Source organism: Bradyrhizobium sp. MI1.10 (genome assembly GCF_055811035.1).
Genome location: NZ_JBVVPN010000024.1, coordinates 54,907 through 110,697 on the forward strand (window position 1 = coordinate 54,907; position 55,791 = coordinate 110,697).

General features: G+C 64.3%; 53 protein-coding genes and 2 pseudogenes (2 of these 55 cut by a window edge). 28 read left to right on the forward strand and 27 right to left on the reverse strand.

The features are described from left to right. Positions 1 to 334, reverse strand: the beginning of a protein-coding gene (locus AC0L3K_RS24470) for a TerC family protein (RefSeq protein ID WP_219683177.1). 527 nt of this gene lie to the left of the window's left edge; 334 of the gene's 861 nt are visible here — the first part of the coding sequence; the start codon lies at positions 332 to 334; its stop codon lies beyond the left edge, outside the window. Between the two features lie 44 nt (positions 335 to 378). Beyond that, on the reverse strand, positions 379 to 801 hold the full coding sequence (gene ndk, locus AC0L3K_RS24475) for a nucleoside-diphosphate kinase (RefSeq protein WP_007591953.1): 423 nt from the start codon (positions 799 to 801) through the stop codon (positions 379 to 381). Positions 802 to 1,111: 310 nt separating this feature from the next. Between ndk and AC0L3K_RS24480 the strand changes: the two genes are divergently transcribed. From AC0L3K_RS24480 to AC0L3K_RS24490, 3 genes are all read left to right on the forward strand, one after another. Then, the gene (locus tag AC0L3K_RS24480; protein WP_473367042.1) at positions 1,112 to 1,369 is read left to right on the forward strand and encodes a sulfur globule protein precursor; all 258 of its coding nucleotides are present in this window, start codon (positions 1,112 to 1,114) and stop codon (positions 1,367 to 1,369) included. 219 nt (positions 1,370 to 1,588) lie between these two features. Continuing rightward, a complete protein-coding gene (locus AC0L3K_RS24485; RefSeq protein WP_007591955.1) occupies positions 1,589 to 1,762 on the forward strand; it encodes a hypothetical protein in 174 nt (57 codons plus the stop codon). Between the two features lie 71 nt (positions 1,763 to 1,833). Further along, positions 1,834 to 3,696 carry an ABC-F family ATP-binding cassette domain-containing protein gene (locus tag AC0L3K_RS24490; protein WP_219683179.1) on the forward strand — a complete coding sequence of 621 codons (1,863 nt, stop codon included), beginning with the start codon at positions 1,834 to 1,836 and terminating at the stop codon, positions 3,694 to 3,696. 156 nt (positions 3,697 to 3,852) lie between these two features. On the opposite strand, the gene AC0L3K_RS24495 is transcribed toward AC0L3K_RS24490, so the two are convergent. The 6 genes from AC0L3K_RS24495 to AC0L3K_RS24520 form a co-directional block, all read right to left on the reverse strand. Beyond that, a complete protein-coding gene (locus tag AC0L3K_RS24495) occupies positions 3,853 to 5,307 on the reverse strand; it encodes an HlyD family type I secretion periplasmic adaptor subunit (RefSeq protein ID WP_219683180.1) in 1,455 nt (484 codons plus the stop codon). Then, positions 5,294 to 7,426, reverse strand: a complete 2,133-nt coding sequence (locus tag AC0L3K_RS24500) for a type I secretion system permease/ATPase (RefSeq protein ID WP_473367043.1) — start codon at positions 7,424 to 7,426, stop codon at positions 5,294 to 5,296. The genes AC0L3K_RS24495 and AC0L3K_RS24500 overlap by 14 nt, the downstream gene beginning before the upstream one ends. Before the next feature lie 29 nt (positions 7,427 to 7,455). After that, on the reverse strand, positions 7,456 to 10,302 hold the full coding sequence (locus tag AC0L3K_RS24505; RefSeq protein ID WP_473367044.1) for a beta strand repeat-containing protein: 2,847 nt from the start codon (positions 10,300 to 10,302) through the stop codon (positions 7,456 to 7,458). A 437-nt stretch (positions 10,303 to 10,739) separates the two neighbouring features. After that, positions 10,740 to 11,234 (reverse strand): hypothetical protein, encoded by a 495-nt coding sequence (locus AC0L3K_RS24510; RefSeq protein ID WP_198288228.1) that lies wholly within the window; start codon positions 11,232 to 11,234, stop codon positions 10,740 to 10,742. A gap of 166 nt (positions 11,235 to 11,400) precedes the next feature. Further along, positions 11,401 to 11,853 carry a DNA polymerase III subunit chi gene (locus AC0L3K_RS24515; RefSeq protein ID WP_007591963.1) on the reverse strand — a complete coding sequence of 151 codons (453 nt, stop codon included), beginning with the start codon at positions 11,851 to 11,853 and terminating at the stop codon, positions 11,401 to 11,403. A gap of 6 nt (positions 11,854 to 11,859) precedes the next feature. Further along, complete coding sequence (locus AC0L3K_RS24520; RefSeq protein WP_007591964.1) at positions 11,860 to 13,359, reverse strand: leucyl aminopeptidase; 1,500 nt, start codon at positions 13,357 to 13,359, stop codon at positions 11,860 to 11,862. 339 nt (positions 13,360 to 13,698) lie between these two features. Between AC0L3K_RS24520 and lptF the strand changes: the two genes are divergently transcribed. The 10 genes and pseudogenes from lptF (at position 13,699) to AC0L3K_RS24570 (ending at position 24,103) form a co-directional block, all read left to right on the forward strand. After that, the gene (lptF, locus tag AC0L3K_RS24525; protein ID WP_473367045.1) at positions 13,699 to 14,868 is read left to right on the forward strand and encodes an LPS export ABC transporter permease LptF; all 1,170 of its coding nucleotides are present in this window, start codon (positions 13,699 to 13,701) and stop codon (positions 14,866 to 14,868) included. After that, positions 14,865 to 15,962: an LPS export ABC transporter permease LptG gene (gene lptG, locus AC0L3K_RS24530; RefSeq protein WP_007591971.1), complete on the forward strand. Its 1,098-nt coding sequence runs from the start codon at positions 14,865 to 14,867 to the stop codon at positions 15,960 to 15,962. The genes lptF and lptG overlap by 4 nt, the downstream gene beginning before the upstream one ends. Beyond that, the gene (locus tag AC0L3K_RS24535; RefSeq protein WP_219683183.1) at positions 15,962 to 18,451 is read left to right on the forward strand and encodes an LPS-assembly protein LptD; all 2,490 of its coding nucleotides are present in this window, start codon (positions 15,962 to 15,964) and stop codon (positions 18,449 to 18,451) included. Before lptG ends, AC0L3K_RS24535 begins: the two co-directional genes overlap by 1 nt. A 69-nt stretch (positions 18,452 to 18,520) precedes the next feature. Then, positions 18,521 to 19,447 carry a peptidylprolyl isomerase family protein gene (locus AC0L3K_RS24540; protein WP_007591973.1) on the forward strand — a complete coding sequence of 309 codons (927 nt, stop codon included), beginning with the start codon at positions 18,521 to 18,523 and terminating at the stop codon, positions 19,445 to 19,447. Further along, a complete protein-coding gene (gene pdxA, locus AC0L3K_RS24545; protein ID WP_219683184.1) occupies positions 19,447 to 20,463 on the forward strand; it encodes a 4-hydroxythreonine-4-phosphate dehydrogenase PdxA in 1,017 nt (338 codons plus the stop codon). Before AC0L3K_RS24540 ends, pdxA begins: the two co-directional genes overlap by 1 nt. Further along, positions 20,460 to 21,320 carry a 16S rRNA (adenine(1518)-N(6)/adenine(1519)-N(6))-dimethyltransferase RsmA gene (rsmA, locus tag AC0L3K_RS24550; protein WP_473367046.1) on the forward strand — a complete coding sequence of 287 codons (861 nt, stop codon included), beginning with the start codon at positions 20,460 to 20,462 and terminating at the stop codon, positions 21,318 to 21,320. The genes pdxA and rsmA overlap by 4 nt, the downstream gene beginning before the upstream one ends. Positions 21,321 to 21,336: 16 nt before the next feature. Further along, positions 21,337 to 22,395 carry an alcohol dehydrogenase gene (locus AC0L3K_RS24555; protein WP_007591976.1) on the forward strand — a complete coding sequence of 353 codons (1,059 nt, stop codon included), beginning with the start codon at positions 21,337 to 21,339 and terminating at the stop codon, positions 22,393 to 22,395. A gap of 157 nt (positions 22,396 to 22,552) precedes the next feature. Further along, positions 22,553 to 22,703, forward strand: a pseudogene (locus AC0L3K_RS24560) (Flp family type IVb pilin). 73 nt (positions 22,704 to 22,776) lie between these two features. Beyond that, positions 22,777 to 23,013 carry a hypothetical protein gene (locus tag AC0L3K_RS24565; protein WP_007591977.1) on the forward strand — a complete coding sequence of 79 codons (237 nt, stop codon included), beginning with the start codon at positions 22,777 to 22,779 and terminating at the stop codon, positions 23,011 to 23,013. A 367-nt stretch (positions 23,014 to 23,380) separates the two neighbouring features. Further along, a complete protein-coding gene (locus tag AC0L3K_RS24570; protein WP_007591979.1) occupies positions 23,381 to 24,103 on the forward strand; it encodes a Crp/Fnr family transcriptional regulator in 723 nt (240 codons plus the stop codon). A gap of 3 nt (positions 24,104 to 24,106) precedes the next feature. On the opposite strand, the gene AC0L3K_RS24575 is transcribed toward AC0L3K_RS24570, so the two are convergent. After that, positions 24,107 to 24,844: a Crp/Fnr family transcriptional regulator gene (locus AC0L3K_RS24575; protein ID WP_007591982.1), complete on the reverse strand. Its 738-nt coding sequence runs from the start codon at positions 24,842 to 24,844 to the stop codon at positions 24,107 to 24,109. A 173-nt stretch (positions 24,845 to 25,017) separates the two neighbouring features. Between AC0L3K_RS24575 and AC0L3K_RS24580 the strand changes: the two genes are divergently transcribed. Beyond that, positions 25,018 to 25,257, forward strand: coding sequence for a hypothetical protein (locus AC0L3K_RS24580; protein WP_007591988.1), 240 nt, complete (start codon positions 25,018 to 25,020; stop codon positions 25,255 to 25,257). 17 nt (positions 25,258 to 25,274) lie between these two features. Next, positions 25,275 to 25,976 (forward strand): Crp/Fnr family transcriptional regulator, encoded by a 702-nt coding sequence (locus AC0L3K_RS24585; protein WP_007591990.1) that lies wholly within the window; start codon positions 25,275 to 25,277, stop codon positions 25,974 to 25,976. 64 nt (positions 25,977 to 26,040) lie between these two features. Here AC0L3K_RS24585 and AC0L3K_RS24590 read toward each other — a convergent pair whose 3' ends face one another. Both AC0L3K_RS24590 and AC0L3K_RS24595 read right to left on the reverse strand, forming a co-directional pair. Further along, positions 26,041 to 26,655 (reverse strand): cupin, encoded by a 615-nt coding sequence (locus AC0L3K_RS24590; RefSeq protein ID WP_219683186.1) that lies wholly within the window; start codon positions 26,653 to 26,655, stop codon positions 26,041 to 26,043. Positions 26,656 to 26,897: 242 nt separating this feature from the next. After that, positions 26,898 to 27,866, reverse strand: coding sequence for a LysR family transcriptional regulator (locus AC0L3K_RS24595; protein ID WP_007591994.1), 969 nt, complete (start codon positions 27,864 to 27,866; stop codon positions 26,898 to 26,900). 113 nt (positions 27,867 to 27,979) lie between these two features. On the opposite strand from AC0L3K_RS24595, the gene AC0L3K_RS24600 reads away from it, so the two are divergent. From AC0L3K_RS24600 to AC0L3K_RS24620, 5 genes are all read left to right on the forward strand, one after another. Beyond that, on the forward strand, positions 27,980 to 28,960 hold the full coding sequence (locus AC0L3K_RS24600; protein ID WP_007591995.1) for a Bug family tripartite tricarboxylate transporter substrate binding protein: 981 nt from the start codon (positions 27,980 to 27,982) through the stop codon (positions 28,958 to 28,960). Next, positions 28,960 to 29,571 (forward strand): dioxygenase family protein, encoded by a 612-nt coding sequence (locus AC0L3K_RS24605; protein ID WP_007591996.1) that lies wholly within the window; start codon positions 28,960 to 28,962, stop codon positions 29,569 to 29,571. Before AC0L3K_RS24600 ends, AC0L3K_RS24605 begins: the two co-directional genes overlap by 1 nt. 889 nt (positions 29,572 to 30,460) lie before the next feature. After that, a complete protein-coding gene (locus AC0L3K_RS24610) occupies positions 30,461 to 31,807 on the forward strand; it encodes a caspase family protein (protein WP_007591998.1) in 1,347 nt (448 codons plus the stop codon). 28 nt (positions 31,808 to 31,835) lie between these two features. Next, entirely contained in the window at positions 31,836 to 32,324 is a 489-nt protein-coding gene (locus AC0L3K_RS24615) for a hypothetical protein (protein ID WP_007591999.1), read from the forward strand. A 149-nt stretch (positions 32,325 to 32,473) separates the two neighbouring features. Continuing rightward, positions 32,474 to 33,676 (forward strand): hypothetical protein, encoded by a 1,203-nt coding sequence (locus tag AC0L3K_RS24620; RefSeq protein ID WP_473367047.1) that lies wholly within the window; start codon positions 32,474 to 32,476, stop codon positions 33,674 to 33,676. On the opposite strand, the gene gmk is transcribed toward AC0L3K_RS24620, so the two are convergent. The 9 genes from gmk to AC0L3K_RS24665 form a co-directional block, all read right to left on the reverse strand. Continuing rightward, positions 33,609 to 34,268: a guanylate kinase gene (gmk, locus tag AC0L3K_RS24625; protein ID WP_473367048.1), complete on the reverse strand. Its 660-nt coding sequence runs from the start codon at positions 34,266 to 34,268 to the stop codon at positions 33,609 to 33,611. The genes AC0L3K_RS24620 and gmk overlap by 68 nt on opposite strands. Positions 34,269 to 34,271: 3 nt before the next feature. Next, on the reverse strand, positions 34,272 to 35,159 hold the full coding sequence (locus AC0L3K_RS24630; protein WP_247499525.1) for a YicC/YloC family endoribonuclease: 888 nt from the start codon (positions 35,157 to 35,159) through the stop codon (positions 34,272 to 34,274). A 117-nt stretch (positions 35,160 to 35,276) separates the two neighbouring features. After that, a complete protein-coding gene (gene mltG / locus AC0L3K_RS24635; RefSeq protein WP_007592003.1) occupies positions 35,277 to 36,551 on the reverse strand; it encodes an endolytic transglycosylase MltG in 1,275 nt (424 codons plus the stop codon). Positions 36,552 to 36,676: 125 nt separating this feature from the next. Next, the gene (gene fabF / locus AC0L3K_RS24640) at positions 36,677 to 37,942 is read right to left on the reverse strand and encodes a beta-ketoacyl-ACP synthase II (RefSeq protein ID WP_473367049.1); all 1,266 of its coding nucleotides are present in this window, start codon (positions 37,940 to 37,942) and stop codon (positions 36,677 to 36,679) included. Between the two features lie 108 nt (positions 37,943 to 38,050). Further along, complete coding sequence (locus AC0L3K_RS24645; RefSeq protein WP_006020277.1) at positions 38,051 to 38,290, reverse strand: acyl carrier protein; 240 nt, start codon at positions 38,288 to 38,290, stop codon at positions 38,051 to 38,053. 308 nt (positions 38,291 to 38,598) lie between these two features. Then, positions 38,599 to 39,336: a 3-oxoacyl-[acyl-carrier-protein] reductase gene (gene fabG, locus AC0L3K_RS24650; RefSeq protein ID WP_007592006.1), complete on the reverse strand. Its 738-nt coding sequence runs from the start codon at positions 39,334 to 39,336 to the stop codon at positions 38,599 to 38,601. A gap of 102 nt (positions 39,337 to 39,438) precedes the next feature. Next, complete coding sequence (gene fabD / locus AC0L3K_RS24655) at positions 39,439 to 40,398, reverse strand: ACP S-malonyltransferase (RefSeq protein ID WP_473367050.1); 960 nt, start codon at positions 40,396 to 40,398, stop codon at positions 39,439 to 39,441. Positions 40,399 to 40,585: 187 nt separating this feature from the next. Next, positions 40,586 to 41,611 carry a fatty acid desaturase family protein gene (locus AC0L3K_RS24660; RefSeq protein ID WP_473367051.1) on the reverse strand — a complete coding sequence of 342 codons (1,026 nt, stop codon included), beginning with the start codon at positions 41,609 to 41,611 and terminating at the stop codon, positions 40,586 to 40,588. 3 nt (positions 41,612 to 41,614) lie between these two features. Continuing rightward, positions 41,615 to 42,319, reverse strand: a complete 705-nt coding sequence (locus AC0L3K_RS24665) for a TetR/AcrR family transcriptional regulator C-terminal domain-containing protein (RefSeq protein WP_354163518.1) — start codon at positions 42,317 to 42,319, stop codon at positions 41,615 to 41,617. 346 nt (positions 42,320 to 42,665) lie between these two features. Here AC0L3K_RS24665 and rpsF point away from each other — a divergent pair, with 346 nt between their 5' ends. From rpsF to rplI, 4 genes are all read left to right on the forward strand, one after another. Further along, positions 42,666 to 43,181, forward strand: a complete 516-nt coding sequence (gene rpsF, locus AC0L3K_RS24670; RefSeq protein ID WP_007592015.1) for a 30S ribosomal protein S6 — start codon at positions 42,666 to 42,668, stop codon at positions 43,179 to 43,181. A 5-nt stretch (positions 43,182 to 43,186) separates the two neighbouring features. Next, positions 43,187 to 43,426 carry a 30S ribosomal protein S18 gene (rpsR, locus tag AC0L3K_RS24675; protein ID WP_007592020.1) on the forward strand — a complete coding sequence of 80 codons (240 nt, stop codon included), beginning with the start codon at positions 43,187 to 43,189 and terminating at the stop codon, positions 43,424 to 43,426. 129 nt (positions 43,427 to 43,555) lie between these two features. Further along, positions 43,556 to 44,521 (forward strand): hypothetical protein, encoded by a 966-nt coding sequence (locus AC0L3K_RS24680; RefSeq protein ID WP_473367052.1) that lies wholly within the window; start codon positions 43,556 to 43,558, stop codon positions 44,519 to 44,521. A 63-nt stretch (positions 44,522 to 44,584) separates the two neighbouring features. Then, positions 44,585 to 45,190 carry a 50S ribosomal protein L9 gene (rplI, locus tag AC0L3K_RS24685; protein WP_007592024.1) on the forward strand — a complete coding sequence of 202 codons (606 nt, stop codon included), beginning with the start codon at positions 44,585 to 44,587 and terminating at the stop codon, positions 45,188 to 45,190. 41 nt (positions 45,191 to 45,231) lie between these two features. Here the strand turns inward: rplI and AC0L3K_RS24690 are convergent. Continuing rightward, positions 45,232 to 45,512 (reverse strand): annotated as a pseudogene (locus AC0L3K_RS24690) (hotdog domain-containing protein); the annotation flags it as partial. A 42-nt stretch (positions 45,513 to 45,554) separates the two neighbouring features. Next, complete coding sequence (locus tag AC0L3K_RS24695) at positions 45,555 to 46,562, reverse strand: hypothetical protein (protein ID WP_473367053.1); 1,008 nt, start codon at positions 46,560 to 46,562, stop codon at positions 45,555 to 45,557. A gap of 280 nt (positions 46,563 to 46,842) precedes the next feature. On the opposite strand from AC0L3K_RS24695, the gene AC0L3K_RS24700 reads away from it, so the two are divergent. The 3 genes from AC0L3K_RS24700 (at position 46,843) to alr (ending at position 51,689) form a co-directional block, all read left to right on the forward strand. After that, positions 46,843 to 48,093, forward strand: coding sequence for a class I SAM-dependent methyltransferase (locus AC0L3K_RS24700; RefSeq protein ID WP_473367054.1), 1,251 nt, complete (start codon positions 46,843 to 46,845; stop codon positions 48,091 to 48,093). A 755-nt stretch (positions 48,094 to 48,848) separates the two neighbouring features. After that, complete coding sequence (locus AC0L3K_RS24705; RefSeq protein ID WP_007592031.1) at positions 48,849 to 50,357, forward strand: replicative DNA helicase; 1,509 nt, start codon at positions 48,849 to 48,851, stop codon at positions 50,355 to 50,357. Positions 50,358 to 50,408: 51 nt separating this feature from the next. Beyond that, a complete protein-coding gene (gene alr / locus AC0L3K_RS24710) occupies positions 50,409 to 51,689 on the forward strand; it encodes an alanine racemase (protein ID WP_473367058.1) in 1,281 nt (426 codons plus the stop codon). 12 nt (positions 51,690 to 51,701) lie between these two features. Here the strand turns inward: alr and AC0L3K_RS24715 are convergent, their stop codons facing one another. Beyond that, entirely contained in the window at positions 51,702 to 51,920 is a 219-nt protein-coding gene (locus tag AC0L3K_RS24715) for a hypothetical protein (RefSeq protein ID WP_007592035.1), read from the reverse strand. A 40-nt stretch (positions 51,921 to 51,960) separates the two neighbouring features. On the opposite strand from AC0L3K_RS24715, the gene AC0L3K_RS24720 reads away from it, so the two are divergent. Beyond that, the gene (locus AC0L3K_RS24720) at positions 51,961 to 52,731 is read left to right on the forward strand and encodes an exodeoxyribonuclease III (protein ID WP_473367055.1); all 771 of its coding nucleotides are present in this window, start codon (positions 51,961 to 51,963) and stop codon (positions 52,729 to 52,731) included. Position 52,732: 1 nt separating this feature from the next. Here the strand turns inward: AC0L3K_RS24720 and AC0L3K_RS24725 are convergent, their stop codons facing one another. From AC0L3K_RS24725 to AC0L3K_RS24740, 4 genes are all read right to left on the reverse strand, one after another. Then, positions 52,733 to 53,548 carry an SGNH/GDSL hydrolase family protein gene (locus AC0L3K_RS24725; RefSeq protein WP_219683203.1) on the reverse strand — a complete coding sequence of 272 codons (816 nt, stop codon included), beginning with the start codon at positions 53,546 to 53,548 and terminating at the stop codon, positions 52,733 to 52,735. 97 nt (positions 53,549 to 53,645) lie between these two features. After that, positions 53,646 to 54,014 (reverse strand): GFA family protein, encoded by a 369-nt coding sequence (locus AC0L3K_RS24730; protein WP_007592041.1) that lies wholly within the window; start codon positions 54,012 to 54,014, stop codon positions 53,646 to 53,648. A 301-nt stretch (positions 54,015 to 54,315) separates the two neighbouring features. Further along, entirely contained in the window at positions 54,316 to 55,011 is a 696-nt protein-coding gene (locus AC0L3K_RS24735) for an alpha/beta fold hydrolase (protein ID WP_007592043.1), read from the reverse strand. Between the two features lie 451 nt (positions 55,012 to 55,462). Further along, positions 55,463 to 55,791 carry the 3' end of a L,D-transpeptidase gene (locus AC0L3K_RS24740; RefSeq protein WP_007592045.1) on the reverse strand. 544 nt of this gene lie beyond the right edge of the window, so the window shows 329 of its 873 coding nt (coding positions 545-873); its start codon lies off the right edge, out of view; the stop codon is at positions 55,463 to 55,465.

Genomic DNA, 55,791 nt, shown 5'->3' on the forward strand with positions numbered 1-55,791 from the left:
GCACCAGCAGCTTTGCCGCAATCACGATCAGCGCAAGACCGCCGACCAGCTTGAGGTACGGCAGCTCCATCAGGCTCGCGACGATGCCCGTGAAGATGATCCGCAGCACCACCGCGGCGCCGGCACCCAGGATCATGCCCCACAGCCGATGCCGCGGCTTGAGGCCGCGGCAGGCGAGCGCGATCACCAGCGCATTGTCGCCGGACAAGAGGATGTTGATCCAGATGATCTTGCCGACCGCGACCCAGAAGGTCGGTTCGGCCATCTCAACGCGGAACTGGGTGAAGAATGCCCCGATCGTAGCGGGATCGAAGATCTGCCAGAGCCAGTTCACACTACGTCCTTTCGCCGCGTCTCGTTACCTGATCGGCTGACGGATCAGCCGACGATCTCGTTGCCCGAGAAGAATTGCGCGATCTCGATCGCGGCGGTCTCCGGCGCATCCGAACCGTGCGCGGAGTTCTCACCGATCGACTTGGCGTAGAGCTTGCGGATGGTGCCGTCAGCCGCCTTGGACGGATCGGTCGCCCCCATCACGTCGCGATACTTGGAGACGGCACCCTCGCCTTCCAGCACCTGGACCACCACGGGGCCCGACGTCATGAAGTCCACGAGCTCACCGAAGAAGGGGCGCGCCTTGTGGACCGCATAGAAGGTCTCGGCCTGTTCCTTGGTCATGCGGATGCGCTTCTGCGCGACGATGCGCAGGCCCGCCTTCTCGATCACGGCGTTAACCGCACCGGTGAGGTTACGCGCTGTGGCGTCGGGCTTGATGATCGAGAAGGTGCGTTCGATGGCCATGATCTTGTCCTTGAAGAGAAAACGGTGGTTCGGAGTTGCCGGGCTTATATCGGCGCCTTCGCCATACGGCAAGCGACCGCCAAAACCGCCTCGCGGGCGCTTGGCCGCAGGCCAGGAGTCAGAATGCCAACATGGATTACGACGATTTCACCTAAATGAACCCAATCTGAAGGCCTCGTCAGGGTTTGGTTCAGCCTCGCTCGGATAACCTCAGGTCCATCGAAACCAAAGCCTCCTCCCGAGGCGGACCGTTTCGGCGGCCTTTCCATCGACGCGATAGCCCCGCGTCGGCAGTTTTGAGGAGATCACCATGTTGAGGAAACTTTCGCTCGCCGCTGTTGCCGCGGTTGCGCTTGGTGCCGCGCTGGCACCGACCTCCGCCTCTGCGTACTGGCATGGTGGCGGCTGGGGCTGGCACGGCGGCGGCGGCGGCTGGCATCACGGTTACGGCTGGGGTGGCCCGCGCTTCTATGCCCCCGTCTCCTACGGCTATGGCGGCTGCTATGTGCGCCGGCTGGTCCCGACCCCCTGGGGACCCCGCTGGCGGATGATCAACCGCTGCTACTGAGCCCGACAGCACCTTTCCAAAGGTACCTGAGCCCCCCAAGGTACCTTCCAAGCGAAGCCCCGGCGTCCCCCAGCGCCGGGGCTTTGTATTCGGAGGGGGACATTGCGCGGCTTCACACAATTTTTGCTAGAATGCCGCGCAATCGCCGCGAGTGGCGAAACCATTTGGGGGCCAAGGACTTGGTACCGTGTTGCTTCTTTGAGAACACGGAACCCTGCGATGGCTGGCCCTTTTGCCAATGACAGCGAGCAAATCGACCGGCGCACCAGCCGCTCGATCTCCGATGCCGTGGCCGAACGGCTCCAGCAGAGCCTGCGGCCCGAAGCCAGGCTTCCGACGCACCTCGAGCAACTCCTCAATGAGCTGAAGCAGCGCGAGCGCGATTCGCACTGAGTTGACACGCACCGGCTTGCAGACACGGAAAAACGGGTTGCGTTTGATCGCGGGTGCGGTGACAAGGCCGCATGCTCTCCATCACCGACCTCTCCATCCGCCTCGCCGGACGCCTTCTGATTGACCAGAGTTCCGTGCAGATCACGCCCGGATCGCGCGTCGGCATGGTCGGTCGCAACGGCACCGGCAAATCGACCCTGTTCAAGGTGATCCGCGGCGAGCTCGCCGCCGAGCACGGCACGGTGACCCTGCCGCCTCGCTGGCGCGTCGGCAGCCTCGCGCAGGAAGCGCCGAACGGCCCCGAGAGCCTGATCTCAGTCGTGCTCAAGGCCGACCTCGAACGCGACGCGCTGCTCACCGAGGCCGAGAGCGCGGCCGATCCGCACCGGATCGCCGAGATCCAGACCCGGCTGGTCGACATCGACGCGCATTCGGCACCGAGCCGTGCCGCCGCCATCCTGTCCGGCCTCGGCTTCTCCGCCAACGACCAGCTCCGCCCCTGCGCCGAATTCTCCGGCGGCTGGCGCATGCGCGTTGCGCTCGCCGCAACGCTGTTCGCGGCGCCCGACCTGTTGCTGCTCGACGAGCCCACCAACTATCTCGACCTCGAGGGGACGCTGTGGCTCGAGGATCACCTCGCCCATTATCCGCGCACGGTGATCGTGATCAGCCACGACCGTGATCTCCTTGAAAGCTCGGTCGACCAGATCCTGCATCTGGAGCGCGGCAAGCTCACGCTTTACAAAGGCACCTACTCCTCGTTCGAAGAGCAACGCGCCATGCGCGAGATGCTCGATGCCAAAGCGGTCAAGCGCCAGGAAGCCGAACGCGCGCGCCTGCAAGCCTTTGTCGACCGCTTCAAGGCCAAAGCCTCGAAAGCCCGCCAGGCGCAGTCCCGTGTGAAAATGCTGGAACGGCTGAAGCCGATCACGGCGCTGGTCACCCAGGACGTGCGCGAGATCAGCTTTCCCGCGCCCGAGAAGATCCTGTCGCCGCCGATCATCGCCGCCGACAACGTCGTGGTCGGCTACGATCCGAACACGCCCGTGCTGAACCGCGTCACCTTGCGCGTCGACAATGACGACCGCATCGCGCTGCTCGGCTCCAATGGCAATGGCAAGTCGACGTTGGTCAAACTGCTTGCGGGCCGCCTCGCGCCGTTCTCGGGCAAGGTGACCCGCGCCGACAAGCTCTCGATTGCCTATTTCGCCCAGCACCAGCTCGACGAATTGAACGAGGATGCCTCGACCTACGACCACGTCCGCAAGCTGATGGGCGAGGCGCCCGAAGCGAAAGTACGCGCCCGCGCCGGCGCCATCGGATTCTCCGGCAAGGCGGCCGACACCAAGGTCGGAAAATTGTCGGGCGGCGAGAAGGCGCGGCTCCTGCTGGGACTTGCGACCTTCTTCGGCCCCAACATGATCATCCTGGACGAGCCGACCAACCATCTCGACATCGACAGCCGCGCAGCGCTTGCGGAAGCGATCAACGAATTCCCCGGCGCGGTCATCATGGTCTCGCACGACCGCTATCTGATCGAGTCCTGCGCCGATCAACTCTGGATCGTCGCCGACCGCACCGTGACCAATTACGACGGCGACCTCGACGAATATCGCCGCCTGGTGCTGTCCGCGCGCAATGGCGAGCCCGCGCCGCGCGAACGCAGCGCCGCGAGCGAGAAGCCGCAGCGTCCGAGATCGGACAATCGCGGCTCGCTGAAGAAACGCATCGCGGAAGCCGAAACCGAGATCGCCCGCGTCAGCGAGATCATCAGCAAGATCGACACCGCGCTCGCCCTGCCCGACATCTTCAGCCGCGACCCCAAGCAGGCCGCCCAACTGTCGAAAGCACGCGCCAATGCGGCCGACGCGCTGGCACGTGCCGAGGAGCAGTGGCTCGAGGCGAGCACGCAGTTCGACGAGGCGGCGGGCTGACGCCTCCGCGACCGGGCCGACATCAAAATCGCAAAAACAACCCCATGCACAGTACCGGTATTTTGCTACCTGGTGATTAGCCGTTCAATAACCTGTTCTTTGCCGCACCGACTGAGCCGGCGCGTCTCGCGAAGCTTCGTCAGCATCATGTGGGAACTAGCGCTCCCGCATGATCTCGTGCCGGTAACGCTGCAGCGGCGATAGCAGGTAGCTCAGGATGGTGCGCGAACCGGTCCTGATTTCGACGGTCACCGCCATTCCCGGGGACAGGTTGACGAGGCGGTCGTCCACCTGCATCTGGGTGCGATCGAGCGAGATACGGGCGCTGTAACTCAACTCCTGCCCGCTGGGCTCGCTGCTGTCGCGTTGCGTCGCGAGCGCACGGTCGCTCCCGCGCTCCTGCGGCCGGTCGCGGATGATGGCGTCCTGCGAGACGCTCACGACCCGGCCTGCGAGAAGCCCGTAGCGGGTGAAATTGAAAGTGTCGATCTTGATGGCGGCGCCCTGCCCGGCCTCGACAAATCCGATATCGCGGTTGGAGATCATCGCCTCGATCTCGAGCCGCGTATCGGTCGGCACGATCACCAGCAGCGACTGCGCGGGCGTGACCACGCCGCCCACAGTGTGGACCGCGAGCTGCTGCACGACGCCGTCGACTGGCGACGTCAGTTGCTGAAGCCTCGTCCTCTGCTGCGCCTTGATCAGATCGCGTGCGACGCCATTGGCCTTCTGTTCGCTCTTGGCAAGCTCGTCGGAGAGACTTTTCCTGTACTCGGCCAAGGCCTGGATGCGAGTCTCCCGGATCGCGGCGACGGCCGCCTCGGCCTCCTTCAAGCGGCTGCTCTGGACGCGAAGCTCCTCCTGCTGCTCGATCTGGAGCTGGAGGGTCTCATAGTAGGTCAGCTTCGAGCCGATCTCCTTCTCCATCAGCGTCTTGCGAATCTCGACACGCTGCTGGGTGACCGGCAGCAACGCATCAAGCTTGTGAATCGTCGCCGCAATCGTCTGATGTTCGGCCTCCTTCTGCGCTTCCTGACGCGCCAGCGCCGCGAGCTTGGCCCTGTTCTCGCTGACCTGATTGGCGAGGAGCTGTCGCTGCGTCGCGACCAGCATGGGATCGGCGTCCTCTGGTACGACGAGATCGGCGGACACCTCTTCGCCGCCTGCCAATGCGGCGCGGAGGCGCGCGACGTTGAGCCGCTCGGCCATGAGATCGTCGTGCAGACGATCGCGCTCCGCGGCGTTCACGGTCGGATCGAGCTCGATCAGCAGGTCGCCCGATTTGACCGATTGGCCGTCCTGCACGTGAATGGCGCGCACCACGCCGGTCTCGAACGGCTGGACCACCTTGCTTCGCCCGCTCGACACGACCTTGCCGGTTGCGGAGGCCACGATGTCGATCGTGCCCCAGGCCGACCAGGCCATCGCCGCGCAGACAAGCAGCATCAGGACCATGGCGATGGCGCGGCCGATCGGCGATGGCGGTGTTTCCGTGATTTCCAGCGCCGCCGGCAGGAAGGCGACTTCCTCGGCGCCCCGCCCCTTTCCATTCCGGAACGGGATCACGGTCTGCTCCGGCCGAGCGGCCGGCACAGCGCTAGCCGACCTCATAAATGCCTCCCTGGAGACGATGCAGGGCGGCATAGCGCCCGCCGGTCTTGATCAGCGCATCATGCGTGCCGTCCTCGACCAGACGGCCGCGTTCCAGGGTGAAGATGCGATCGGCGCCGCGGACGGTGGACAGACGGTGCGCGATGATCAGGACCGTGCGGCCTTTCGCGATCTCCTTCATGTTGTCATGGATGATCCGCTCGCTTTCATAGTCGAGCGCGCTGGTGGCTTCGTCGAAGATCAGGATCCGGGGATTGCCCACCAGCGCGCGGGCGATCGCGATGCGCTGGCGCTGCCCGCCCGAGAGCGTTGAGCCGCGCTCGCCGACCACCGTATCGTAGCCCTCGGGGAGCTCCAGAATGAAATCATGCGCGCCCGCCAGCTTCGCCGCGTCGATAATGCGGTCCATCGGCAGGCTCGGATCGGCCAGCGCGATGTTGTCGCGCACCGACCGGTTGAACAGCATGTTGTCCTGGAGCACGATTCCGATCTGCCGACGGAGCCCGGCCGGGTCGGTCGTCATCAGATCCATTCCGTCGACCAGCACGCGGCCGCCTTGCGGAACGTAGAGCCGCTGCACCAGCTTGGCGAAGGTGCTTTTGCCCGAGCCGGACGATCCGACGATGCCGACGGTTTGTCCGGCTGGAATGTCGAATGAGACATCGTGCAGGATCTCCGGCCCATCGAGGCGGTAGCGGAAGGAGACGTGCTCGAAGCGGATGTTGCCCCGGATCGGCGGCAGCCCCGCGCGGGCGGCGGAGTAAGCCGGCTCCGCCGCGCTGTTGAGGATGTCGCCGAGCCGCGCGATCGACAGCCGCGCCTGATGAAAATCCTGCCAGACTTGCGCGAGCCGCAGCACCGGGGCCGACACCCGCCCCGCGAAGATGTTGAAGGCCACGAGCTCGCCGACGGTCAGTGCGTCACCGATCACCAGCCTGGCGCCGACATAGAGAATGCCGGCAGTGACGACCTTGCTGACGAGCTGCACGAGCTGGCTTGCCGTGTTGCCGAGACTGGTGACACCGAAGCTCGCCGAGACGTAGCCGGCGAGCTGCTCTTCCCAGCGGCGCTGCATCTGCGGCTCGACCGCCATCGCCTTCAGCGTTTCGATGCCGCTAACGCTCTCGACCAGGAAGGCCTGGTTCTCGGCGCCGCGGCGGAATTTCTCGTCCAGCCTGCGGCGAAACAGCGGCGTCGCCACGGCCGAGATCGCGATGTAGAACGGGAACGACGCCAGCACGATGAAGCTCATCTGCGCCGAATAGGCGAACATCACCGCGAGGAACACCGAGGTGAAGACCATGTCGATGAGAAGCGTCAACGACGAGCTGGTGATGAAATTGCGGATGTTCTCGAGCTCACGGACCCGCGCCACGGAATCGCCGACGCGCCTGGCCTGAAACCAGGCCATCGGCAGCGCCAGCAGATGGTGAAACAGACGTGCCCCGAGCTCCACGTCGATGCGGTTGGTCGTGTGCGCAAACAGGTAATTGCGCAGGATCCCGAGCACGGTGTCGAACAGGGAGACGACGACGAGGCCGATGACGAGAACGTCGAGCGTAGACAGCGAGCGGTGTACCAGCACCTTGTCAATCACGACCTGGAAGAACAGCGGCGAGACCAGCGCAAAAAGCTGGAGGAAGAACGAAGCCGCCAGCACCTCGCCCAGCAGCCGCCGGTATTTGCCGATCGCGCCGATGAACCAGGTGATATCGAAATGCCGTCCGAGGTCTGACAGCCCGGCGCGCCGGACCATCAGGATCAAGCCGCCGTCCCAGATCGCGCACAGCTCGTCGCGATCCATCAGCACCGGGCGCTGCGCCTCCGGAGACTGCACCAGCACCTTGTCGGCGGAGGCCTTTGCGATGACCATGAAGCCGCCGTCCCGCAGCATTGCGATCGCAGGCAGCGGAGTGTCCGACAGACGGCTCCACTGTGTGCGATAGGTTCTGGCTTTAAGTCCGAGAGACCTGGCGCAGCGGACGATATCCGCTGCGCCGAAGCTTGCCGCGCCCAGCCGGTGCCTGAGCTGCGCGCGATCGGCCGCAACACCTTGCAGATGCAGCAGCGTCAGCAACGCATCGAGCCCCGTATCGGAGGAGACCGCGTTGGTCATCATGAGCGTTCTCCGGGCCGATGCGGCCGGCTTCAGGCGTGCTGGGGCGGTGCGAGCACCTGGCTCTGCGTCGCGTGCGGATCGGGCAGCGGCATCTCGCCGTTCCCCTCACCTGCCGGGACGAAGCTGGCCGCCATGGCCTGGTTGAGCAGCATCGCGGCCGCAAACGCTCCGCCCTGGATGACGACGTTGTTGCCGGTGCCGCCGTCCAGGATGTCGAGGCCGCCGCCGCCGATCAGCACGTCATCACCGGCACCACCCGCCAGCGAGTCGTTGCCCGGGCTGCCGATCAGCACATCGTCGCCGTTGCCGCCATTGGCAACGAGCTGGATGCCGCTGTGCAAGCCGGAAGCCGTGATGACGTCGTCGCCATCGAGACCGTTGATAACGATCCTGTCGCCCGCGCCGGCATCGGTGATGTTGATGTCCTGGCCAAGCCCCGACACCGTGATGATGCCGTCGTGCTCGGTCACCGTGATGACGTCGTTGCCACCGGTTGCGTTGATGGTCACGGTATCCGCGGCGCCGTCATTGGCGCCGAGATCGAGGTCGACCTGGCTGACGCCGGTGCCGGAGAGGTCACCGACGGTAATGTTGTCGGCACCGCCGAGAGCATTGAAGTCGACATGTTCGACCCCGTTCAGGTCCATCGCAATGGCGGCGACATCTCGCGTGAACAGCACCCGACCGCCATTGGCCGAGATATTGATGTTCTCGCTGATATTGGCGCCGTTGAATGCCAGCGTGTCGGTGCCCTTCCCGCCTTCGACGGTGTCGCTGCCGTCGCCGGGATTCCACACGAAGGTGTCGTCGCCCGCACCCAGATTGGCGAAATCGTTGCCGCGTCCCCCGTTCACCACGTCATTGCCGGCACTGCCGATGATGGTGTCGTTGCCGTCGCCGCCATTGATGTTGAGGCTGAACGACTGTCCCGCCTTGATGGAAGACGCATCGATGACGTCATTGCCTTGTCCGCCGTTGATGCCGAGCACATCACCGGCGTCCGCGTGTGCAATCGTCACCTGCGCAGCGAGGCCGTTGACCACGATCGATCCGCCGGCGGTCACGACCGATATGTTGTCGTCACCGTTCGTGCCGTTCACGGTCACGCGGTCCGCCGCTCCGTCGCCGCTCTGGCTGCCGGGGCCGGCGCTGAGGTCGATGGCAACCTGCGCGATTCCAGTCCCGGTCAGATCGTTGACCGTGATGTTGTCGGCGCCGCCTGCTGCCGCGATCTGCACGTGCTCGACGCCAGCGAGGTCCATGACGATAGCACCGACGTCACGGGTGAGAAGCGCACGGGTTCCGTTCGCCGAGACCGACATGTTCTCGGCCACGTTGGCGCCGTTAAACACCAGCGTATCGGTTCCCGCGCCGCCTTCGACGACGTCGCTGCCGTCACCGGGATTCCACGTGAAGATGTCGTCGCCTGCGCCAAGAAGCGCGACGTCATTGCCGCGGCCGCCGATGACCTTGTCGTTGCCGTCGCCGCCGATCAGGGTGTCGGCGCCCTGGCTGCCGGTGATGGTGTCGTTGCCCGCGCCGCCGTCGATGGTCAGCCCGATCGCCGCGCCGAGCGTGGATGCATCGATGACGTCGTTGCCGCCGAGCGCCTGAACGACCAGCCGATCGTTGCCGGCCTCTGCATTTGCGATCGTCACGAGCTCCGGCAGCCCCGTGACCGTGACCGTTGTGCCCGTGGCTGTGACCTCGATGTGCTGATTGCCGTTGCTGCCGTTGACGGTCACCGTGTCAGCTGCGCCGTCGCCTTGCGTCCCTCCCGGAACGGCTCCGAGATCAACCAGCACCTGCTTGACGCCGGTCCCGGTGAGGTCGCCGACGGTGATGTTGTCGGCCCCGCCCCGCGCATCGAATTCGATCTGCTCGACGCTGTTGAGATCCATCGTGATGTTGGCGACATCGCGGGTGAAGCGCACCCGGCCGCCATTGGCCGAGATGTCGATGGTCTCGTTGATGTTGGCGCCATTGAAAAGCAGCTTGTCGCTGCCCGATCCGCCTTCGACCGTGTCGCTGCCGTCACCGGGATTCCAGATGAAAGTGTCGTCGCCACTCCCGAGCTGGGCGACGTCGTTGCCGCGTCCGCCATTGACGATGTCGTCCCCGCTGCCGCCGATGATGAGGTCGTTGCCATCGCCGCCGGTAATCCTGTCGTTGCCGGCGCCGCCATCGAGCGTCAGCGAGATCAGGCTGCCGAGCCCGTTGCCCGCGGTGATGACATCGTCGCCGCCCCCACCGTGCAGGACGAGATTTTCCGTCGTGCCGATGTCGAGCGAGAACGGCACCGCGCCCGTCCCGTCGAGCCGCACGCGGGTGCCGTTCGCCGTGATCGTGAACGTCTCGGCGGCGTTGCTTCCGTTGACCTGAGCCGTATCGTTGCCCTCACCACCCTCGAACAGGTTGGTGCCGCCGCCCGGATTCCAGACCATGACATCGTCGCCGGCCTCGCCGAACAGCTGATTGTCGCCGCTGCCGCCGTCCAGGACGTCGTTACCCGCTCCGCCGAACAGCAGATCGTTGCCGCCGCCGCCCTTGATCAAATCGTTGCCGGCCTGACCAAACAGGAGATCGGCTCCCGAGCCGCCCGTGATCCTGTCATTGCCGTCGCCGCCGAAGATGTGCACCGCCGGCATCGGGCCGTGGCATTCGTCGACGGTGATCGTGTCGTCACCGCCTTGACCGAAGATGTCGATCGCAGTGGTGTTGTCGACGGTGGGTTCGCCACCAACCGTTTTCACGTGCCCGTTATTGACCAGGATGCGGCCGGACTTGTCGCGACTTATCACAAGGCCGTTATTCGCGCTGTCGCCGAAAATGGTGAGCTGCCCCGTAACCGGGGAAAACACAGAGGTAATGGACATCCAAATGATCCTTCCGACCTAGCCCCTCCCTTCGATGCGTAGCAGCCGCGCACATGACATTCTTGAACCGTTGCTTGAGACGCGCGTGATTATTCTGGAGATTTCCTCCAGTTTTGCTTCGGGGCAGTTTTCGAAAGCGAATGCGAAGGCTCTCTCATCACGAATCGCGTGATCACGGATCACGCGTAACGCCCCCGTGACTTTCAACGCGCGCGGAAAAACGCGGCTCGAGGCAATGAAGACGCTTTGGGCGAAGGTCGGCATCCGCGATGTCGAAACTCGCGAACAAGATCGCCGGCGAGCGAGAACGGAGAGGTCACGATTCACGCCCGCCCATCGCAATCAATGGATGCAAAATCGCTTGACGATAGGGGCAAGCATGCGCGGCCGATCGCAGCGACAGCTGCAACCAGCATCAGGGCAAAAGGCCAAACCCGTTACGCCGCCGACTTCTTCTTCGGCTTCGGCTTGGTCGCCTTCGGCATGACCGGCGCCTCCGGCGTGCCCTCGATCGAGGACAGGCGGCCGGCCGTGAAGGTGTAGATGCCGGCGCGCGGACCGGTCGTCCAGGTCACGACCGCAACGCGCCTGCCGGCGGCATCACCGGAGAGGTTGACGCTCGAGGGCGCGCCGATGCCGCGCACCACATCGCATTCGGTGTGGCCGAGCGCGACGGTGCCGCCCATGGGAGCCGGCGCGGTCGTCGACGCATTCGCATCAGCCGGCCCGGGCGGCGGCGCCATGCCGGCACAAGCCCCGTCGGCGCTGACCAGATCCTCGGCCCCAACCGGCTTGTCGGGGGTTAGCGGCGGCGACTCGATCGAGATGCTTTTGATGAACAGGCGGCTGGGCGTGTTGAACCACTGGGCATCCCTGGACAACAGATCGGTCCCGCCCGAACAGCCCGCGACCAGCGGGGCTATGGCCGCCAACGCAACTATGAGCGAGCTGGGAAGCTTTTGATGTCGCACGATAAACTAATTTCCCCGAGTGAAGGATCGGCCCTAAGCAATTGTACCAACACCACTTTGCGGCACGAAGGTGACAAAAGCCATCATCCCCCGAAAAGTGCAAATTATCATTAATTGCGAGCGACCGCTAATTCCGCTTCTGCCATCGGCCCCGCTCGTCGGCCTGCCAATAGGTGACATCAAATCCCCGCGCCTTGCAATCCGTCCAGGCGCTGCGGGCGAACGCAAGTGCGTCCGGATCGTCCCCGTCGAACAGCAGCACCATGCGCTCATAGCCCTGCGCGTCCTGCGGCAGCGCGGCGTTGTCGACGAGGAAGCGGACATTGGCACCGTTCGGATTGTCATCCTCGACCGCCAGCACGATCGGCTGTTCGGCGGCGTCGCTCACCCGCCAGGTCGCGTGCGGCAGGAAGGAATCGTCGCGATAGGTCCACAAATGGGCGTCGAGCGCATCGGCGCGCTCCGGCGAAGTCGACTGCACCACGACGCGCCAGCCGCGCTCGAGCGATTTCTCGAGAAGGGGCGGCAACACGTTCTCCACCGTCATGTTTTGCAGATGGTAGAAAAGGACTTCAGTCATCTCGGGTCATTTGCGCTCGTAATGGTCGGCGACCAGACGGTCGAGCAAGCGAACGCCATAGCCACTTCCCCAGCTGTGGTTGATGTCGGTCTTCGGCGCGCCCATGGCGGTCCCGGCGATATCGAGATGCGCCCAAGGCGTGCCGTCCACGAAGCGCTGGAGGAACTGCGCCGCGGTGATCGAGCCGCCATGGCGTCCGCCGGTGTTCTTCATGTCGGCGAACTGGGAGTCGATCAGCTTGTCGTATTCGGGGCCAAGCGGCAGGCGCCAGACCTTCTCGCCGCTCTCGATGCCGGCCGCCAGCAGCCGCTCGGCAAGCTCGTCATTGTTGGAGAACATGCCGGCATGCTCGGTGCCGAGCGCGACCACGATGGCGCCGGTCAACGTCGCCAGATCCACCATGAATTTCGGCTTGGTTTTCTTGGCGACGTACCAGAGCACATCGGCAAGCACCAGGCGGCCTTCCGCGTCGGTGTTGATGATCTCGATGGTCTGTCCCGACATCGAGGTGACGATGTCGCCCGGGCGCTGCGCGTTGCCGTCCGGCATGTTCTCGACGAGGCCGATGGCGCCGACGACGTTGACCTTGGCCTTGCGTGCGGCGAGCGCATGCATCAGGCCGACGACGCAGGCAGCGCCTCCCATGTCGCCCTTCATGTCCTCCATGCTGCCGGCCGGCTTGATCGAGATGCCGCCGGTGTCGAAGCAGACGCCCTTGCCGACGAAGGCAACCGGCGCCTCACCTTTCTTGCCGCCGTCCCAACGCATGATCACGGTGCGGCTCGGCCGCGCCGAGCCCTGGCCGACGCCGAGCAGCGCGCCCATGCCGAGCTTGTCCATCGCCTTGACGTCGAGCACCTCGATCTTGACGCCGAGCTTGCGGAGCAGGCCTGCGCGGCGCGCGAACTCCTCGGGAAAAAGCACGTTCGGCGGCTCGTTGACGAGGTCGCGCGCAATGATCACGCCGTCCACGATCGCAGCCGCCGATGCAAACGCCTTCTTCGCGACGACCACGTCGCCGACCGCAAACGAGACGTCGGCGCGCGTGCCGCCCTCCTCGCCGTCCTTCTTCTTGGTCTTGTAGCGGTCGAATTTGTAGGTGCGCAGCCGCAGGCCCGAGGCGATCGCGACCGCCTGCTCGCTCGTCATGGCGCCATTGGGCAGTTCCGCCATGATGGTCATGGCCGCCACCCCGGCCGGAAGCTTGCTCGCCGCCACGCCGCCGAATTTGAGGAAGTCGTTGGCCTTCAGGCCGGCCGCCTTGCCGGCGCCGATCACGATCAGGCGGGTGGCCTTCACGCCCTCCGGCGCTAGGATGTCGAGCGCAGCGCCGCTTTTGCCCTTGAAGGCGGCGGCGGTCGCCGCCCGCTTCACGAGTTCGGTGGCCCCGCCGAGGGCCTTGGCGGTCGCCGGCCCGAGCTTCAGGCTGTCGTCGCAGAACACGACCATGATGCCACGGACGGCGGCAGATAATGGAACGAAGCCGACCTTGATGGCATCGGACATGAGTAACTCCTCAAAAACGTTGCGCTTTTACCGATCGGCAGTCCCTGCCACGGGCCGGAGCTGAACGGCGATTCACTGGGCGTAACGCACTATGGGCCACCGGCCCGGTCGATGCCAAGCACCCCCCGTGGCCGAGGGGCCACAACGAGGGAAATATTAACCATATATTGAGGGTGCCACGGGGCAGCCATTTTGTTGACGGATCAAAGGGATGGTACTGAGAGAGTAAGCCGGCGGATGAGATGGTTGACCGACCTTGGGGATCCCCTTGCGGGGATTGGTTGGACAGCCGGAATTCCGGCCGGCATTGGGGACTTGGTGGGATTCGTGCGGTAGCGCATGGGGTCAATCGATAGGTATATCTTCCGCACGACGCTCGCGTCGTTTGCGCTGGTCCTGGTCAGCCTCACGGGCGTGATCTGGATTACGCAAGCGTTGCGCGGCATCGACTTGATGACGAGCCAGGGTCAGACCATCCTGACCTTCCTCGGCATCACCAGCCTCGTCGTGCCCGCGCTGGTCCTGATCATTTCGCCGATCGCGCTGATGATCGCGATCTCGCATACGCTGAACAAGCTTGCGACCGATTCCGAGATCATCGTGATGAATGCCGCCGGCTTCTCGCCGTTCCGGCTGTTCTATCCGTTCTTCTACGCCACCTGCGTGGTGGCGCTGCTGGTCGCCTTCATCGCGGCCTATCTCGCTCCCGATGGCATGCGGCGGATCAAGCAGTGGGACGCCGAGATCACCGCCGACGTGCTTACCAACATCATGCAGCCCGGCCGCTTCGCCCAGCTCGACAAGAACCTGACGATCAGGATTCGCGAACGCCAGCCCGGCGGCATCCTCGCCGGCATCTTCATCGACGACCGCCGCGATCCGAACGAGCGGGTCTCGATCGTCGCCGAGCACGGCGAAGTCATGAAGAACGAGAACGGATCGTTCCTGGTGCTGGAGACCGGCAATCTCCAGCGCTTCGAGGCCGGCAAGCGCGATCCCGCGCTGGTGGCGTTCGGCCGCTACGGCTTCGACATGTCCAAGTTCTCGGGCCAGGGCCGCGACGTCACCCTCGGCATCCGCGAGCGTTATCTCTGGGAGCTGCTCTCGCCGTCCGAGGACGATCCCGTCTACAAGCAGATTCCCGGCCAGTTCCGCTCGGCATTGCATGACAGCCTGCTGGCGCCGATCTATCCCTTCGCCTTTGCCGTGCTGACCTTCGCGTTTCTGGGTGCGCCTCGCACCACCCGCCAGAGCCGCAATTTCTCGATGGGCTCATCGATCTTCGCCGTGTTCGGCCTGCGCATGGCCGGCTTTGCCTGCTCGGTGATGGCGGTGAAATCGCCCGGCGCGGTGCTGGTCCAATATGCGATGGTCATTGGTGCCATCGGCATCGGGATGGCGATCATCATCGGCGGCCTTGTGGTCGAACCGCCGCCGCGCCTCATGGAGGCCATCAACAGGTCGAACGCGCGCATCGCGCGGCTGTTCCGACGGCCGGCCGTCGCATGAGCATGCTCACCAACACACTCGGGCGCTATTTCGCCGGCCGTTTCGTGGTCGCGGCGCTCGGCGTGTTCGCCAGCATTTTTCTGTTGCTGGTGCTGGTCGATTACATCGAGATGGTGCGCAAGACTTCGGGCCTCGCATCCGCCTCCGCGGTCATGGTGGCCGAGACCTCGCTGTTCCGCGTGCCGCAGCTGCTGGAGAAGCTGACGCCGTTCTGCATGCTGATCGGCGCCATGACCTGCTATCTCGCCCTCTCCCGCCGGCTCGAGCTCGTGGTCGCGCGCGCTGCCGGCGTCTCCGCATGGCAATTCATCTCGCCGGCGCTCGGCAGCGCGCTCCTGATCGGAGTGATCGCCACCGTCGCCTACAATCCGATGTCGGCCAATCTGCGCGAGCTCTCCAAGCGCATGGAAGCCGAGCTGTTCGGCTCGGCGCCCGGCGGCGGTATTCAGGACGCCTCCGGCTTCTGGCTCAATCAGGTCACCAATGACGGCCAGACCATCATCAACGCGGCGCGCAGCGAGCAGCAGGGTATCCGGCTCACGGGACTCACGCTGTTCCGGTTTGACACAGAGCAGCACTTCAAGGAGCGCATCGAGGCGCGAGAGGCGACACTCGAGGCCGGCCGTTGGCTGTTCAAGGGCGTCCGCCGCTTCTCGCTGGATTCGCCGCCGGTCGATCAGGCCAGCCTGGAGATTCCGACGACGCTGACCGAGGCGCAGGTCCGCAACAGCTTTTCCACACCCGAGACTGTGTCCTTTTGGCAACTACCGAGCTACATCCGCTCTTCCGAAAGCTCGGGCTTCGCGACAGCCGGATACCGACTCCAGTATCAGAAGCTTCTGGCACAGCCGTTTTTGCTTGCGGCCATGGTGATGCTCGCGGCTTCCGTGTCGTTGCGCTTCTTCCGGATGGGCGGCGTGCAGAAGATGGTTTTGAGTGGCGTGGGCGCAGGCTTTCTGCTCTACGTTCTGTCGAAAGTGACTGAAGATTTGAGCAAGGCTGAGTTGATGCATCCGATCGCTGCGGCGTGGTTGCCCGTGGTGGTGGGCGGCCTCACCGGCTTTTTGGCCTTGCTGTATCAGGAGGACGGATAGTGACGGCCGTCCACCGAGGATCCGTGTCTCGTTTGACGCGGCGCACATTGGTGCGCGCGAACGGGTGTGGCTTGTCCATTCGCAGGTTCCTGCTTGCTGTCGCCGCCATGGCATCGCTCGGTGGCCTGATGGACGTTGCCGCCGTGGCGCCGGCCTCCGCCCAGAGCTTCACCTACAATCCGCTGCCGCCGCGTGCGAAGCCGCCGAAGGCCGTCAACGACAACCAGATGCTGGTTCAGGCGACCGAGGTCGACTACGACTACAACAATTCGCGCGTCTCCGCGGTCGGTAACGTCCAGCTGTTCTACAACGGCACCAGCGTCGAGGCCGACAAGGTCATCTACGACCAGAAGACCAAGCGGCTCCATGCCGAAGGCAACATCCGGATGACGGATGCCGACGGCAAGATCACCTATGCCGAGATCCTGGACCTTTCCGACGACTACCGTGACGGCTTCGTCGATTCGCTGCGCGTTGACACGGCCGACCAGACCCGCATGGCGGCGAGCCGCTCCGATCGCTCCAGCGGCAACTACACGGTGTTCGAGAACGGCGTCTACACGGCCTGCGCGCCGTGCAAGGACGACCCGAAGAAGCCGCCGCTATGGCAGGTCAAGGGTGCGCGCATCATCCACGACCAGCAGGAGAAGATGCTGTATTTCGAGACGGCGCAGCTCGAATTCTTCGGCGTGCCGATCGCCTATATGCCCTATTTCTCGACGCCCGACCCGACCGTGAAGCGCAAGACCGGCTTCCTGATGCCGGGCTTCACGTCGAATACGCCGTTCGGCTACGGCGTCGAGGTTCCGTTCTACTGGGCGATCGCACCCGACATGGACGCGACCTTCAGCCCGCGCATCACGTCCAAGCAGGGCGTGCTGTTCCAGGCCGAATTCCGCCAGCGCCTGATGGACGGCGCCTATCAGATCCGCGTCTACGGCATCGACCAGCTCGACCGCAGCGCGCTCGCCGGCCAGCCCGGCGACAAGCAGTTCCGCGGCGCCGTCGACACCAAGGGTCAGTTCGCGCTGAACGACAAATGGGTCTGGGGTTGGGACGGTGTCCTGATGTCCGACTACTATTTCTTCTCGGACTATCGGTTGTCGCAATATCGCGATCCGCTGGGCTCGTTCCTGTATCTGCCGACGGATGCACTCTCGCAGCTTTACCTGACCGGTGTCGGCAATCGTAGCTTCTTCGACGCGCGCACGATGTACTGGCTGAGTTACTCGGGCAATCAGAGCCAGGTGCCGGTCGTCTACCCCGTGATCGACTACTCGAACGTGCTGAACTATCCGGTCTTCGGCGGCGAGTTCAGCTACAAGACCAATTTCGTGAACCTGTCGCGTGACACCGCGGTGTTCGATCCGATTACGACGCTCGCCAACACCAATGGCCTGTGCACGACGGTGTCGGCCGATCCGCTCGCGCGCACGCCGTCGCAGTGCCTGCTGCGCGGCTTCCCCGGCACCTACACCCGCCTGACGGCCGAAGCGCAGTGGCGCAAGTCCTTCACCGATCCATTCGGTGAAATCTGGACCCCGTTCGCCATTCTCCGCGCCGACGCGATCAACTCCTCGGTCTCCAACCAGCCGGGCGTGTCGAACTATCTTCCTGTCGGCGACACCCAGGCGTTCCGCCTGATGCCGACCGTGGGCCTCGAATACCGCTACCCCTTCATCAACGTTCAGCCTTGGGGCTCGACCACCATCGAGCCGATCGCGCAGATCATCATCCGGCCGAACGAGACCTATGCCGGCAAGCTCCCCAACGAGGACGCGCAGAGCATGGTGTTCGACGCCTCGAATCTGTTCAGCGTCGACAAGTTCTCCGGTTACGACCGTGTCGAGGGCGGCGGCCGCGCCAATGTCGGCGTGCAGTCCACCACGCAATTCGACAGGGGCGGCGCCATCAAGACGCTGTTCGGCCAGTCCTACCAGCTGTTCGGCATGAACTCCTTTGCGGTCCAGGACTCCATCAATACTGGCGTGGATTCCGGTCTGCAGAGGCCGCGCTCCGACTATGTGGCGAGCGCCGCCTATTCGCCCAACAGCACCTATACGTTCAGCGTTCGCTCGCGCATGGACGAGCAGACCTGGAACATCCAGCGCTTCGAGGCGGAAGGCCGCGCCAACTTCAACCGCTGGTCCGTCAGCATGCTGTACGGCAATTACGCGGCCCAGCCGGAACTCGGCTATCTGACCCGCCGCGAGGGCATCCTGACGTCGGGCTCGATCAAGGTCGCGGCCAACTGGGTGGTCACGGGCTCGGCGCGCTGGGACCTGGAGGCCAACAAGATCAATCAGTATGTGCTCGGCGCCGGCTACGTCGACGATTGCTTTGTGCTCGGCTTGAACTATGTAACTGCGTATAGCTATTCCGCAGGCGCGGCGCCGCCCGTGCTGAACCACGCGATCATGTTCCAGATCGGCCTGCGCACGCTGGCGAACACAGCGACGACCAGCAGTTCCGGCGGCGGTCTCCAGTGAACGGTTTGAAGGTGCCGGCCGCGTGTTCCCGATCGCAGGTTCACCGCGGCTGACATGCGAGCGACAAATATGACGATCTCATTGCCTGTCTTCCGCCTCTTCCTCGTCCTCGCCGCCCTGCTCCTGGCCGGCGCGCCGTCGCGCGCGCAGAACATCGTCGTGATGGTCAACGGCGATCCCATCACCGACTTCGACGTCGAGCAGCGCTCCAAGCTCGACCAGCTGACGACGCAGAAGACACCGGCCCGTCAGGAGGTCATCAACGAGCTGATCGACGACCGGGTGAAGATGAAGGAAGGCAAGAAATACGGGGTCGACCCCGGTGTCTCCGACATCAACCAGTCCTACGAGGGCATGGCGCAGCGCATGCGCATCTCGCCGGACCAGCTCACCAAGTCGCTCGAGGTCAAGGGCGTCCGCCCCGAAACCCTGAAGAACCGCATGAAGGCCGAGATGGTCTGGACCAGCCTCGTGCGCGGCCGCTTCAAGGAGAAGTTGTTGGTCGGCGAGAAGGACGTCGCGCAGGCCGTGCAGGCCCAGACCGGCGACAAGCTGCAGATCGAGGGGACCGAATACAAGATGCAGCCGATCGTGCTGCTCGTGCCGCGCGGCTCGTCGCCGGCGTTCCTGGAGACGCGGCATAAGGAAGCCGAGCAATATCGCTCGCGCGTCGGAAGCTGCGAAGAAGCCAATTCGTTGTTCCGCTCCACGCCGAACGCCACGATCCGCGACACCGTCACCAAGACCACGGCGGAATTGCCCGAGGCGCTGCGCAAGGTGCTCGACGACACGCCGATCGGCCACCTGACCGCTCCCGAGACGACCAAGGCGGGCATCGAGATGGTGGTGCTGTGCTCGCGCAAGCCGACCATGATCGACACGCCGAAGAAGCGCGAGGTCCGCGAGAAGATGTATCAGGAGAAGTACGAGAAGACCCAGAAGGCCTATCTCGAGGAGCTCCGCAAAGCGGCGATGATCGAGTATCGCAACCGCTGATGGCCCAGCAGCCCGCCAAGCCCCTCGCCCTGACGCTGGGAGAGCCTGCCGGCATCGGCCCCGACATCACCATCGCAGCCTGGCTCAAGCGCAGCGAACTGGACCTGCCTGCCTTTTATCTGCTCGGCGACGAGGCGCTGATCGCCCGCCGCGCCAAGGCGCTCGGCGCCAATATCAGGATTGCTTCGGTAAGCGCGGGCGAGGCCAAGGCCGCCTTCCCCGAGGCGCTGCCCGTGGTTGCGACCGGCGAGCCCGCGAGCGCCGAGCCCGGCAAGCCGGACGCATCGAGCGCGCCCGCCGCCCTCGCCTCGATCCGCCAGGCGGTCACGGATGTCCGCGAGGGCCGCGCCGGTGCCGTCGTCACCAATCCGATCGCCAAGAGCGTGCTCTATCGCGCCGGCTTCCGCCATCCCGGCCATACCGAATTCCTCGCCGAGCTCGCCGCGGAAGACGGCCGCGTGCCGCAGCCGGTGATGATGCTGTGGTCGCCGCGGCTCGCCGTGGTGCCCGTGACCATCCACGTCTCCTTGCGCGATGCACTGGCCCAGCTCACCAGCGAGCTGATCGTCTCGACCGTGCGCATCGTCGCGACCGAACTCAAATCCCGCTTCGGCATCGCGAATCCGCGCATCGCGATTTCCGGCCTCAATCCGCACGCGGGCGAGGACGGCTCGCTCGGCCACGAGGAGCAGACCGTGATCGCGCCGGCGATCAAGACGTTGCGCAGCGACGGGATCGAGGCGAAGGGACCGCTCCCCGCCGACACCATGTTCCACGAAGCCGCGCGAAACAGCTATGACTGCGCCGTCTGCATGTACCACGACCAGGCGCTGATCCCGATCAAGACGGTGGCCTTCGACGACGCGGTCAACGTCACGCTCGGCCTGCCCTTCATCCGCACCTCGCCCGATCACGGCACCGCCTTCGACATCGCCGGCACCGGCAAGGCCAATCCGGCAAGCCTGATCGCTGCGTTGAGGCTCGCGAGCCGGATGGCGGCTGCGAAAACCCGATGAGCGCGATCGACGACCTCCCGCCGCTTCGCGAGGTCATTCGCCAGCACGCCTTGTCGGCGCGCAAATCGCTCGGCCAGAACTTCCTCCTCGACCTCAATCTCACCGCGCGCATCGCGCGTGCGGCGGCTCCGCTCGAGGATTCCACCATCATCGAGATCGGCCCCGGCCCGGGCGGGTTGACGCGCGCCTTGCTCGCGCTCGGCGCCAGACGCGTCATCGCTATCGAGCACGACGAGCGGGCGATCCCTGCCTTGCAGGAAATTTCAGCGCGCTATCCCGGCCGTCTCGATATCGTGCATGGCGACGCCATGAGCTTCGACCCGCGCCCGCTGCTATCCGGCGAAAGAGCAAAAATCGTCGCGAACCTGCCCTACAACATCGCGACCCACCTCCTCGTCGGCTGGCTCACCACCGAGCCCTGGCCGCCCTGGTACGACATGATGGTCCTGATGTTCCAGCGCGAGGTCGGCGAGCGTATCGTGGCGCGCGAGGACGAGGAGGCCTTCGGCCGGCTCGGCGTGCTCGCCAACTGGCGCTGCGAGACCAAGATCCTGTTCGACATCGCGCCGTCCGCCTTCGTGCCGCCGCCGAAGGTCACGTCTTCCGTCGTGCGACTGATCCCGCGCGAAAACCCTTTCGCCTGCGATCGCAAGCTGCTCGAACAGGTCGCCGCCGCCGCGTTCGGCCAGCGCCGCAAGATGCTGCGACAAAGTCTGAAGTCGCTCGGCGCCGATCCCGCGCGGCTCGCCGCAGCTGCCGGCGTCGATGCGACGCGGCGCGCCGAGACCGTTCCGATTTCCGGCTTTGTTGCCATGGCCCGTGAATTGGCCAATATACGCAGCGAAACAGAGAGATAATTTCGGAGGAAGAAATATGGCGTTGATGCGTCGGCAGTCCCTCGTCAAGTTCGATGCGCCGCTCTGCGAGACCATCGTCGACACGCCGAAGCCGCAAGGACGCGAGGTGCTGGTGCGCATCGAGCGCTGCGGCCTCTGCCACTCCGATCTGCACATCCAGGACGGCTACGCCGATCTCGGCGGCGGCAAGAAGCTCGACACCACGCGCGGCATGACGCTGCCCTTCACGCTCGGCCACGAGATCGCAGGCGTGGTCGACGAAGTCGGCCCCGAAGTGTTCGCCGGTCTCGTCGGTAGCAAGAAGGCGGTGTTTCCGTGGATCGGTTGCGGCCAGTGTCGCGACTGCGCCAATGGCGACGAGAACCTCTGCGCCAGGCAGCGCTTTCTTGGCGTCTCCATCGACGGCGGCTTCGCCACCCACGTGCTGGTGCCTGACGCGAAATATCTGCTCGACTACGATCCCCTGCCCGTCAACCAGGCCGCGACGCTGATGTGCTCCGGCGTCACCGCCTATGGCGCGCTCAAGCGCCTGGTCGACCGACCGCGCCAGCGCAATCTCCTGCTGATCGGCCTCGGCGGTGTCGGCATGATGGGCCTTTCCTTCGCGGCGGCCATGTTCAAGCAGCCGATCACGGTCGCCGACCTCAGCGGTGCCGCGCGGGAAACCGCGCTGAAGAACGGCGCGGCGGCGGCCTACAATCCGGCCGAGCCCGACGTGATCAAGCGCATCCTCAAGGAAACCGATGGCGGCTTCGACGAGATCGTCGATTTCGCGGGCAACGAGAAGTCCATGGCTTTCGCGGTCGCCGTCGCCGCGCGCGGCGGCAAGATCGTGGTCTCCGGCCTGATGGGCGGCCAGTTCACGTTGCCGATGGTGCAATGGGTCTACAAGCGCATGACCATCGAGGGCTTCATGGTCGGCACGCTCACCGAGGCTCACGAGCTGATGGCGCTCGCCCGCGCCGGCAAGATCAAGCCGACGCCGATGCGCGAGGAGCCGATGGGCGACGTGCAGACCTGGATCGACGAGCTTCGCGCCGGCAAGGTCGTCGGCCGCATCGTGCTCAAGAATTAGCATGCGCGAGAAGCGCGAGGCGGCGGGGTCATCTCGCCGCCGGCTTCAATCATCGCGATTCACTCGAAATTGACGCAAGCCGGTGTTCCAAATTGGGGAACCTGATCTCTGCGGATTATGGTCCTCGCCAGCTCTCTTTTGGAATTCTGGCAAGACCATGCAGACCATCCGCCGCTTCCTTGCCGACGAGTCCGGCGCCACCGCGATCGACTACGGCCTGATCGCCGCAGGCATCGCACTGGCGATCATCGCCGTCGTCAACAATCTCGGCGCAGAAGTTCACCTCGATCAGCAGCTCACTGAAGTAACGCGGGCACGCGCGCTAATTCACGGCATTCGTCTGTCCCGCGGAACGGCAATGGCCGCGCCGCGTTGGCAGCCATGTCCATTCGCTGCACCGTCGAGAACGCATTCTTCATCGCCTGGAGCTTCCTGGAGCAGAGCGGACAGCTCGGCTCTCCGGACGAGACGGCGAACGTCCTGCTCGACGCCATTGAGGCCCAGCTCAGGACCGGTGAACGCCGGCAACTGATGCTCGCCAACAGGGCGATCGATGCCTATCGCGCCCACGCGGAAAAAAGCCGGCCCGCGCACGATTGCGAAGCACGCTTCGGGTGACGAACGTCGGGTGATGAACATCCTGGCCGCCCTCGGGCCCGCCGGCCCGGCGGCGTTTGAGATATAGGCCGGCGGTCCGTCGGGCAGAGCGCACGGGCTGCGGCGCTCCGCGACGAGCACGCTACGCTGATCCGCGCTCCTGCTGTGTGCACTCCTGCACAGAGCTCGTAAAGTTGAAGGCCGCTGGGTTCGGCTGCGCCATTTGCCTCGCGTGCCATGCGCCGCGCCAGAATTTTCCGGAATTCCGTAAGCCGGAGGCCATCTTTTCAACGCTTGAAAAACGCCTTGTGTGCACTTTGGAACCGTCGGCTCCGTCACGGAAACGTAGGGTTCTGGCGGGCGCCGATTCCCGGCCAGAGCAAGACATGTGACCGGTCGGCCCCAGAACGATCTTCTCCAGCGGCTCAGCCGCACGGATTTCGAACTGTTCGCACCGCACCTCCAGCCGGTCGAACTCGAGGCGAACCACATCCTGTATCACGCCGGCGACGAGGTCGCGGCGGTCCATTTTCCCTGCCGCTCCACGCTCGTGTCGTTCGCCGTGCCAGTCGAGGACGATCGCGAGGTTGAAAGCCTGCTGGTCGGGCGCGAGGGCGCGGTGGGCATTGCCGCCGGCCGCAGCGCCTCGCTGGCCTATTCGCGCATCGTCGTGAAGCTGGGCGGGACCCTGATGCGGTTGCCGCACCGCGCGCTCGAGCAGGCCCAGCAGAGGTCGGCCACGCTCCACCAGGTCTTCTCGCGCTATGGCGACTGCCAGTTCGCACAGCTGCTCCAGATCGCGGCCTGCAATGCCGCGCATTCGATCGAGCAGCGCGCCGCCAAGTGGATCATCTCCGCGCAGGAGCACGTCGGCGGCCCCGAGATCCCCCTCACCCATGAGCAGCTTGCCGGCATGCTCGGCGTCTCCCGCAGCTATGCCAGCCGCGTCATCCAGATGTTCAAGGCGAGGCAGATCCTCGCGACACGCCGTGGCGCCATCCTGATCCTGGATGCGCCGGCGCTCGAAGCCAGAGCCTGCTCCTGCAACGACTGGGTGAAGAAGCACTTTGACGAGGTGATGGGACGCACGGCCGCGGACGGTTCGCTTTAGGTCTCACGCATGCGGCGGCGATTGGCGCTTCAAGTGCAGATAGGTCGGACTGAAGCCTCCGAGCCGCTGCAGTTCGCGCCATTTCAGGACGATCAGCTCGCCGTCGCGCATGTCCATGGTCCCGCTCCGCCTGAGCTCGGCGAGCGTCCGGTTCACCGTCGCGATCGCCATGCCCAGCGTCTCGCCGAGCTGCGCCAGGCTGATCGGCAGACGGCAGCGATTGCCGCGGACGAGCTGCGCGGCGCGGGCGCGGTAGAACAGCTCGCAGAACAGGTGCGCCATGCGCGCGTGCATCGGCCGGGCGCTATTGTTGGTGATGGCCTCGCGAAAGATAGCGGCATCGAGCAGCGTCTCGCGCCAGACCGACAGTGCGAAGGTCGGTCGTCGCCGAAAGGCAATGAACAATTCGCGATGCGGGATGAACGCCACCGAGGCAGGCCCGAGCGCACACAGCCCATGGTCCATCTGGTCGATGAACAGTCCCTGGGAGTCCGGCAGGTCTCCAGACAAATGGAACGCGAGATATTGCCGCCTGCCGCTGTCGAGCAGATGGTAGCGGGCGATCATGCCGGAGACGACCAGCGCCGAATGCTCGGGTTCGTCGCCCTGACGGATGAAATCCTCATTCGGCGCGAACTCGCGCTGCACAAAAGTCAGCCCGCGAATTTCGGCGACATCCTCCTGTGCAAGCGCGGTGTGCTCGCCGAGGTTCCGGATCAGCACGTCATGGGCTTTTTCCATGTGTCCCGTTCCATGCGTCCCGCCAAAAATCCTGCCGGTTCGATCAAATGATACATCTGGCCCGAATCCAGCGGACTAGAACGCGAGACGGAAGCACAGGTTGCTACCGGTTTGCGACGGTACAGGGTCGCAGCCCCACCATCCCTCGATCGCTGACTGCCCCCGCCCTTCGCATGAGCCCTACGACGATCCTGAAACGCATTCGCCACCTGTTCGCTACGGATTCGGGCGAGCACCTGGACAGTATCAGCGCTGCCTTCCTGCAAGGCAGGTTGAAGCAGCCGGCGCGGCCGATGTCGGATCAGGAGCTTGCGCACGCCATCCGCGAGTTCCAGGCGGTTCCCGTGTCCGATTGGACCATCGCAAAACTCTCCCAACGCCTGCTCGAACCGGCCGTGCCGCGTGACGACTGAAACCCCTCCTCCTCACCATGCCGCACCCGAAGTTCATCGCGCATCTCCAGGCGATTGAAGGCCTCTCAGAAGACGAACGCCGCCAGATCGCGGGTCTGCCGTCCACGCTGCGCCAGGTCTCCGACGGCGAGATCGTGCTGCGCCAGGGTGAAGATGCCTCCCGCTGCGTTTTCATCGTCAGCGGCTTCCTCTACCAGGCTCGCATCGTCGGCGATCGCAGCCAGATCCTCGCCTTCCACGTTCCCGGCGACATGCCGTGCCTGCACACGCTGCTGGTGTCGCCGATGGATGCGGACCTCGTCGGACTTGGACCCTCGATCGTCGGCTACGTCGCACACAGCCAACTCAAGCAGCTGCTCGACAGCTCCATTCACCTGACCCGCGCGTTCTGGCGCGAGACGCTGATCGATGCGGCGATCTCGCGGCAATGGATCGCGCGCCTCGGCGCACAGGCGGCGTTGCCGAAGGTGGCGCATCTGATCTGCGAACTCGCCGCAAGGCTGGAGGTCGTGGGCCTCGTCAAGAACGGCCGCTTCCAAATGCCGATGACGCAGCGGCATGTCGCCGATGCCTGCGGACTGTCGATCGTCCACGTCAATCGCACCATCCAGGAGCTGAGAGGGCGCCGATTGATTGCCTGGGAGGGAAGCGAGATCGAGCTGTTGCAACCCGACGAACTCCGCGCGCTCGCGGATTTCACGCCGGATTATCTGACCTGACCGAGACGGCCGGCGTTCCAACGAACGACACCTCGAACCGGCACAGCGAAAGCGATCCCCCGCGTCACGATCGCGATGGCTTTATCCGCCATGATTTGAGCAACGGGCCGCCGGCACCCAGCACGGGATCGGTCTTCGGCTTACGGACCTTGGCGATGCGTTTGCTGGCGTCAGGACGCTCTCGCGTGTCGGTGCACTCGTCATACGTCCCCTCCTGCGGATACGCTCCGACGACCAGGAAGTCCCGGCTGGACTCGATCAGCCGGTGTCCGGTCCCTGCGGGAAGAACCAGAACGTCTCCGGCCTTCACGCTCAGGATTCGCCCCTTGATCCCGCCGCACTCGATCCTAGCCGTGCCGCGTGCCACGCCCATCACTTCGTGGATCTGCGAATGGTAGTGGACAAAGTCATACACCGTATCGCGCCAGGAGCGGCCCCAGCCATGACTATCGAACAGCGTGTCGACGATGACCTCTGGAGCAAAACGCCGGGTCTTCAGGTTCACCGCGCCGCGATAGAGCAACACTGGAAAATGCGGGTTATTCGGCACGATGCCATCGTCCTGGAAGCGGATGGCTGTCGGCTTCCGAGCCCGCACGAGCGCCCGCAGCGTTGCCGCGTCGGGGTGATCCTCGACGAGCTTCTTGGCGAGATTTTTGATCTGGTCCTTGATCGGCATGGCGTCTCCTCAGCCGCAATTAAACGGCGGCCGAGGTGATAAGTTTCCCGAGGTGATCCGGTTGGACCGCGCTATCTCCTCGGCGTCACTTCCGGCGAAGACAAGCATTCCAGAAATCGTTCCGCGGCAGCTCTCTGGAATGCTCGCTGCGCTCGCACGGCCACCGCCTTACCCCGGTAGCCGACGTTGGCCGCGCAGGAGCGGAACGACGCGATGTGGCAGAAGCAGAAGAACGATCAGTTTCAATTTCGCCGATTGGGCGAGGCGTTTCGCTTACCTGCGAGCGGCTTCGCGACCTCTCGGGCGCACTCGACGAGCAGCCGCTGAGCAGGGTTTGGCGTTCTGCCCTTCAGCGCAATGATCCCGATCGGCCACATCTGAATAGGCATTTCGACGGGTAAGACCTTCATCGACAGCCGCTTCGCGCTGAAGTGCAACATCGATGCCGGAAGGAAACTCAGGAATCGTTCCGACGAAAGCAACGCCGACTGCATAAGGACCGAATACACGGTTACGCTGGCACGTGGCACCTCCAGCCCGGAGGCGTGAAATGCGTTGGCAATCCAGCCGCCCGGAAAGCTTTCGCGCGGCGGCAGGCACCAACGCTCGTTGACCAGCTCGTCGAGGCGGATCTTGCGCCGCCGCACCCACGGACTGTGCAAGCCTGCAACAACGACACCGCTTTCGTGCAACAGCACTTCAACATCGGTATCGGCAGCCGGCGTCGAGCTCGGCAGGCGCCCTATCATGAGGTCGATGTCGTGATTGCGCAGATGGCGATCCTGAAGCTCAGGCGGTTCGCCCTCGATGATGTGAAGCGCGAGCCTCGGATATTGCCGTGATAGCCGGTCGATGATGGCGGGCAGTAATCCGGCCATCACGGGCTCGGTGCTGCCAATGCGCAATTCACCCACCGCGGGATCAGCGAGCGATTGCAACTCGTCCACGCCGCTCCGTAAATCGTTGCACAAAGCAATGCCGCGCTTGAGCAAGGCCTTGCCATAAAGCGTGGGCTCAACGCCGAGCCGGCTGCGCTCCAGAAGCGGAAGGCCGATCGTTTGCTCCAGGTTCGCGAGCATCTTGGATATGACAGGCTGAGAAATGGCGAGGTGCTCGGCCGCCTTCGCCATGCTCCCGTATTCCACGACGGCGATAAACACGCTCAGCTGCCGCAGCTTGATCCGACGGCTGATTTGGGATGCATCGAGCATGCGACCCTTTCCGAAATGGAATAGAACTATTGAGAAATAGAACTTTTCTTATATAGGTCCGCGGGACAAGCTGCAATTCGCGTTACCCTCCACCGCCAAGGTTTGGAGCAGCCATGTCGACCATTTATCTTCCCCGTCGCACTTTCCTGCTGGGAAGCCTCGCCGGATTGTTGCTGCCCGGCAAGGTCGTCGCGCAACCTTATCCGTCCAATCTCATACGGATTGTCGTCCCTACCGGTGCGGGCACACCGCCCGACATTATCAGCCGCATGGTCGCGGACGGGCTCGCGGCCAATGAAGGCTGGCGGCTCGTGGTGGAAGATCGCCCGGGTGCGCTGCAGACCATTGCCATGAACGACGTGGCCGGCCGTCCGGCGGACGGCTATACACTGCTGACCATGAGCCTTCCGATGACGGTCACTCCGTCTCTGCTTCCGAAAGCGGAGGTACGGCCGGACGTGGATTTCGATCCGGTGATCAAGATATCGAAGTCCTACACTGTGCTCGTTACAACGCCTTCCTTGCCGGTCGGCTCGCTGTCCGATCTGGTGGCGCTGCTCAAGAGCAAGCCGGGGAAGCTCAACTTCTCTTCCGCCGGCTTCGGCACTCCCTCGCATCTGATCGGCGAAATGTTTGCATTGCAGGCCGGAGTGCACGCCACCCACGTGCCCTACCAGCAATTCTCCCAAGCAATCACCGATCTGATCAGCGGCAACGTCCAATACATGTTCGTCACCACGCTTCCGGTTATTGATCTCATCGCGACCGGCAAGTTGCGAGCGCTTGCCGTCACCGCCCCCACCAGGATTGCTGCCCTGGGGGACGTTCCCACTGTGATCGAGGCAGGCCTCCCCGATCTGGTGACAGCCGATTGGATCGGCTTTGCGGCCAAGCGTGGAACGGCTGCAGAAATAAAGTCGCAGCTTAACAAGGCAATTAACAAGGTACTTGTCGAACCGAAGATCCACGCTTCGCTCGATAAGATAGGAGCGGTAGCCGTGGGTGGCACCGCTGCAGAATTTGGTGAGGGAATCCAGACTGACATCGCCCACTGGGCCAAGGTCGTCAAGGATGCGGATATCAAGCTACCTTGATGAGCCAGACCACATCCAAAGCCCAGACGAGTGGCCGCGATGCAGCAGCATTGGCGATTACGCCCCCACAAATTGTCGGCCCGTTCTACCCGGTCTCGGAGCACCCCGATCTGGCAACCGATCTGGCGCGTCCAAGCGGCAGCACCGTTGAGGCGCTGGGTCAGCTCATCCATATCAGCGGACGCGTGCTCACGCGTTCGGGAGCGCCGGTGCCGCATGCACGCATTGACATCTGGCAAGCCAACGCGGCGGGGAAATATCGTCATCCAAGCGACAACAACCCGGCGCCGCTCGACCCCAATTTCAAAGGCTTCGCGCGTCTCACAACGGATGCGGCTGGGCGCTACAGCTTTCGTACGGTCAAACCCGGCCGCTATCCGACAGCAGAAGGCGACGTCAGGCCGCCGCACATTCACCTCGCCGTCGAGGGGCGGTTCGATCGCCTGGTAACCCAGCTGTATTTCGCTGGCGAAGGAGAAAATGTGACCGACCGCTGGCTCAATGCGGCTCCGCATCCGGAAAGGTTGATCATTGTTCTGCAAGATTCGCCATCACGCCTTGAGAGGCATGCGTTGGTCGCGAATTTTGACATTGTTCTTGCCAGCGGATGACAAGCTGTTTGAGGTGGCACCAAACCCGATTTGGGTCATTCGCCACTGGGCAGACGCGTCGGGCAAAACACCCCGTCAAGCCATCGGCGCAAAAACATTTCGCTTTTCCGAATTTCGGATTTGTGGCATACAGCCCGCATCCTGGCCCTGCCAAAGGGGCGTTCGCGACCGTCACGACATGCGGGCCGGGTGGCGGTGGACGCGGCAGCGACGGCGCGGGCGGCGTGATGACCGGGCGGGCAACCGTGAGTCCTCACGCGACGCGTACGACACGGCGCTGGAGAGCGGGCTTGTCGGTCATCGGGGGTGAGCACACGCAAGCCCTCGACGATTTCGGCGGGACCGTCCGCGGACGGAGAAGTCGTGTGGTCCTGACGCCCGGGGTCTGTGCGTCAAGCCTCGCGGTGATGTGGCGGCCCAACCGGGCGCGCGCATCAGCGATCGGCGGGGCGACGGGGGCAATAGTGCATCGCTCCCCGGGGAGAGCACGAAGGACACCGTTAAAACCATCCGCGCAGGGAAGGCCGCGCGATCGGCCACCCAATCGGTCCACCCCGTGTGCATTCCTGTAGCGCACGGACCAAACGGGTGCCGCCGGCGCCCGGCCTTCCCTGCGCCCTTTGGCTTCCATTGGGCGATGAACGGCAGCAAGGCTCGGGCAGAACCTGCCGCGGGAACGCGCGGCCATGGCCCCTCGCCTGCGAAATACGCAACGCGGCCTATCCGCGTCATGGCCGGGCTTGTCCCGGCCATCCACGCCTTGCCACGCGGCACGAAGAACGTGGATGGCCGGGACGAGCCCGGGCATGACGGACAGTACGCATGTGGCGCCGCTTTTCGCCGGCGCGCCGGACTGTTAGACTGGCGTCATTATTTTTGGGGAATTTTGATGCGCGCGAGGATTTTCAATCGCGTCCCGGGGCTGGCGACGCTGGTCGCAGCCCTGCTCGTCGTCGCCACGCAACCTGCATCGGCCGAGAAGCGCATCGCGCTCGTGGTCGGCAACTCCGCCTACAAGAACATCACGCCGCTCGACAATCCATCCAAGGACGCGAGCCTGATGGCGGACACGCTTGGCTTGCTCGGCTTCACGCTGGTCGGAGGCCGCGCCCAGCTCGATCTCGACAAGGGCGCTATGGATCTGGCGGTGCAGAGCTTTGGCCGGCAGGTGCAGGGCGCCGACGTCGCGCTGTTCTATTATGCCGGCCATGGCGTGCAGGTCTCGGGCGCCAACTATCTCGTGCCAGTCGGCGCGAACCCGACGCGCGAAGCCGACGTCGACTTCCAGATGACCGATGTCAACCTCGTGCTGCGCCAGATGCAGGGATCGGGCACCCGCCTCAACCTCGTGATCCTGGACGCCTGCCGCAACAACCCGTTCGGCTCGCGCGGCCTGCGCGCCTCCGATGGCGGTCTCGCGCAGATGCGCGCGCCCGAGGGCACGCTGATCTCCTACGCAACGCAACCCGGCAATGTCGCCCAGGACGGCAGCGACGGCCACAGCCCCTACACCAAGGCGTTGGCCGCGACGGTCCGGACCGCGGGCCTCGACGTGTTCCAGACCTTCAACCAGGTCGGCCTCGCGGTGAAGCGCGCCACCTCCGGCGCGCAGCAGCCCTGGGTGTCGTCCTCGCCGATCGACGGCACCTTCTATTTTGTAGCCCCGACGCAAACCGCCCCGCCGCAGGTCGCAGCGATGCAGCCTGATCCGTTGCCGGCGGATCGGCTGCGCGCCGATCCAGACCGCGTCCCCTTGCGCGATGCCGCCCTGCTGAGCGAGCTCAGCGAGCGGCTCTACGAGCTCAATTTCGATCCTGACAGCCCTGACGGAATGACCCGCGCGATCACAAAGCTCCAGCAGCGGATTTCCATGGCGCCGACGGGCGAAGCGACCGAAGGCCTGCTGCTGCGGATGCGCAAGATGGAGGACCTGAAACCATGGGGCTCGATCGTCTACGGGCCCGACGGCAGCAAATGGGGCATCTCCTGGAACCACGCCTCGCGGCGCGCGGCGGTGGCGGATGCGCGCGGCAATTGCGCCGGCGCCAAATGTCCGATCGAGCTGTCCTTCTATGGCAACCGCTGCGGCGCGTTCGCGATCTCCGACAAATCCTGGTCGCTGGTCCAGCGCGACAGCGTGCAGCGCGCGAAAGACGCCGCGCTTGACGAATGCGGCAAGGCTGGCAAAGCTTGCCGCATTATCGGTTCCGTCTGTGCCGACGGCTCCGGCCGTTGATACGATTTTTCATTTTGGATTTTTGCTCATGCGCAATGCCGTCATCCCTGCGATTGCCCTGGCCCTCTTCCTGTCCGTCACCGTCGCTCCACCGTCCGCCGTCGCGCAGTCCGGCAGCGCCGGCGGCTCGATCGGCAATGACGAGAAGTCGCTGTCCGGCTCGCGATCGGATCGTTCCGCCGAGCCGGCGCCCTCGGCGCGCCGCAGCAAGCCGGCCGAGGAGCCGCGCAGTTCCTCGCGACGCGGTGGTGGAGGTGGCGGGAGTTTCGACGGCGCCTGGATGGTCGTCAGCGTCGGCTGCGGCGGCACCACGTCCGGCGCGGTCGTGGTCTCCTCGGGCAAGGTCATAGGCCAAGGCGTCACGGGTACCGTCAGCGCGAGCGGCGCGGTCAGCACGTTCGGTCAAGGCGATGGCGTGACCTTCACCGGCTCCGGCCGCCTCGCTGCCCGCAGCGGTTCCGGATCCTTCCGTCGCTCCGACGGCTGCGGCGGAACCTGGACTTCGACCAAGCAGTAGCGCGAAAAAGTCTGATTTCGCGGGGGAACCAACGCCGCGCAGGCCCGATTCAGGTCACATCCTCTCCGGATTTGCGGCTCATTGCCACCCAAGTCTTTGACGAGAAAGGGAAGGTAACGAGTTGCGTCATGCGTAATCGGGAGACCAGGATGGGCAACCGCACCGCGAAATTCTTATCGGCCCTTGTGGGCAGCATCATTGCCGGTGCGCCATTGGCCGCCGTGTCGCAGAATGCATCGACGCCACCGAGCACGGCAAATGCCGCGAACGACTGCCTTGGCTCGCCAAAGGGCGCCGCCCCGCAGGGCCAGCATTGGCATTATCGCCTTGAGCGCGCGACCAAGCGGCAGTGCTGGTATCTGCGCGCCGAAGGCGGCAAGGCCACTCAAACCGCACAGGCTGCGCCCGATACGACTACAGCGGATTCAGCCCTGCCGCAGCAGCACTCCGTCCAGGACGCGCGCGCCGAATATCTGACGCCGCAGAGCATCGCCGCTGTTAAGACGCCTGTACAGGCCGGACCGGCGCCGACGCAGCAAGCTGCGAACCCCTCCGCTGACGCCAACGCACAGCAGCCCGCCGTCGCCGGGCGCTGGCCCGACGCCTCCACGGCGTCCGCCGCGCCCACAGAGCAGCCGTCGCCTGCACCTGTCGCGGTCGCCGCGCAGCCGACCGCGAAGCCGGCGAAGTCCCCTGCTCCGATGGCTCTGGCTGCGGCAGACAGCACCACCGACAAGCAGACCGGCTCGCTCCAGATGCTGCTGCTGGTGATCGGAGGCGCGCTGGCGTTTGCCGGCATCCTCGCCAGCGTCATCTACCGCTTCGCCGGTGGACGTATCCGCGTCCAGGCCGGCGACCAGCGCCGCGTCAACTGGGACAATTTTGAGCCGCACGATCACGACGATGGCCGTGCACCCTGGCTCAAAGCAGCGCCGGCCGGCACGCCGCACGCTCGGCAGCCGCGCCCGGTGGATTTCGATGCCCTGCGTCCGCAGACAGTCCAGCTCAAGACCGCGCAGCTCGCCGCGATCGATCGCGAGATTGATGTGATCGACAAGCGCGTCCCGCAAGCGCACCAAGATGCCGCAGAGCTCGACGATGCCGATGTCTTCAACGGAGAATTCCAGATCGAGGCCGCACCGCAGCTCGCGGCCAACGACGTCGATGACGAAGAGCCGGCCGATCGCGATGACGATGCGGGAGTCGAGGACGGCATCGACATCGACGTGATCACGACGATGCTGGAACGGCTCGCGAAGGACGGGCCGAGGCTGACGGAATCAGCTATTTCTCAAGCTGGTTCCGCAGCGCCCGAACGAAGCCTTCAAGACCGACCTGACGTTCGCGCTTAAGCTGCTCGGCCCGGAGGATGGACCGCACAGCTTCGAAGGCGATACCAATGTTGTCATTGACCACGATGTAATCGTAGGCGTCGAAATGGCTCATTTCGTCGCCTGCTTTTTTCATACGGCCGCGGATGACCTCATCCGAATCTTGTGCGCGCGTATGCAGCCGCTGCTCGAGGGCGGCAACCGAAGGCGGCAAAATGAATACGCTGACGACATCCTTGCCCGAGCCATCGCGAAGCTGCTGTGTCCCTTGCCAATCTATGTCGAACAACACGTCATTCCCCGACGCAAGCGCCGCCTCGACTGGAGCACGCGGCGTACCGTAACGGTTCCCGAACACGTGGGCCCATTCCAGTAGCTCGCCTTTCTCCACCATCGTCTCGAAGCGTTTCTGATCGACGAAGAAATAATCCTTCCCGTCGACTTCGCCCGGCCGCATCGGCCGCGTTGTCGCCGAAATCGACATCTGGAGACTTGGCGTCTCTGCAATCAACATGCGCGACAGCGTCGTCTTGCCCGCGCCCGACGGCGAGGACAGCACGAACATCAATCCGCGCCGCTCGACACCATCAGTTACGTGACCGCCAATCGTCATCGATCACTCCAGATTCTGGACCTGCTCGCGGAACTGCTCGACCACGTTCTTCATGGCGAGCCCCGTATTGGTGAGCTCGATGTCGTTCGACTTCGAGCAACAGGTGTTGACCTCGCGGTGAAACTCCTGCGCCAGGAAGTCGAGCTTGCGCCCGACCGGGCCGCCCTTGCCGATCAGCTCGCGCGCCTGCGCGATGTGCGAGGCGATGCGGTCGAGCTCCTCGCGGATGTCGGCCCTGGTCGCAATCAGGATCGCTTCCTGCATCAGGCGGTCGGAATCGAAACGGTCGGAGGTGTCGAGCAGGCTCGCGATCTGCTCGGCGAGCCTGGCCTTGATCGCCTCGGGCTTGCGACCGGGCGCAGCCTCGGCCTTCTTCGCCAGCTGCTCGACCTCGTCCACGCGCTGGATCAGGATCTGCCCGAGCGAGGTGCCCTCACGCTTGCGCATCTCGACGAGTTCGGCGAGCGCCTTGTCGAAGGCATCCGCGGCGGCGGCGCGCGCGGCCTTGTCCTCTTCCTCGTCGCCCTCGGGCTCGGCGACCTCAATGACACCCTTGATGGCCAAAAGCCCGTCGACGCTCGGCGCGACCGCATCGACCTTGCCGGCGATCACGGCGGCGGCCTTGAGGACGGCGTTGAGCACGTCCTCGTTGACGCGGACGCTGGCGGCCGCATTGGCGCGCTTCACGGTCAGATTGGCGTAGACGGTGCCTCGCGAGAGCAGCTCGGCGGCGCGCTTCTTGGCATGAGCCTCGAGCTCGTCGAACCCCTGCGGCAGCCGTACCCTGAGATCAAAGCCCTTGGCGTTGACCGACTTTAATTCCCATTCGAACGTATACGGCCCACTCGCGCCGTGGCTTCGGGCAAAGCCGGTCATGGACGACAACGCCATCAGGTCAATTTCTCCAGAAGCACGGGATTCGCGCGGCCATCAAGCCACGCGAATCTTAAGACTATTTTGCAGGAAAATGTAATCCGCAAAGTCCCGCGGGGCAGGTCTGCGCGCAGCCTAGCGCTGGACCACCGGGGGCGAGGGCTGCACCGCGCCTTGGCGGGCCGGCGGCGGACCCGCGGGGCGAGCGGCCGGCGGCTTTTTCTGCTGGTTGGGCCGCGCCGGCGTGGTCGCCGTCGGCGTATCGGCGGCACCGGGCGCGGCGGCGGCCGGCGGCTGCGCGTCCTCGGCCGGCTCGACCGTGTCGTTCTGGATCTGCTTTTCCATCGCGCGCAGCTTGGCTACATTCTTCTGGTGCGCGTCGTAGGTCTCGGTGAAGGAATGCCCGCCGGTGCCGTCTGCGACGAAATAGAGGTCGCGGGTGCGGGCCGGGTTGGCGGCAGCCTCGAGCGAAGCGCGGCCGGGGTTCGAGATCGGGCCCGGCGGCAGGCCCTCGATCACATAGGTGTTGTAGGGCGAAGGCTGCGTGATCTCGCTGCGCTTGATCGGACGGCCGAGCGTGCCCTTGCCGCCGACGAGGCCATAGATGATCGTGGGATCGGACTGCAGCTTGATCCTCTGCTTCAGGCGATTGACGAACACCGCGGCGACGCGGCTGCGCTCGTCCGGCTTGCCGGTCTCTTTCTCGACGATCGAGGCCAGCGTCACCAATTGCTCCGGACTCTTGACCGGAATGTCCTGACTGCGGCGCTCCCAGATCTCGGTCAGTACGCGCTTGTGCGCCTGCTGCATGCGCTGGATCACCTGATCGCGCGGGGTGCCACGCGGGAACTTGTAGGTCTCGGGCAGCAGCGTGCCCTCGCGCGGCAGCTCACGCACGCTGCCGGTGAAGATATCGTTGTCGGACAGGCGCGCCACGATCTGCTCGGAGGTCAGGCCCTCCGGGATTGTCACGGCATGCTGTACCACCTTGCCCTCGACCATGGTGGCAATGACGTCGCGCAAGGATGCGTTCTTCTGGAACGAGTATTCACCGGGCTTGAGGTCCGAGCTCGCCTTTAGCGCAGCGACGCTGGCAATGAACGCCCACGGATTGACGTCGGTCACGCCTTCCCGGTTCAGCGTCTCGGCGATGTCGCGCTTGCCGGCGCGCTGCGGGATGTTGACGATCTTGTCTTCCTTCAGCGGTCCCGGCGCCTCGAGCACCTGCCGGCCGTAATAGTACACGCCGCCCGCGCCGATCATCGCAATCAGCAGCAGGGTGATGATGGCGTTGCCGACGATCACGAACGGATTGCGCGCGCGGTCCGATCGCCTCGGCGGCGGCGGGACCTGCTCGGGCTCGAGCGCTGCCCGCGGACTCCGGGGCGAAATGGGCGGCCTTTCACTCATCGAAGCAACCTGAATCCTGCCGGTTCAATCGCGACCTGACAATCGCTTGCCGAGCCAAATGCACGCGCCCGCTTCCATGACTATCGCCGAATACGGCAAAACGGTGGATTCGTCGCAACGACAAACTAATGGACCAGACGCCGGAAGATGACCGATGCGTTGGTACCGCCAAAACCAAAAGAATTCGACAACGCGACGTTGACCTCGCGCTTCTTCGCCTGATGCGGCACGAGATCGATCGCAGTTTCGACCGACGGATTGTCCAGGTTGATGGTCGGCGGCACGACATTATCGCGAATCGCGAGAATGGCGAAGATCGCCTCGATCGCGCCGGCCGCGCCCAAGAGGTGACCGGTCGACGACTTGGTCGAAGACATCGCGACCTTCGAAGCGGCATTGCCGAGCAGGCGTTCAACCGCACCGAGCTCGATCTCGTCACCGAGCGGTGTCGAGGTGCCGTGCGCGTTGATGTAGTCGAGATCGGACGCGGTGAGGCCGGCGCGCTTGAGCGCCGCCGCCATGCTGCGGAAGCCGCCGTCGCCGTCGGGTGACGGCGAGGTGATGTGGTAGGCATCGCCCGAGAGACCGTAGCCGATCACCTCGGCATAGATCTTCGCGCTGCGGCGCTTGGCATGTTCGAGCTCTTCAAGGACGAGGACGCCGGCGCCCTCGCCCATCACGAAGCCGTCCCGGTCCTTGTCGTAGGGACGCGAGGCCTTCTCAGGCGTTTCGTTGAAGGCTGTCGAGAGCGCACGCGCGGCGTTGAAGCCGGCAATGCCGATGCGGCCGATCGGCGATTCCGCGCCGCCGGCAACCATGACGTCGGCATCGCCGAGCGCGATCAGGCGGGCGGCATCGCCGACCGCGTGAGCACCCGTCGAGCAGGCCGTGACCACCGAATGGTTCGGCCCCTTCAGTCCGTGCTTGATCGAGACATAGCCGGAGGCGAGATTGATTAGGCGCCCCGGAATGAAGAACGGCGAGACCCGGCGCGGCCCGCGTTCCTTCAGCAGGACCGCGGTCTCGGCGATGCCGTTGAGGCCGCCGATGCCGGATCCGATCATCGTGCCGGTAGCGCATTTGTCCTCTTCGGTCTCGGGGTGCCAGTTGGCATCGTCGAGTGCCTGGCCGGCCGCGGCCATGCCGAAGATGATGAAGTCGTCGACCTTGCGCTGGTCCTTCGGCTCCATCCAGATGTCGGGATTGAAAGTGTCGTTGGTGCCGTCGCCGCGCACGACCGTGCAGCCGATCTTGGTCTGAAGATCGGAGACATCGAAGCTCTCGATCCTGCGTGCGCCGCTTTGGCCGTCGAGGATGCGTTTCCAGGTCGGCTCGACACCGCAGCCGAGTGGCGAAACCATGCCAAGACCCGTGACGACAACCCGTCTCATATCCGAAAACTCCGCATCGAAATATTCACGGCCAATAACAAGAAACCGGCTGACCGCTGTTGGGCGGTCCGTCCGGTTTCAATGTTGTCCCCGCGAAAATGAAGAGCCTTAGCTCTTCGCGTTCTTCTCGAGAAACTTGGTGGCATCGCCGACGGTAAGAATCGTTTCCGCGGCATCGTCCGGAATCTCGCAACCGAATTCCTCTTCGAACGCCATCACCAGCTCGACGGTGTCCAGACTGTCGGCGCCGAGGTCGTCGATGAAGCTCGCAGCATCGACAACCTTCTCGGGTTCAACACCAAGGTGTTCGACCACGATCTTCTTAACCCGCTCGCCAATCTCACTCATTGCATAACCTCGTGTTGTTCCCTGTAGACCCGACCCCCCGGGACGATACGAGCCGTCGTGGTCGTTGACTGCCTTCGCTTACGAACTTTGATTTGGCCCCATCCTAACCGATGCAGGCCCGGCGAATGACGGCCAAGGCTCCGCATCGCCAATATACAGGGTTTCAAAAACCTGCAATGGCGTTCTTTGCCCATCCGTTGAAGGTCCGGTTATCATACTTCAATTGCGTTGACTACAAGCCTCATTTCGCTCCGGAAACGGCCGTTTGCCGCATTCGGCTGCCCAAGGGGGCGGTGCGGCATGAGGCGTCAGATCATGGCCATGCCGCCGTTGACGTGGATGGTTTGGCCGGTGACATAGGCCGCTTCGTTCGAACTCAGGTAGACGGCGGCCGCCGCGATGTCCTCTGGCGTCCCCAGGCGATTGGCCGGAACCTTGGTCAGAATCGTTTCGCGCTGCTTGTCGTTGAGCGCATCGGTCATCGGTGTCTTGATGAAGCCGGGAGCGATGCAGTTTGCGGTGACGCCGCGCTTGGCGTATTCGGCACCCAGCGTCTTGATCATGCCGATCAGGCCCGCCTTCGATGCGGTATAATTGCCCTGCCCCGGGTTACCGGTGACGCCGACCACCGAGGTGATGGCGATGATGCGGCCGAAGCGCTTGCGCATCATCAATTTGGTGGCGGCGCGGGCAAGCCGGAAGGTCGAGGTCAAATTGATGTTGATGACCTCCTCCCAGTCCTCGTCACGGAGCTGCACGAAGAGATTGTCGCGCGTGATGCCGGCATTGGCGACGAGGATGTCGACCTGTCCCATCGCCGCTTCCGCAGCGGGCACCAGCGCCTCGACCTCGTCGGCCTTGGAGAGATTGCAGGGCAGCACATGGGTGCGCTCGCCGAGCTTGCCGGCAAGCTCATCCAGCACTTCCTTGCGCGTCCCCGATATCGCGACGGTGGCGCCCTGCGCGTGAAGCGCTTGTGCGATCGCGCCGCCGATGCCGCCGGTTGCGCCGGTGACGAGCGCCTTTTTGCCAGTCAGATCGAACATCGATAACTCCTCCAAGGCACGATCCGGGAAAATGCGCAGCGATTTTCCGAAAGGATCGTGCGTCAACTAAAGAACTCGCGCGCGACGACGAATCATCGCGCCTCAGGCCTGCTTCGCAGCGGCCAATGCATCTTTGGCGGCAGCAATGTCGTTGGGACCGCCGACCGCAACGCCGACGGCGCCGTCCGCAATACGCTTGACGAGGCCGGTCAGCACCTTGCCGGCACCGATCTCGAAGAAACGGGTAACGCCCTGCCCCGCCATATAGGCAACCGACTCGCGCCAGCGCACGGTGCCGGTGACCTGCTCGACCAGGCGGCGGCGGATCTCGTCGGGATCGGTGATCGCGCCCGCCAGCACGTTCGACACCAACGGGGCCGCCGGCGCCTTGATCGTGACCTTGGCCAGCGCCTCCGCCATCGCGTCGGCAGCCGGCTGCATCAGCTTGCAATGGAACGGGGCGGACACCGGCAGCAACATCGCGCGCTTGGCGCCCTTGGTTTTGGCGATCTCGACGGCGCGGTCGACCGCGGCCTTGTCGCCGGAGACGACCACTTGCCCGCCGCCATTGTCGTTGGCGGCCTGGCAGACCTGCCCCTGAGCGGCTTCGTCCGCCACCGCCAAGGCGGCCTCGTAGTCGAGGCCGAGCAGAGCGGCCATCGCACCGACGCCCACCGGCACGGCTTTTTGCATTGCAAGACCGCGGATGCGAAGCAGCCGCGCGGTGTCGGAAATCGTCAGGCTGCCGGCCGCGGCCAGCGCCGAATATTCCCCGAGCGAGTGGCCGGCGACGAAGGCCGCATCCCGCCCCACAGAAAACCCGGCTTCGGTCTCCAGCACGCGCAGGGTGGCGACAGACACCGCCATCAGGGCCGGCTGGGCGTTTTGGGTGAGCTGGAGGGTTTCGGCCGGACCATCCCAGATGGTCGCCGTCAGCTTCTCCCCCAGCGCGGCATCGACCTCGTCGAACACGGCGCGCGCCGCCGGAAAGGCATCCGCCAGGGCCTTGCCCATGCCGACCGCCTGGGAACCCTGCCCCGGAAATGTGAATGCTGCCGTCATCGGCGCTCCCTGCTTGTCGGACGTGATCCCTGCGAGAACCGGCAGCCGATGACGCACGGCCTTAGGCCATGGTTCCGGATCATGCTCCAAAGGGGGCCGTAGACACTGTCCGGGGCCGGAATGTCAAGCCAAGATAGGAACTTCGATCAGCACTCACCTAGCAGCCTTCGACTGGAGAGACGGGTCCCTAGAATCCGCCGGCCGTCTGGTTGGCGTCGACCTCGGACCCCGCCTGCGCGCGGCGCGCGCTGTTGACCAATTGCCCCGGCCGGTCATCGCGGTTCGGCTTCGCGGTCGCAAGCCGCAGCACGGCTGCGTAACTCGGTTGCACCTCCATGCGGCCCGCATGCCGGCTCTCGCTCAGCAGGCGGTGCACCTTGGGCAGATTGTAGCAGGGCACGTAGAACAGGAGATGATGTTCGAGGTGGTAGTTCACGTAATACGGCGCGATGAACAGACGTTCGAGGACATTGGCGTAGGTGGTGCGGGTATTGCGCAAGGGATCGCTGCTGTCAGGCACGACAGCGTGCTCGGCGATGTTGCGGATGCGGGTGATGACCATCATCCAGGTCAGGAGCGGCACCAGCCATAGCAGCGGATAGGCCCACCACACGCCGGCGGCCGTGAGCGCGGCGAACATCGCGCCATTGACCAGACATTGCGGGCCGAGCTTCTCCCAAAAATGCGCCGCGCGCTGCCGCAACGGCCAGTCCTTCGGCCCCAGCGCATTGAGCAACTGCGCCTTGCGCTGCTGGTAGCCGGTCTGCCCGGTGAGATCGCGAATGAACTTGCGGCGATAGCTGAGCTTCGTGATCGGAAACGGCGCCGACAGCACGAGATCGGGATCATTCTCCTGCTGCGTGCGCGCATGATGCTGAAGGTGATAGCGCCGGTAGCTGCGCGTCTCCGCAAACAGAGGATAGGCACAGAACCACTGGCTCAAGGTCAGATTGGTTTTCTCGTCGGCGGACAGGCAGCCATGCGCGCCGTCATGCATGAGGATCGCGAGCCCGAGCTGGCGCGAGCCGATGATGGCGACCGCGACAATATAGGTGATCGGATTGGGCCACCACGCGACCAAGGCGATTGCGGCGAGGATGAGCGCCCAGGCGTGCGCGATCAGCGCGACGCCTTTCCAGGTCACGCGCCGGCGCACGTCGGCAAGTTGATCGTCGGTCAGGAAATCGCGGGCACGCATGCGGAGCGCAGTCATGGCCTAACTCTCCTCATTCGAATTGCTCGATGCGTCGCGCGCGTCGACGAGGCGCAAGCGCGCAGCGTCATGATTGGATTTCGCTTGCTCGCCCAGCACGCGCAGCATCTCGGCGCACAGCGCCTCGGGCGAACGGCCCATGGCGTAGCCTTCGAGGATGATTCCGATGGCGACGGCCCAGAACCGCCGCGAGCTCTCATCGGGCGCGCGCAGGGAGCGCCAGCCGTGCCGCGCGACCTGGCTCGCATAGGCCCGCGCACCTTCACTGTGCAGGCGCTCGATGGTGCGCTCGACCAGCGGCGCGAGATCCTGGCGCCGCCGCGTCAGCGTCAGCGCCTCGGCGAAGAAGGCGACCGAATCGCTAGCTGTGACGGTCTCGGCCAGCGCGTGGGTATAATCCTGCGGCGTGCGCGCCTTCAGCGCCGCCTGCTCGGTCGCCCGCGCCAGGTACAGCAGTTCGCGGCAGGCGCATTCGACGAACAGCGCCTCTTTGGTACGGAAATAATAGGTGATCTGGCTCGGGAATGCGTTCGCAGCGGCTGCGATGTCGGTGATCGCCGTACCCGACAGCCCCCGCTCCCGAAACAGCGGGCTCGCGGCATCCAGCAGCAGCGAGCGCATTTTGCGGCCGGCCGACCGCGTGGCGCGGGCGGCGTGCTTGGGGTCGCCTGCCGCCTCTAGCGGCTCATGGGCCGGCTTTTCTGCCATTGGGGTTCGCTCCCTTTAGACTTATTTGTATGACATACAAACAAATAAATCAAGCCGGTATGGTGGTCCGCGGTGGTTCCAGCCGCCCGCATCGGGACCATCCGCGCCGAAACCGCCGCCTGCAACCTTGCCAAGCCAGCCGAAATCCGTATAACGCGCCCATCCGCAGACCCCGGCCGGGAGCTGAACGGACGGTCTCAGCAAATCATTCGTGATTTTGGTGTGGCAGGGCCAGTCGGCCCGTCGTCCCGTGTTTCCGCCTTCTGAGCTTAATCCCAGAGTCCTTTCCGAAGGCCTCTTAAGGGCTTGACGCCGGGCGATGCGCCAACATGAGGAAAGGACTTCCATGGCTCTCTATGAGCATGTTTTTCTCGCGCGCCAAGACGCGAGCACGCAGCAGGTCGAAGAGCTGACTGCGCAGATGACCGGCATCGTCGAAGGTCTCGGCGGCAAGGTCACCAAGACTGAGAATTGGGGCGTACGCTCCCTCACCTACCGCATGAACAAGAACCGCAAGGCGCATTTCGTGCTGCTCAACATCGACGCGCCGTCCGCGGCGATCGCCGAGATCGAGCGCCAGGAGCGCATCAGCGAAGACGTGATCCGCTATCTCAGCGTTCGCGTCGAGGAGCTCGAGGAAGGCCCGTCCGCGATGATGCGCAAGGCCGATCGTGACCGCGAGCGTGACGACCGTGGCGGCGGCTTCCGTGGCGATCGCGAAGGCGGTGGCTTCCGTGGCGACCGCGAGGGTGGTTTCCGTGGTGGCGATCGTGAAGGTGGCGGCTTCCGCGGTGACCGCGGTCCGCGCCGTCCGCGCGAAGACGTTGAAACCACCACCACCACCACGACGGATGGGGAGTAAGAACAATGGCTGAAGCTGGTGCACGCCGCCCGTTTTTCCGTCGCCGCAAGAGCTGCCCGTTCACGGGCGCGAATGCTCCGAAGATCGACTACAAGGACTCCAAGCTGCTGATGCGCTACGTCTCCGAGCGCGGCAAGATCGTGCCGAGCCGCATCACCGCGGTGTCCGCGAAGAAGCAGCGTGAGCTTGCCCGCGCCATCAAGCGCGCGCGGTTCCTGGGCCTGCTGCCCTACGTCATTCGCTAAGACGAATACGGCCGGCGACGACATCGCCGCCGGCCGTACGACCTAGTTTCTCATAAGGCTTCCGGATCGTCCGGTCGCCGATGGTTGGGGCGAGATGCCTCTAACCGCTCGAAGGGAGCGGGACAGCTGATGATGGCCTTTGGACTGATAGCCCTGATCGCCGGCGCTGCGTCGGCCCTGATGTTCGCCTCGATCGCTTCGGGCGCGCTGATCTCGCTCGTCCTGTTCTATCTCGCACCGCTGCCGCTGATGGTCGCTTCGATCGGCTGGGGACCGCTTTGCGCGAGCCTCGGCGGCATCGCCGCCGCGGTTGGCCTCGGCGCCCTGTTCGGCCTGCCCTACTGCATCGCCTTTGCCCTCACCGTCGCATTGCCGGCCTGGTGGCTCGGCCATCTCGTCCTGCTCAGCCGGCAGGTCGGACCCGCCGCGCCGGAGGCCGCCACTGAGCCAGCGCTCGAGTGGTATCCGGTCGGCCGCATCCTGCTGTGGATCGCAGGCTTCGCCACACTGACCACGATCGCCGCCCTGCTCACGATCGGCACAGACGCCGAGACCATCACGGGCACGCTGCGCCGTGGCCTGATGCGCCTCCTCCGAGCCGCCGACCCGCAGAGCTCCGGCGAGACCGACCAATTCGTCGGCGCACTGGTGCGGATCTTGCCGGCCGGCGCCACCATCGTCGCGATGATGACGCTGACCCTCAACCTCTGGCTCAGCACCAAGGTGACGGCGACGTCCGGCCGGCTGCGGCGCCCCTGGCCGGACCTGATGACGGCGGAGCTGCCGCCGATGACGCTCGTGGCGCTCTGCATCGCGCTCGCCTTCTGCTTCACCGGCGGACTGCTTGCGATCGTGGCGCAGATCGCGACGGCGGCGCTAATGATGGGATACGCACTGACCGGCTTTGCCGTGTTGCATACGCTGACGCTGGCGCTGAAGAGCCGCACCTTCTGGCTCGGCTCGACCTACGCCGTCGTGGTCGTGTTCGGATGGCCAGTCATCGCGATGGTGATCCTCGGCCTCGCCGATGCCGTGTTCGGCCTCCGCGAACGCTTCCTTCGTACGCGCCAGCCGCCGCCGCTGCCGACCTTTTGAGTTCAAGCCCGACAGTTCAAGTTCGAAATTCCAACTCACTCAACACATCAAAGGAGAACGAATATGGAAGTCATTTTGCTGGAACGCGTCAACAAGCTCGGTCACATGGGCGAAGTCGTGAAGGTTCGCGACGGCTATGCCCGCAATTTCCTGCTCAAGCGCGGCAAGGCGCTGCGCGCCACCGCCGACAACCGTGCCAAGTACGACGGCATGAAGGCCGAGCTCGAGGCTCGCAACCTTGAGTCCAAGGGCGAGGCGTCCAAGGTCGCCGAGAAGATCCAGGGCAAGAACATCATCGTGATCCGTCAGGCTTCGGAAGCCGGCCAACTGTTCGGCTCGGTCAACGTGCGCGACATCGTCGTGGCGTTCGAAGCCGACGGCGTTTCACTGTCCCGCCCGCAGGTTCAGCTCGACGCGCCGATCAAGACCATCGGCAAGCACACCATCACGGTCGCCATCCACCCCGAGGTCGAGATCGAGATCAGTGTCACCGTGGCGCGCAGCCAGGACGAGGCCGAGCGCATCAACCGCGGCGAGGACATCTCGAGCCGTAACGAAGACCGGGATGCTGCGGCCGAAGCGATCGCAGCCGCCGGCGAGTTCTTCGACCCCGAAGCCCAGCAGGACGACGCCGAGCCGGCACCGGCTGCTGAAGAGACCGAGAAGTAAGCCTCGCGCTCGTTCGCGCAGGCTTTCGAAGCCCGGTCGCCTCAGGCGGCCGGGCTTTTCATTGTGGCAGCAACGTCCTCGCTCAGCTCGCGATCGACGTGAGCGCCATTGCCGTGTGCTTCTCGACGCCGTCGCTGACGTAGAAAACGCCGGCGGCGACCACGGAGACCTGACGCCCCGGCTTGATCACCCTCGCCCGGCAGATCAGTTTCTTGCGGACCGCGGGCGACAACAGATTGAGCTTGTATTCGGCCGTCAGCGCCGGCTGGCCGCGCGAGATCGCTGCTGCGATCAATCGTGTTGCGGTCAAGACGACGAAGGCCGCCCGAGCGCGCGGCCTTCACATGGCTAAAAATGTGGTCGCCTATCGCGAAATCGGCGGCGTCGGCGGACCGAACGATTCGGCTGGCGCCGGTGGCGCCGCAGCGGTCGCGGGCGCCGGCTCCTGCGACTTCGCTGGCGGTTCGGACCTCGCGGCGGGCTTGGGAGCAGCCTCTTCTGCCGCCTTGGGCGCAGCTGGCTCGGCGGGCTTCTCGGCGGACGGTGCTGCCGGCGTCACCTGCGGCACCGGGTCGGGCCGCAACGCCGGAGCTTCGCTGCCGCGCGGCTCCACCTTGGCGCTTTCCGGCTTGGCCTCGGCGGGCTTCTCGGACGGCTTGCTGCCTTCGGGTTTGCTGCCTTCGGATTTAGCCTCGCCGGAATCCACCTTCGCAGTCTCGGGCTTTGTCTCGGGCTTGGACTCGACGTTCGGCTCGCTCTTCTTGTCGTCTGCTGTCGGCGCCGCGGCATCGACCTTCGGCGCCTCATCACTTCCCGGCTTGCCGCGCTTGCCGAGACGCTTCGCCTTGCGCCCTTCGGGTGCAGCCTGGCCCTCGGGCTTCGCGCCGTCCTTCGTTCCTTCTTCGGCCGGCCGCGCAGCGCGCTTCTGACGCGCGCCCTCGGCCGCGGGAGCGGCACCCTCGCCTTCCGGCTTGGCGGATTCCTGGGAACGCTGCCGGCGGCCCTGATGTTCAGGGGACTGCGCGGGATTGGTAGCGGCTTCCTTGTCCTTGGCGCCGTCCTTCTTGTCCTTGCCGTCCTTGGCCTGGTAGCGGGTGTCGGTGGCTCCGTTGGAGACCAGGTAAGAGGCAAGCACGCCGGCCATGTCGGGGCTGGTCGTGTAATGCTGACGCAGGAAGCCCGGCAAGGAGCCCGGCGCCACCGTCTTCAACAGGCCGCGCGGGCTCTTGTGACATGCATTGCAGGTCTGCGCGAAAAGCTGGGATGGGGCCTTGCCGGCCTCGAGGTTCGTCGCCTGCGCGAGAACGGTGTCGGTCGCGCCGAAGCCGATCAGAAGCAAGACCATCGCGAGGCTGAGCGCTCGGCTCGACATTCCCATCATCTCCATTGAATTCCGAGAGGTGCAGCCGGCAGGCGGCGCCGCAGCGGGTCACCTTTTATCCGATTGAGCCGCGAATGGAAGCAGGCTCCGCGCGCAAGGATGTGATTAAGCGGTTTTGGAATATCCGCTTTGAGCACAGCGCAATAGCGGGCCCGGGACACCTCCCTAGATCTAGATGCAAACGCATAGGAACCGCTGAGATGCCCGGACGTAGGGTGTAAAGGCCGGGTTAGTCGCATCTCTTCGGGTTCGCTCGAGAGGATGGGTGCCGATGGATCGATTGTTGCGTCAATTCCTGTCTCAATTCATCCGCCGCGGCTCGATGACGGTGACCACGGCGAAGGACTCGAAGTTCACCGTCGGCGATGGCTCGGGCAAACCGGTCGCAGTCCGCTTCGTCACCGCGGACGCAGAGCGGAAGATCCTCGTCAATCCCGAGCTCGGGCTTGGCGAGGCCTACATGGACGGCGAGTTCGTCGTCGAGCACGGCACCATAGCTGATGCCCTCGCGATCCTGCTCGATCAACCCGACCTATTGCCGCACTGGGCAAAACCCTGGTGGCACCTGCGCTATCTGGTGCGGCACCTGAAGCAGTTCAATCCGCGCCCGCGCTCCCGCAGCAACGTCGCACACCATTACGATCTCGATGCGAGGCTCTATTCGCTCTTCCTCGACGCCGACAAGCAATATAGCTGCGCCTATTTCGAGACGCCGGAGAGCACGCTCGACGATGCGCAGCTCGCCAAGAAACGGCACATCGCCGCAAAGCTGCTCGTCAGGGACGGCCAGCGCGTCCTCGACATCGGCTCGGGCTGGGGCGGACTTGGGCTCTATCTCGCCGAGATCGCAGGTGCTGACGTCACCGGCGTCACGTTGTCGACCGAGCAGTTGCAGATCGCCAATGCGCGCGCAGCCGAAAAGGGCCTGACCAGATCGGCCAAATTCCTGCTTCAGGACTATCGCGACATCGCCGGCCCGTTCGACCGCATCGTCTCGGTCGGCATGTTGGAGCATGTCGGCGCCCGCTTCTACGACACCTACTTCCGGCGCTGCGCCGAGTTGCTGGACAAGGACGGCGTCATGCTGCTGCACTCGATCGGCCGTTCGCAGGGCCCGGATTCCACCAATCCCTGGATCGCCAAATACATCTTTCCCGGCGGCTACATCCCCGCCCTCTCGGAGGTGCTGCCGGCGATCGAGCGGGCAGGCCTGCTGGTCTGCGACATCGAGATTCTGCGTCTGCATTACGCCGAAACGCTGAAGGCATGGCGCGAGCGCTTCATGGCGCGGCGCGAAGAAGCCGTGCAGCTGTATGACGAGCGCTTCGCGCTGATGTGGGAATTCTATCTGGCAGCCAGCGAGATGACGTTCCGCAAGCAGCATATGATGAACTTCCAGATTCAACTCACCCGGCGTCAAGGCGTCGTGCCGACGACACGCAACTACATCGCGCGTGAAGAAGCCCGGCTGCGGGCCGTCGAAGCCGGTGCCACGCCGAGGCTGAAGCTGGCTGGTGAATAAGTCCTAGTGGCGCAGGGTCGAAATCGGTGCGGACCGGTAAGAGGCCGTTAAGGCCAATTGCATCCGCAGTGCCTTCAGGATTTCGGGGGCGACCGGTTCCCGACGGACTTCCGGCCGCTCAGCGTGCTCCATGGCGGCGATCAGCCCCGACAGCCAAAGTCGGCTGCCTGCTTCGCTTCGCCAATTCCGGGGCTGCCGTTCTGGCCGCATCGCTTGCCTCGTTCCCTGGTGGCAGATCGGGAGACAACCCCCCGCCCGCTAACCTGTTCCGGCTGTACCCCCGAAAGAATCCGGGGAGATGTGATCTGCTTCACATAAGTCTCGTCGGCCCTGGCTTAGACCGTCGCCATGAGCGACGAGACCAAAACCTCATTCGACGTGCAGGACGACCTCCGCACCGATTACGCCCTGATTGCTACCGGCGTCGGGGCGGCTCTGGTTGCGCTGGTCTACCTCCTGCTGGTCTGAACCGAGCCGAAAGCGCCCAGCGTGCGTCATCCGCGCGCGTCTCGATATGTCGGCCCGCCCACCCATCAGGTTCACTTCATCCGGCGTTTTCCGCGGCACGGTAGCGGCCGCTTTAGGCGGCGACCTGGTTCCACGAAAATCCGTCAAGCGCGGCGCGTGGTGCGGCGGGCAATCATCCACCATTTTAATGATCGGTTGATAGCGGCCAGCTTTCGCTTCCGCTTTGGTCTGAGGCGGCGCTTTATCCCGGCCCCGCATCCGCCCCAGAAAATTGCTATCGCTCGACCATGGCCCTGACTGATTCGAACGTTCTCAAACTCGCGCCCGAAGCCGGAACCCCCGCCTATCGAAGCGCGCCGCATAATATTGAAGCGGAACAGAGCCTTCTGGGCGCGATCCTGGTCAACAACGACGCGTTTTACCGCGTCTCCGATTTCCTGGAGCCGAAGCATTATTTCGAGCCGCTGCACCAGACCATCTTCGAGACTGCCTCGAGCCTGATCCGGATGGGCAAGATCGCGACGCCCGTCACACTGAAGACCTTCCTGCCCGCCGACACCGATATCGGCGGCATGACCATCGGGCAATATCTGGCGCGTCTCGCCGCCGAAGCGACCACCATCATCAATGCGCAGGATTATGGGCGCACCATCTACGATCTGGCATTGCGGCGCGACCTGATCGGCATCGGCGAGGACATGGTCAATGTCGCCTATGACGCCCCGGTCGACTTCGCGCCGCGGGCGCAGATCGAGGACGCCGAGCGCCGCCTCTACGAACTCGCCGAATCCGGCCGCTATGACGGAGGCTTCCAGAAATTTTCGCAGGCGCTGACGCTTGCGGTCGATCTGGCCGCAAAAGCGTTCCAGCGCGACGGAAAGCTGTCGGGCATCTCGACGGGCCTGCGCGACCTCGACACCAAGATGGGCGGATTGCAGCACTCCGACCTCATCATCGTCGCCGGCCGTCCCGGCATGGGCAAGACGTCGCTTGCAACCAATATCGCCTACAACGTCGCCCGGGCCTATGTCGGTGAACTCCAGGCCGACGGCACCATGAAGGCAGCCCATGGCGGCGTCATCGGCTTCTTCTCCTGCGAAATGTCGGCCGACCAGCTCGCCACGCGTATCGTGGCCGAGCGCACCGGCATTCCCTCCTCGTCGATCCGCCGCGGCGGCATCTCGGAGGCCGATTTCGAGAAGATCCGCGAGGTCTCGATCGAGCTGCAGTCACTGCCGTTCTATGTCGACGAGACCGGCGGCCTCTCGATTGCCCAGCTGATGGCGCGCGCCCGCCGGCTGAAGCGGCAGAAGGGCCTCGACCTCATCGTCATCGACTACATTCAGCTGTTGTCGGGTTCGGGCAAGCGCAGCGAAAACCGCGTGCAGGAAATCACCGAGATCACGACCAGCCTGAAAGCGCTCGCCAAGGAACTGAGCGTGCCCGTGATTGCGCTCTCGCAGCTCTCGCGCCAGGTCGAGTCGCGCGACGACAAGCGGCCGCAGCTCTCGGACTTGCGCGAATCGGGGTCGATCGAGCAGGACGCCGACGTCGTGCTGTTCGTCTACCGCGAGGAATATTACCTCGGAAACAAAGAGCCGCGCCCGGGCACGCCCGAGCACGAAAAATGGCGCCTGGACATGGATCTTGCGCACGGGAAGGCCGAAGTCATCATCGGCAAGCAGCGCCACGGCCCGACCGGCACCGTCGATGTGGCCTTCGAAGCGTCGATCACACGGTTCGGCGATCTTGCGCCGGACAGCCAGGTGCCGGACCGCAGCGGCAACGACTACTGAGTTCCCTGGGTTGAACCCGACCGGCCTCTTGCGTAAAACGGCGCCATGACAATGGCGTCCGACCCGAAAATCATCCCGCAATCCGGCCTTCTCTCCGCGGAGGCCAATCAGGCTGCCGCGCTCGCTGCCTTCGGCGGCGTGCTCACGGTCGATCTCGACGCCATCATCGCCAATTGGCGCAAGCTCGAGAAGACGGCGGTGCCGGCCGAATGCTCGGCGGTGATCAAGGCCGATGCCTATGGCTGCGGCGCCGAGCAGGTCGCGCGGGCCCTGAACAAGGCCGGCTGCAAGACCTTCTTCGTCGCCACTATCGAGGAAGCGCGCAAGGTGCGCGCGGCGGCGCCGGAGCCTGCGATCTACGTGCTCGGCGGCTATTTCCAGAACACCGGCGAGCACTACGCCCAGATCAACTGCCGCCCCGTGATCGGCGATCTCAACGAGCTCGCCGAATGGGACGTGTTCTGCCGCCGCACCGGCTGGACCGGTGGCGCCGCCATCCACATTGACACCGGCATGAATCGGCTCGGCCTGACCCTTGCGGAAGCACAGGCCATCATCCCCCGCATCAACGCCGGCGATCACGGCATCACCCTGGTGATGAGCCATTTGGTTGCGGCCGAGCAGCTCAACAGCCCGGTGAACGCCAAGCAACTCGCGGCCTTCCGCGGCATCGCCAGCGAATTCTCCGGCGTGCCGGCGGCGCTCGCCAATTCGTCCGGCGTCTTCCTCGGCGCGCCCTTCCAGTTCGACATGGTGCGGCCGGGCGCCGCGCTCTACGGCGTCAACCCGACGCCGGAGGCCGACAATCCGATGCAGCCGGTGGTCGATCTCAAGGCCCGCATCGTGCAGATCCGCAATGTCGAGCGTGGCGAGAGCGTCGGCTATGGCGGCACCTGGACCGCACGGCGGCCGACGAAACTCGCAATCATCGCGGTCGGTTATGCCGACGGCTATTTCCGCGCGGCAAGCTCCAATGACGGCACCCGGGGCGCCGAGGTCATCGTCGCCGGCAAGCGCTGCCCCGTCGCGGGCCGCGTCTCGATGGACCTGATCGCGATCGACATCACCGATCTGCCGCCGAACGCGGCGCGGCGCGGCCACATGGTGACGCTGCTCGGCGAGGGCATCACCGTCGACGAGCTCGCGCATCATTTCGGAACGATCGGCTACGAGGTGCTGACCAGCCTCGGCCGCCGCTACGCCCGCATCTACAAAGGCGGGAATGTGGTGGAGCCGCTGGCCAAGCCGGCTCCCGCGCAGGTAGTCGAGCAGCAGGCGCCCGCTCCGCCACCGATCGAACAGCCCGCAAGCCCGCCGCCGCTGCGGGGCTGAGCGGCGCGCCGCTTACTTCTTCTTCCTGCTGTCCAGCGCCGTCTTGCAAGTTGCGCTGAGCTGATCGCGCTTGCCGTTGAGGCAGGCGACGATGCCGCCGCCCGGCGCAAGGCCGGCGCAGAATTTATCATAGTCCGCCTTGCACGCGCCGCGCGGATCGGATGATTGTGCCGAGGCGACCCCGGAGAACGCAACGGCGACGGCGATGACGGCAAAGCTCAACTTGGACATTGTTTCTCCGGAAGCGGAAGGCAGGAGCCGGTAGCTCTACATGAAGATCGCGACGTTCAACATCAACAACATCAATCGCCGCCTGCCCAATCTGTTGGCATGGATGCGAACGGCGAATCCCGATGTCGTCGCACTTCAGGAGTTGAAGGCAAGTGATGGCGAATTTCCGGCAGCCGCGATCGAAAAGTCAGGTTACGGCGCTGTGTGGTGTGGACAGAAGACCTGGAACGGCGTCGCGATTCTGGCCCGCAATGCCGAGCCCGTTCTCACCCGCGATCGCTTGCCGGGAAAGCCTGCCGATCACGAAGCCCGCTACATCGAGGCCGCGGTACGCGGTGTCATCGTCACCAGCATCTACCTGCCGAACGGCAATCCGCAGCCGGGACCGAAATTCGACTACAAGCTAGACTGGTTCGCGCGGCTCAAGCGCCACGCCAAAACGTTGATCAAGCAGGAGCTGCCCGTGGTGCTCGCCGGCGACTACAACGTTGCGCCTGATGAGATCGACATCTATCCGACGCGCTCGTGGGACAAGGATGCCTTGATCCAGCCGAAGAGCCGTGCGGCTTTTGCCTCGCTGCTGGCACAAGGCTGGTGTGACGCGATCCGCGAACTGCACCCGGAGCAGCGCATCTACACCTTCTGGGATTACAAGCGAAACCGCTGGCCGCGCGATGCGGGCCTGCGGCTCGATCATCTCCTGCTCAGCCCCGCCCTCGCCTCACGCCTGGCAAAAGCCGGCGTGGACAAGAAGGTTCGCGGCGAGGAAGGTGCGAGCGACCACGCACCGGCGTGGGTCGTGCTGCGCTAGGTCAAAGTCCGTAATACTCCTGCACCGTGTCCCACGCTGCTTTCTGCAGCAGCTCCACCGTCGGCGCGTCCAGTCCCATCATGTAGGAATTGCCGACCGGCGAGCGGCCGGTCAGCGCGGCGAACGTCACGCAGGTCGCCAGATACGTGCCTACGGGGCTCGGGTGCCGCTTGTCCGGCGCATACAGATTGAGCTCGGGCTGCAGCTTGCGCACGCGCGCGAAAGCAAGACCCGCGGGGATCACCAGCGCATCATTGGCATTGCCGGCGATCGTGTAGGCCTCGGCCAACGCTTCGGTCATCTCAGGCTTGTCGGCGTACGCCCAGGACATGAACAGGACCGGCCGCATGCCGTGGGCGCGGACGATCTCGCCGTCCTTCTTCACGAAGGTCGCGAACGCGTCCTTCAATTGCGGATGGATCGGGCACTGGCTGCAATCCATCATCACGACGGCGTCGTACTGCCTGCCCGGCTTGTTGAAGACGACGTTATTCTGCTCGTCGAACGAATAGGCGCCGAGGCCGCCCGCCCGCAGCAGGTTCTCCATGTCGTGCCAATCGAGGCCGGAGCCGCCGATCGTTGCCATGGTGTTGCGATAGGCCGCCTTGTTTTCAGGATACGCAGCCCGCTCCATGAAGGAGAGATGCCCGGGCATGCCGTTGTTGTAGTAAAAGAAGCTGTTGCCGACGAACAGCGCGGTCTTGGGGAAATCCGGTCCTGATGTCGTGACCTTGGGCCTGGTCTGCGCCTGGGCATGGAAGCCGACTACAACGGCCAGACACATCGCGAGCATCACTCGCGCGAAAAGACGCATCATCGGCTTCCTCCCCTTTTCTGTCGGGCGGAAACAGATCAGCTTTTCAAGAGTGCCTCAAGAGCACTGACGAGCAGCAGACATGCGCGAGAGCGCATGCTCACCATAAATTCTTGCCGTCAATCATGGTCACCGGCACGGCCTCCAGATCGAATTCGTCGAACAGGCGCGCGTTGACGGCGACCCTCGGATTGTCGAAATCGGGCTTGCCGGTCGACCAGTCCGGCGACTCCGAATAGGTACCGCAGCCGCAGCTTGCGCAGAAATGGTGTTTGACCGTGCGGCTGCCCCAGAGATAGGTCGCGACGTTCTCCGCGGGCGACAGCAGCCGAAACTGCGCCGGCGTGTAATAGGCCCACAACGCGCCGCGCTTGGCGCAGAGCGAGCAGGTGCAACGGGTCACGCTCGCGGGCGCCTCCGTCACCTCGAACACCGTCTCACCGCAATGACAGCTTCCCTCGACCCGCATGACCCGCTCTCCGTTTTGTCAGGAGATGGTCGTAGCCGGACCCTGCTGCCAACATGCTGTCAGCAGCGCGCAGCCGGCCTTGCTCCACGTGCTGCGAGCACCGACTTGCCGCGCCAACTCAACAAAAACATGAAAAACAACCCCATGCACAGTAGCCGACCGCTGGCAAATCAAAGGGTTACGCATAGTCCGAAACCGGGCAAAACACCGGCGGGATGTCTCCGGAGGCAGTCGTCGCCCACCGGACAGGAGAGGTCGCCCGCAAACGACCTCTCCTTCGCATTCAGCGCAGTGACTGCGATCAGCCCTTTTGAACGGCGGCCGCCGCCTTGCGTATGACGTCGATCACCACATCAGGCTGGGACAGCATTGGCACATGGCTGCTCGCGACCTCGGTAACAGTCGCTCCCATTCGCTTTGAGACCCAACGTTGCAGATCGGGATGCACCGTGTGGTCTTTCGTGGCCAGGACGTACCAGCTTGGCTTCGATCTCCACGCGACCTTGTCCGCGCTGAGCTTTTGCTGCTGGAACAGATCATAGACGGGCGCATAATGGGTCGCCCAAACCAGCTTCTGGTCTGCGTCGGAGAGATCGCCTGCGAAGAACTCGGTGCCACTCGGAAGCATCCAGGCACGCCCATCCGCCACCTCGACGCGAGAGAAAATGTCCGAGGGATATTTGTCGAGCTGATCCTGTACGGTTTCGCCGGCATCCGGAGCGACCGCTGCAATGTACACCAGCCCGACCACGCGCTCATCCGTGCCTGCGCCTGTAATGGTCGCCCCGCCGTAAGAATGACCGACCAGGAGGACAGGACTACCGACACGATTGAGTGTGCGCTTAACCGTCGCCAGATCCTCCTCGTAAGAGTCCAAACCATATTGAACGGCAATCACCTCATGCCCATCGGCCTGCAATGCAGGGATGACCTTACTGAAGCACGAGCCGTCGGCCCAAATGCCGTGGCAGAAAACGATTGTTGGTTTGGCGTTCATGGGAACTTGCCTTCCTGATCACAATTGAAGAGCGGCAGGATAGTAAGGAGGCAAGGTGCGTCTTCCGAAATGGCACGGAAGGTTTGGTCCTTCCAAAATAGCTATGGATTGATGTCCGAAACGTCTCCTTCGCGTCAACAGGGCTTCGTTTGATATGAAAGGGCAGCCCGTCGATGCGCCTTTTGGGAAGTCGAAGCCATGAAATTGCGATGGCAAATTGCAATCCTTGGTGCGGCTCTAACCGGCGCAGCATTGAGCTACGCTTATACTCATACCGCAATCAGGGTGACTGAGCCGTGCCGGAGAGGTTCTCCTGGCGAGGTGGTGGTCTGTCCTCCGCCCTACAAGCCGTAAATTGTTTGTGCCTAGCACAAGCTTCGGATCGGATGACCTCGTAGGCGACTTGAGTTGCCTCCTAGTCCTCCGCTGCAGGATGAGGACGGAGGAGGAGTTACTGGGCCTCGGCGATCCTCGGTCCAGATGACGGCATCTGCGCGTGAGTTGCTGAGGGCCGGTTCGACGGCGATGCCGGGTCCGGTAATCGGAAAGCGGCGTCGCCCGGCGCTCCCTGGGGTGGTCGGCGGGCAACGGTTGTCGGAAGCACGATCACTTTCGCGCCGACTTTCACGCGATCATAGAGGTCAACGACGTCCTCATTGGTCAGTCGGATACAGCCGGACGAGACCCGCTTCCCGATCGTATCGGGCTTGTTGGTGCCGTGAATTCGATATTCCGTGTCGCCCAGATACATCGCCCGAGCGCCAAGCGGGTTGCCGGGAC

Excerpts from the sequence above, each read along its gene's own strand:
- AC0L3K_RS24520 (WP_007591964.1), bottom strand. The coding sequence starts at position 13,359 with ATGTCCGATGCCATCAAGGTCGGCTTCGTTCCATTATCTGCCGCCGTC.
- AC0L3K_RS24660 (WP_473367051.1), bottom strand. The coding sequence starts at position 41,611 with ATGACTGCGCTCCGCATGCGTGCCCGCGATTTCCTGACCGACGATCAA.
- gmk (WP_473367048.1), bottom strand. The coding sequence starts at position 34,268 with ATGACGATTGGCGGTCACGTAACTGATGGTGTCGAGCGGCGCGGATTG.
- lptF (WP_473367045.1), top strand. The coding sequence starts at position 13,699 with ATGGGGTCAATCGATAGGTATATCTTCCGCACGACGCTCGCGTCGTTT.
- AC0L3K_RS24680 (WP_473367052.1), top strand. The coding sequence starts at position 43,556 with ATGATGGCCTTTGGACTGATAGCCCTGATCGCCGGCGCTGCGTCGGCC.
- AC0L3K_RS24505 (WP_473367044.1), bottom strand. The coding sequence starts at position 10,302 with ATGTCCATTACCTCTGTGTTTTCCCCGGTTACGGGGCAGCTCACCATT.
- AC0L3K_RS24480 (WP_473367042.1), top strand. The coding sequence starts at position 1,112 with ATGTTGAGGAAACTTTCGCTCGCCGCTGTTGCCGCGGTTGCGCTTGGT.
- AC0L3K_RS24630 (WP_247499525.1), bottom strand. The coding sequence starts at position 35,159 with ATGGCGTTGTCGTCCATGACCGGCTTTGCCCGAAGCCACGGCGCGAGT.
- pdxA (WP_219683184.1), top strand. The coding sequence starts at position 19,447 with ATGGCCCAGCAGCCCGCCAAGCCCCTCGCCCTGACGCTGGGAGAGCCT.
- AC0L3K_RS24595 (WP_007591994.1), bottom strand. The coding sequence starts at position 27,866 with ATGCTCGATGCATCCCAAATCAGCCGTCGGATCAAGCTGCGGCAGCTG.
- AC0L3K_RS24495 (WP_219683180.1), bottom strand. The coding sequence starts at position 5,307 with ATGAGGTCGGCTAGCGCTGTGCCGGCCGCTCGGCCGGAGCAGACCGTG.
- rpsF (WP_007592015.1), top strand. The coding sequence starts at position 42,666 with ATGGCTCTCTATGAGCATGTTTTTCTCGCGCGCCAAGACGCGAGCACG.
- AC0L3K_RS24485 (WP_007591955.1), top strand. The coding sequence starts at position 1,589 with ATGGCTGGCCCTTTTGCCAATGACAGCGAGCAAATCGACCGGCGCACC.
- mltG (WP_007592003.1), bottom strand. The coding sequence starts at position 36,551 with ATGAGTGAAAGGCCGCCCATTTCGCCCCGGAGTCCGCGGGCAGCGCTC.
- AC0L3K_RS24735 (WP_007592043.1), bottom strand. The coding sequence starts at position 55,011 with ATGAACGCCAAACCAACAATCGTTTTCTGCCACGGCATTTGGGCCGAC.
- AC0L3K_RS24705 (WP_007592031.1), top strand. The coding sequence starts at position 48,849 with ATGGCCCTGACTGATTCGAACGTTCTCAAACTCGCGCCCGAAGCCGGA.
- fabG (WP_007592006.1), bottom strand. The coding sequence starts at position 39,336 with ATGTTCGATCTGACTGGCAAAAAGGCGCTCGTCACCGGCGCAACCGGC.
- rplI (WP_007592024.1), top strand. The coding sequence starts at position 44,585 with ATGGAAGTCATTTTGCTGGAACGCGTCAACAAGCTCGGTCACATGGGC.
- AC0L3K_RS24605 (WP_007591996.1), top strand. The coding sequence starts at position 28,960 with ATGAGCCAGACCACATCCAAAGCCCAGACGAGTGGCCGCGATGCAGCA.
- AC0L3K_RS24575 (WP_007591982.1), bottom strand. The coding sequence starts at position 24,844 with ATGGAAAAAGCCCATGACGTGCTGATCCGGAACCTCGGCGAGCACACC.
- rsmA (WP_473367046.1), top strand. The coding sequence starts at position 20,460 with ATGAGCGCGATCGACGACCTCCCGCCGCTTCGCGAGGTCATTCGCCAG.
- AC0L3K_RS24500 (WP_473367043.1), bottom strand. The coding sequence starts at position 7,426 with ATGATGACCAACGCGGTCTCCTCCGATACGGGGCTCGATGCGTTGCTG.
- AC0L3K_RS24580 (WP_007591988.1), top strand. The coding sequence starts at position 25,018 with ATGAGCCCTACGACGATCCTGAAACGCATTCGCCACCTGTTCGCTACG.
- lptG (WP_007591971.1), top strand. The coding sequence starts at position 14,865 with ATGAGCATGCTCACCAACACACTCGGGCGCTATTTCGCCGGCCGTTTC.
- AC0L3K_RS24665 (WP_354163518.1), bottom strand. The coding sequence starts at position 42,319 with ATGGCAGAAAAGCCGGCCCATGAGCCGCTAGAGGCGGCAGGCGACCCC.
- AC0L3K_RS24515 (WP_007591963.1), bottom strand. The coding sequence starts at position 11,853 with ATGACTGAAGTCCTTTTCTACCATCTGCAAAACATGACGGTGGAGAAC.
- AC0L3K_RS24730 (WP_007592041.1), bottom strand. The coding sequence starts at position 54,014 with ATGCGGGTCGAGGGAAGCTGTCATTGCGGTGAGACGGTGTTCGAGGTG.
- fabD (WP_473367050.1), bottom strand. The coding sequence starts at position 40,398 with ATGACGGCAGCATTCACATTTCCGGGGCAGGGTTCCCAGGCGGTCGGC.
- AC0L3K_RS24540 (WP_007591973.1), top strand. The coding sequence starts at position 18,521 with ATGACGATCTCATTGCCTGTCTTCCGCCTCTTCCTCGTCCTCGCCGCC.
- alr (WP_473367058.1), top strand. The coding sequence starts at position 50,409 with ATGGCGTCCGACCCGAAAATCATCCCGCAATCCGGCCTTCTCTCCGCG.
- ndk (WP_007591953.1), bottom strand. The coding sequence starts at position 801 with ATGGCCATCGAACGCACCTTCTCGATCATCAAGCCCGACGCCACAGCG.
- rpsR (WP_007592020.1), top strand. The coding sequence starts at position 43,187 with ATGGCTGAAGCTGGTGCACGCCGCCCGTTTTTCCGTCGCCGCAAGAGC.
- AC0L3K_RS24720 (WP_473367055.1), top strand. The coding sequence starts at position 51,961 with ATGAAGATCGCGACGTTCAACATCAACAACATCAATCGCCGCCTGCCC.
- AC0L3K_RS24615 (WP_007591999.1), top strand. The coding sequence starts at position 31,836 with ATGCGCAATGCCGTCATCCCTGCGATTGCCCTGGCCCTCTTCCTGTCC.
- AC0L3K_RS24610 (WP_007591998.1), top strand. The coding sequence starts at position 30,461 with ATGCGCGCGAGGATTTTCAATCGCGTCCCGGGGCTGGCGACGCTGGTC.
- AC0L3K_RS24565 (WP_007591977.1), top strand. The coding sequence starts at position 22,777 with ATGTCCATTCGCTGCACCGTCGAGAACGCATTCTTCATCGCCTGGAGC.
- AC0L3K_RS24555 (WP_007591976.1), top strand. The coding sequence starts at position 21,337 with ATGGCGTTGATGCGTCGGCAGTCCCTCGTCAAGTTCGATGCGCCGCTC.
- AC0L3K_RS24490 (WP_219683179.1), top strand. The coding sequence starts at position 1,834 with ATGCTCTCCATCACCGACCTCTCCATCCGCCTCGCCGGACGCCTTCTG.
- AC0L3K_RS24700 (WP_473367054.1), top strand. The coding sequence starts at position 46,843 with ATGGATCGATTGTTGCGTCAATTCCTGTCTCAATTCATCCGCCGCGGC.
- AC0L3K_RS24715 (WP_007592035.1), bottom strand. The coding sequence starts at position 51,920 with ATGTCCAAGTTGAGCTTTGCCGTCATCGCCGTCGCCGTTGCGTTCTCC.
- fabF (WP_473367049.1), bottom strand. The coding sequence starts at position 37,942 with ATGAGACGGGTTGTCGTCACGGGTCTTGGCATGGTTTCGCCACTCGGC.
- AC0L3K_RS24725 (WP_219683203.1), bottom strand. The coding sequence starts at position 53,548 with ATGATGCGTCTTTTCGCGCGAGTGATGCTCGCGATGTGTCTGGCCGTT.
- AC0L3K_RS24585 (WP_007591990.1), top strand. The coding sequence starts at position 25,275 with ATGCCGCACCCGAAGTTCATCGCGCATCTCCAGGCGATTGAAGGCCTC.
- AC0L3K_RS24590 (WP_219683186.1), bottom strand. The coding sequence starts at position 26,655 with ATGCCGATCAAGGACCAGATCAAAAATCTCGCCAAGAAGCTCGTCGAG.
- AC0L3K_RS24645 (WP_006020277.1), bottom strand. The coding sequence starts at position 38,290 with ATGAGTGAGATTGGCGAGCGGGTTAAGAAGATCGTGGTCGAACACCTT.
- AC0L3K_RS24620 (WP_473367047.1), top strand. The coding sequence starts at position 32,474 with ATGGGCAACCGCACCGCGAAATTCTTATCGGCCCTTGTGGGCAGCATC.
- AC0L3K_RS24695 (WP_473367053.1), bottom strand. The coding sequence starts at position 46,562 with ATGTCGAGCCGAGCGCTCAGCCTCGCGATGGTCTTGCTTCTGATCGGC.
- AC0L3K_RS24600 (WP_007591995.1), top strand. The coding sequence starts at position 27,980 with ATGTCGACCATTTATCTTCCCCGTCGCACTTTCCTGCTGGGAAGCCTC.